The 56,401-nt window shown below is 63.9% G+C and carries 55 protein-coding genes and 4 tRNA genes (2 of these 59 running past the window's edge); 38 read left to right on the top strand and 21 right to left on the bottom strand.

Annotated features, from left to right (window positions below; all coding sequences use genetic code 11):
• On the bottom strand, positions 1 to 534 hold the 5' portion of the coding sequence (locus HNE05_RS05165) for a LysR family transcriptional regulator ArgP (RefSeq protein ID WP_173204011.1). The gene continues 357 nt to the left of window position 1, outside the view; 534 of the gene's 891 nt are visible here — the first part of the coding sequence; it begins with the start codon at positions 532 to 534; its stop codon lies beyond the left edge, outside the window.
• A 104-nt stretch (positions 535 to 638) separates the two neighbouring features.
• Here HNE05_RS05165 and HNE05_RS05160 point away from each other — a divergent pair, with 104 nt between their 5' ends.
• From HNE05_RS05160 to sodB, 3 genes are all read left to right on the top strand, one after another.
• Complete coding sequence (locus tag HNE05_RS05160) at positions 639 to 1,046, top strand: ACT domain-containing protein (RefSeq protein ID WP_173204009.1); 408 nt, start codon at positions 639 to 641, stop codon at positions 1,044 to 1,046.
• Between the two features lie 5 nt (positions 1,047 to 1,051).
• Positions 1,052 to 1,654 (top strand): LysE/ArgO family amino acid transporter, encoded by a 603-nt coding sequence (locus HNE05_RS05155; protein ID WP_173204007.1) that lies wholly within the window; start codon positions 1,052 to 1,054, stop codon positions 1,652 to 1,654.
• 181 nt (positions 1,655 to 1,835) lie between these two features.
• Entirely contained in the window at positions 1,836 to 2,417 is a 582-nt protein-coding gene (sodB, locus tag HNE05_RS05150) for a superoxide dismutase [Fe] (RefSeq protein WP_173204005.1), read from the top strand.
• A gap of 295 nt (positions 2,418 to 2,712) precedes the next feature.
• Here sodB and HNE05_RS05145 read toward each other — a convergent pair whose 3' ends face one another.
• Together HNE05_RS05145 and HNE05_RS05140 are read right to left on the bottom strand one after the other, a co-directional pair.
• On the bottom strand, positions 2,713 to 3,357 hold the full coding sequence (locus HNE05_RS05145; RefSeq protein ID WP_173204003.1) for a hypothetical protein: 645 nt from the start codon (positions 3,355 to 3,357) through the stop codon (positions 2,713 to 2,715).
• Position 3,358: 1 nt separating this feature from the next.
• Positions 3,359 to 4,654, bottom strand: coding sequence for an ammonium transporter (locus HNE05_RS05140; protein ID WP_173204001.1), 1,296 nt, complete (start codon positions 4,652 to 4,654; stop codon positions 3,359 to 3,361).
• A 255-nt stretch (positions 4,655 to 4,909) separates the two neighbouring features.
• Between HNE05_RS05140 and HNE05_RS05135 the strand changes: the two genes are divergently transcribed.
• Positions 4,910 to 6,973 (top strand): putative bifunctional diguanylate cyclase/phosphodiesterase, encoded by a 2,064-nt coding sequence (locus HNE05_RS05135; RefSeq protein WP_173203999.1) that lies wholly within the window; start codon positions 4,910 to 4,912, stop codon positions 6,971 to 6,973.
• A 139-nt stretch (positions 6,974 to 7,112) separates the two neighbouring features.
• A protein-coding gene (locus HNE05_RS05130) for an IS5 family transposase (protein ID WP_173203186.1) occupies positions 7,113 to 7,905 on the top strand; the annotation gives its coding sequence in 2 pieces (ribosomal slippage) (positions 7,113 to 7,384 and positions 7,383 to 7,905; 795 coding nt in all).
• 364 nt (positions 7,906 to 8,269) lie between these two features.
• Here the strand turns inward: HNE05_RS05130 and lptG are convergent.
• Positions 8,270 to 9,331: an LPS export ABC transporter permease LptG gene (lptG, locus tag HNE05_RS05125; protein WP_173203997.1), complete on the bottom strand. Its 1,062-nt coding sequence runs from the start codon at positions 9,329 to 9,331 to the stop codon at positions 8,270 to 8,272.
• Positions 9,318 to 10,454, bottom strand: a complete 1,137-nt coding sequence (gene lptF, locus HNE05_RS05120) for an LPS export ABC transporter permease LptF (RefSeq protein WP_173203995.1) — start codon at positions 10,452 to 10,454, stop codon at positions 9,318 to 9,320. The genes lptG and lptF overlap by 14 nt, the downstream gene beginning before the upstream one ends.
• 143 nt (positions 10,455 to 10,597) lie before the next feature.
• Here lptF and HNE05_RS05115 point away from each other — a divergent pair, with 143 nt between their 5' ends.
• From HNE05_RS05115 to HNE05_RS05025, 19 genes are all read left to right on the top strand, one after another.
• On the top strand, positions 10,598 to 12,085 hold the full coding sequence (locus tag HNE05_RS05115; RefSeq protein WP_173203993.1) for a leucyl aminopeptidase: 1,488 nt from the start codon (positions 10,598 to 10,600) through the stop codon (positions 12,083 to 12,085).
• A gap of 102 nt (positions 12,086 to 12,187) precedes the next feature.
• Complete coding sequence (locus HNE05_RS05110) at positions 12,188 to 12,604, top strand: DNA polymerase III subunit chi (protein ID WP_173203991.1); 417 nt, start codon at positions 12,188 to 12,190, stop codon at positions 12,602 to 12,604.
• A 206-nt stretch (positions 12,605 to 12,810) separates the two neighbouring features.
• Positions 12,811 to 13,350 carry a DNA polymerase III subunit chi gene (locus tag HNE05_RS05105; RefSeq protein ID WP_173203989.1) on the top strand — a complete coding sequence of 180 codons (540 nt, stop codon included), beginning with the start codon at positions 12,811 to 12,813 and terminating at the stop codon, positions 13,348 to 13,350.
• A 349-nt stretch (positions 13,351 to 13,699) separates the two neighbouring features.
• Entirely contained in the window at positions 13,700 to 16,531 is a 2,832-nt protein-coding gene (locus HNE05_RS05100) for a valine--tRNA ligase (protein ID WP_173203987.1), read from the top strand.
• Positions 16,532 to 16,870: 339 nt separating this feature from the next.
• Positions 16,871 to 17,128: an OadG family protein gene (locus HNE05_RS05095; RefSeq protein WP_173203984.1), complete on the top strand. Its 258-nt coding sequence runs from the start codon at positions 16,871 to 16,873 to the stop codon at positions 17,126 to 17,128.
• A gap of 28 nt (positions 17,129 to 17,156) precedes the next feature.
• A complete protein-coding gene (gene oadA, locus HNE05_RS05090) occupies positions 17,157 to 18,929 on the top strand; it encodes a sodium-extruding oxaloacetate decarboxylase subunit alpha (RefSeq protein WP_173203982.1) in 1,773 nt (590 codons plus the stop codon).
• Between the two features lie 10 nt (positions 18,930 to 18,939).
• Positions 18,940 to 20,076, top strand: a complete 1,137-nt coding sequence (locus HNE05_RS05085) for a sodium ion-translocating decarboxylase subunit beta (RefSeq protein ID WP_173203980.1) — start codon at positions 18,940 to 18,942, stop codon at positions 20,074 to 20,076.
• A gap of 179 nt (positions 20,077 to 20,255) precedes the next feature.
• Positions 20,256 to 21,611, top strand: coding sequence for a sodium:proton antiporter NhaD (nhaD, locus tag HNE05_RS05080; RefSeq protein WP_173203978.1), 1,356 nt, complete (start codon positions 20,256 to 20,258; stop codon positions 21,609 to 21,611).
• Positions 21,612 to 21,622: 11 nt separating this feature from the next.
• On the top strand, positions 21,623 to 21,919 hold the full coding sequence (locus tag HNE05_RS05075) for a winged helix-turn-helix domain-containing protein (protein WP_173211605.1): 297 nt from the start codon (positions 21,623 to 21,625) through the stop codon (positions 21,917 to 21,919).
• A gap of 280 nt (positions 21,920 to 22,199) precedes the next feature.
• A complete protein-coding gene (locus tag HNE05_RS05070; RefSeq protein WP_173203976.1) occupies positions 22,200 to 23,162 on the top strand; it encodes a YbgA family protein in 963 nt (320 codons plus the stop codon).
• The gene (locus HNE05_RS05065; RefSeq protein WP_173203974.1) at positions 23,159 to 24,073 is read left to right on the top strand and encodes a MerR family transcriptional regulator; all 915 of its coding nucleotides are present in this window, start codon (positions 23,159 to 23,161) and stop codon (positions 24,071 to 24,073) included. Before HNE05_RS05070 ends, HNE05_RS05065 begins: the two co-directional genes overlap by 4 nt.
• An 11-nt stretch (positions 24,074 to 24,084) precedes the next feature.
• Complete coding sequence (gene phrB, locus HNE05_RS05060; protein ID WP_173203972.1) at positions 24,085 to 25,539, top strand: deoxyribodipyrimidine photo-lyase; 1,455 nt, start codon at positions 24,085 to 24,087, stop codon at positions 25,537 to 25,539.
• A complete protein-coding gene (locus HNE05_RS05055) occupies positions 25,532 to 25,954 on the top strand; it encodes a nuclear transport factor 2 family protein (RefSeq protein ID WP_173203970.1) in 423 nt (140 codons plus the stop codon). The genes phrB and HNE05_RS05055 overlap by 8 nt, the downstream gene beginning before the upstream one ends.
• Positions 25,951 to 26,715: an SDR family NAD(P)-dependent oxidoreductase gene (locus tag HNE05_RS05050; RefSeq protein WP_173203968.1), complete on the top strand. Its 765-nt coding sequence runs from the start codon at positions 25,951 to 25,953 to the stop codon at positions 26,713 to 26,715. Before HNE05_RS05055 ends, HNE05_RS05050 begins: the two co-directional genes overlap by 4 nt.
• Positions 26,712 to 27,959, top strand: coding sequence for an NAD(P)/FAD-dependent oxidoreductase (locus HNE05_RS05045; RefSeq protein ID WP_173203966.1), 1,248 nt, complete (start codon positions 26,712 to 26,714; stop codon positions 27,957 to 27,959). Before HNE05_RS05050 ends, HNE05_RS05045 begins: the two co-directional genes overlap by 4 nt.
• On the top strand, positions 27,956 to 28,774 hold the full coding sequence (locus HNE05_RS05040; protein WP_173203964.1) for a DUF1365 domain-containing protein: 819 nt from the start codon (positions 27,956 to 27,958) through the stop codon (positions 28,772 to 28,774). Before HNE05_RS05045 ends, HNE05_RS05040 begins: the two co-directional genes overlap by 4 nt.
• On the top strand, positions 28,761 to 30,035 hold the full coding sequence (locus HNE05_RS05035; protein WP_173203962.1) for an SAM-dependent methyltransferase: 1,275 nt from the start codon (positions 28,761 to 28,763) through the stop codon (positions 30,033 to 30,035). Before HNE05_RS05040 ends, HNE05_RS05035 begins: the two co-directional genes overlap by 14 nt.
• Positions 30,036 to 30,205: 170 nt before the next feature.
• Positions 30,206 to 30,727: a DUF2878 domain-containing protein gene (locus HNE05_RS05030; RefSeq protein WP_173203959.1), complete on the top strand. Its 522-nt coding sequence runs from the start codon at positions 30,206 to 30,208 to the stop codon at positions 30,725 to 30,727.
• A gap of 873 nt (positions 30,728 to 31,600) precedes the next feature.
• The gene (locus tag HNE05_RS05025) at positions 31,601 to 31,909 is read left to right on the top strand and encodes a YkgJ family cysteine cluster protein (RefSeq protein WP_173203957.1); all 309 of its coding nucleotides are present in this window, start codon (positions 31,601 to 31,603) and stop codon (positions 31,907 to 31,909) included.
• Positions 31,910 to 32,048: 139 nt separating this feature from the next.
• Here the strand turns inward: HNE05_RS05025 and HNE05_RS05020 are convergent, their stop codons facing one another.
• The 7 genes from HNE05_RS05020 to hemA form a co-directional block, all read right to left on the bottom strand.
• Positions 32,049 to 32,744 carry a substrate-binding periplasmic protein gene (locus HNE05_RS05020; RefSeq protein ID WP_173203955.1) on the bottom strand — a complete coding sequence of 232 codons (696 nt, stop codon included), beginning with the start codon at positions 32,742 to 32,744 and terminating at the stop codon, positions 32,049 to 32,051.
• A 225-nt stretch (positions 32,745 to 32,969) separates the two neighbouring features.
• Complete coding sequence (locus HNE05_RS05015; protein ID WP_173203953.1) at positions 32,970 to 33,482, bottom strand: acyloxyacyl hydrolase; 513 nt, start codon at positions 33,480 to 33,482, stop codon at positions 32,970 to 32,972.
• An 89-nt stretch (positions 33,483 to 33,571) separates the two neighbouring features.
• Positions 33,572 to 34,381: a glutamate racemase gene (gene murI, locus HNE05_RS05010; protein WP_173203950.1), complete on the bottom strand. Its 810-nt coding sequence runs from the start codon at positions 34,379 to 34,381 to the stop codon at positions 33,572 to 33,574.
• Positions 34,378 to 35,139, bottom strand: a complete 762-nt coding sequence (locus HNE05_RS05005) for a molybdopterin-synthase adenylyltransferase MoeB (protein ID WP_173203948.1) — start codon at positions 35,137 to 35,139, stop codon at positions 34,378 to 34,380. The genes murI and HNE05_RS05005 overlap by 4 nt, the downstream gene beginning before the upstream one ends.
• On the bottom strand, positions 35,136 to 35,966 hold the full coding sequence (gene prmC, locus HNE05_RS05000) for a peptide chain release factor N(5)-glutamine methyltransferase (RefSeq protein ID WP_173203946.1): 831 nt from the start codon (positions 35,964 to 35,966) through the stop codon (positions 35,136 to 35,138). Before prmC ends, HNE05_RS05005 begins: the two co-directional genes overlap by 4 nt.
• A 116-nt stretch (positions 35,967 to 36,082) precedes the next feature.
• Entirely contained in the window at positions 36,083 to 37,165 is a 1,083-nt protein-coding gene (prfA, locus tag HNE05_RS04995; protein WP_173203944.1) for a peptide chain release factor 1, read from the bottom strand.
• Complete coding sequence (gene hemA / locus HNE05_RS04990) at positions 37,162 to 38,430, bottom strand: glutamyl-tRNA reductase (protein ID WP_173203942.1); 1,269 nt, start codon at positions 38,428 to 38,430, stop codon at positions 37,162 to 37,164. Before hemA ends, prfA begins: the two co-directional genes overlap by 4 nt.
• Before the next feature lie 184 nt (positions 38,431 to 38,614).
• Here hemA and HNE05_RS04985 point away from each other — a divergent pair, with 184 nt between their 5' ends.
• The 11 genes from HNE05_RS04985 (at position 38,615) to HNE05_RS04935 (ending at position 47,435) form a co-directional block, all read left to right on the top strand.
• Positions 38,615 to 40,345 carry a tetratricopeptide repeat protein gene (locus HNE05_RS04985; RefSeq protein ID WP_173203940.1) on the top strand — a complete coding sequence of 577 codons (1,731 nt, stop codon included), beginning with the start codon at positions 38,615 to 38,617 and terminating at the stop codon, positions 40,343 to 40,345.
• Positions 40,346 to 40,348: 3 nt separating this feature from the next.
• Entirely contained in the window at positions 40,349 to 40,963 is a 615-nt protein-coding gene (lolB, locus tag HNE05_RS04980; protein ID WP_173203938.1) for a lipoprotein insertase outer membrane protein LolB, read from the top strand.
• A 58-nt stretch (positions 40,964 to 41,021) separates the two neighbouring features.
• Positions 41,022 to 41,906: a 4-(cytidine 5'-diphospho)-2-C-methyl-D-erythritol kinase gene (gene ispE, locus HNE05_RS04975; protein ID WP_173203936.1), complete on the top strand. Its 885-nt coding sequence runs from the start codon at positions 41,022 to 41,024 to the stop codon at positions 41,904 to 41,906.
• Between the two features lie 18 nt (positions 41,907 to 41,924).
• Positions 41,925 to 41,999, top strand: a tRNA-Gln gene (locus HNE05_RS04970).
• Positions 42,000 to 42,050: 51 nt separating this feature from the next.
• Positions 42,051 to 42,125 (top strand) — tRNA-Gln (locus HNE05_RS04965).
• 82 nt (positions 42,126 to 42,207) lie between these two features.
• Positions 42,208 to 43,149, top strand: a complete 942-nt coding sequence (locus tag HNE05_RS04960) for a ribose-phosphate pyrophosphokinase (protein ID WP_173203934.1) — start codon at positions 42,208 to 42,210, stop codon at positions 43,147 to 43,149.
• A 111-nt stretch (positions 43,150 to 43,260) separates the two neighbouring features.
• On the top strand, positions 43,261 to 43,866 hold the full coding sequence (locus HNE05_RS04955; RefSeq protein WP_173203932.1) for a 50S ribosomal protein L25/general stress protein Ctc: 606 nt from the start codon (positions 43,261 to 43,263) through the stop codon (positions 43,864 to 43,866).
• A gap of 34 nt (positions 43,867 to 43,900) precedes the next feature.
• The gene (gene pth, locus HNE05_RS04950) at positions 43,901 to 44,488 is read left to right on the top strand and encodes an aminoacyl-tRNA hydrolase (protein ID WP_173203930.1); all 588 of its coding nucleotides are present in this window, start codon (positions 43,901 to 43,903) and stop codon (positions 44,486 to 44,488) included.
• A gap of 37 nt (positions 44,489 to 44,525) precedes the next feature.
• On the top strand, positions 44,526 to 45,626 hold the full coding sequence (ychF, locus tag HNE05_RS04945) for a redox-regulated ATPase YchF (protein ID WP_173203928.1): 1,101 nt from the start codon (positions 44,526 to 44,528) through the stop codon (positions 45,624 to 45,626).
• Between the two features lie 79 nt (positions 45,627 to 45,705).
• A tRNA-Met gene (locus HNE05_RS04940) sits at positions 45,706 to 45,782 on the top strand.
• 502 nt (positions 45,783 to 46,284) lie between these two features.
• Positions 46,285 to 47,435, top strand: a protein-coding gene (locus tag HNE05_RS04935; protein ID WP_173203138.1) for an IS3 family transposase whose coding sequence is annotated in 2 segments (ribosomal slippage) — positions 46,285 to 46,522 and positions 46,522 to 47,435 — 1,152 coding nt in all. Because the reading frame shifts where the segments join, the coding sequence is not laid out codon by codon here.
• On the opposite strand, the gene HNE05_RS04930 is transcribed toward HNE05_RS04935, so the two are convergent.
• The 9 genes from HNE05_RS04930 to HNE05_RS04890 form a co-directional block, all read right to left on the bottom strand.
• A complete protein-coding gene (locus HNE05_RS04930) occupies positions 47,374 to 47,760 on the bottom strand; it encodes a hypothetical protein (RefSeq protein ID WP_173203926.1) in 387 nt (128 codons plus the stop codon). The genes HNE05_RS04935 and HNE05_RS04930 overlap by 62 nt on opposite strands.
• A 55-nt stretch (positions 47,761 to 47,815) precedes the next feature.
• On the bottom strand, positions 47,816 to 48,139 hold the full coding sequence (locus tag HNE05_RS04925) for a type II toxin-antitoxin system RelE family toxin (protein WP_173203924.1): 324 nt from the start codon (positions 48,137 to 48,139) through the stop codon (positions 47,816 to 47,818).
• The gene (locus tag HNE05_RS04920) at positions 48,105 to 48,377 is read right to left on the bottom strand and encodes a type II toxin-antitoxin system Phd/YefM family antitoxin (RefSeq protein ID WP_173203921.1); all 273 of its coding nucleotides are present in this window, start codon (positions 48,375 to 48,377) and stop codon (positions 48,105 to 48,107) included. The genes HNE05_RS04925 and HNE05_RS04920 overlap by 35 nt, the downstream gene beginning before the upstream one ends.
• 537 nt (positions 48,378 to 48,914) lie before the next feature.
• Positions 48,915 to 49,001 (bottom strand) — tRNA-Leu (locus tag HNE05_RS04915).
• A 93-nt stretch (positions 49,002 to 49,094) separates the two neighbouring features.
• Entirely contained in the window at positions 49,095 to 49,994 is a 900-nt protein-coding gene (locus tag HNE05_RS04910; RefSeq protein WP_173211604.1) for a DMT family transporter, read from the bottom strand.
• A gap of 1 nt (position 49,995) precedes the next feature.
• The gene (gene can, locus HNE05_RS04905) at positions 49,996 to 50,640 is read right to left on the bottom strand and encodes a carbonate dehydratase (protein ID WP_173203919.1); all 645 of its coding nucleotides are present in this window, start codon (positions 50,638 to 50,640) and stop codon (positions 49,996 to 49,998) included.
• Between the two features lie 66 nt (positions 50,641 to 50,706).
• Positions 50,707 to 51,201 (bottom strand): hypothetical protein, encoded by a 495-nt coding sequence (locus tag HNE05_RS04900; RefSeq protein ID WP_173203917.1) that lies wholly within the window; start codon positions 51,199 to 51,201, stop codon positions 50,707 to 50,709.
• Positions 51,202 to 51,298: 97 nt separating this feature from the next.
• Entirely contained in the window at positions 51,299 to 51,751 is a 453-nt protein-coding gene (rimI, locus tag HNE05_RS04895; RefSeq protein WP_173203915.1) for a ribosomal protein S18-alanine N-acetyltransferase, read from the bottom strand.
• Complete coding sequence (locus HNE05_RS04890; protein WP_173203913.1) at positions 51,748 to 52,548, bottom strand: energy transducer TonB; 801 nt, start codon at positions 52,546 to 52,548, stop codon at positions 51,748 to 51,750. Before HNE05_RS04890 ends, rimI begins: the two co-directional genes overlap by 4 nt.
• A gap of 174 nt (positions 52,549 to 52,722) precedes the next feature.
• On the opposite strand from HNE05_RS04890, the gene mksB reads away from it, so the two are divergent.
• From mksB to mksF, 3 genes are all read left to right on the top strand, one after another.
• Entirely contained in the window at positions 52,723 to 53,964 is a 1,242-nt protein-coding gene (gene mksB / locus HNE05_RS04885) for an Mks condensin complex protein MksB (RefSeq protein WP_173203911.1), read from the top strand.
• Between the two features lie 111 nt (positions 53,965 to 54,075).
• Entirely contained in the window at positions 54,076 to 54,780 is a 705-nt protein-coding gene (mksE, locus tag HNE05_RS04880; protein WP_173203909.1) for an Mks condensin complex protein MksE, read from the top strand.
• Positions 54,777 to 56,401, top strand: partial view of an Mks condensin complex protein MksF gene (gene mksF / locus HNE05_RS04875; RefSeq protein ID WP_173203907.1) — the 5' portion only. The gene runs 1,195 nt beyond the window's last position; only the first 1,625 of its 2,820 coding nucleotides appear in the window; the start codon lies at positions 54,777 to 54,779; its stop codon lies off the right edge, out of view. The genes mksE and mksF overlap by 4 nt, the downstream gene beginning before the upstream one ends.

Here is a 56,401-nt window from a genome sequence, read left to right as displayed (position 1 = left end):
AAAGTGCCGCTTTATAAATGCAGGACTGGCCAGGGCGCGGTAACGCATGGCGCCCAGCGGCAGGGAACGGGCGCCCGCCACCGGGCGCTCGGCCGCACACACGCAGGCGGCTACATCCCCGGCACGCATGCGCTTGAGGCCGACGTCCTGGTCTTCCACCACCAGATCCAGCAGCAAGCGGTGCTCGGCACAGAAGTCCCCAACTGCCCGCGCCCACCAGGTCGCCAGGCTGTCGGCATTCAGGGCAATGCGCAGGCGCTCGGGCAGGCCGCCGTCGTCCAGCGCCGGCACCTGGCCCTGCAGGTCGCGCTCGAGCAAACGCACCTGCTGCACATGATTGAGCAGGCGCCGGCCAACCTCGGTTGGCGCGGGCGGCATGGCACGCACCAGCACCGGCTGGCCGACGCGCGCCTCGAGCAGCTTGATCCGTTGTGACACCGCCGATTGCGACAGGCCGAGCAGCTGCGCGGCCCGTTCGAAACCGCCCTGCTCCACCACCGCGGCCAGGGCCGCGAGGAGTTTGTAGTCGAACAAATCAGTTTTCCTAATGAGAGATCAGCATGATTTGTTTTTCTTATACATGAGCTCAGCGGAAACTGCCCGACAACGATCACCGCAATCCTCACAAGGAAGCCCCCATGGCCGGCGAAACCTTACTCGGCAAACTGCTCGGCAGCCTGTCACCCCAGCTCAACCCCGGGCGCTACGTGTTCTGCAGCGTGGCGAGCGACAGCCCGCTGGATGTCCAGACGATCATCGGCAGCTTTCGCGAGGCCGAAGGCCTGACCCTGATCCTCGCCCAAGAGGACGCCGACCGCCTGGGCCTGAGTTATGACTACGTCGCCGCCTGGATCAGCCTGAGCGTGCATTCGGCGCTCGCCGCCGTCGGCCTCACCGCCGCCTTCGCCAGCGCCCTGGCCGCCGCCAATATCAGCTGCAACGTAGTGGCCGGCTTCTACCACGATCACCTGTTCGTCGCCGCAGCCGATGCCGAACGAGCCATGGCCGTGCTGCGTCAGCTCGCCGCCAGCCAAGCCCAGGAGTGAACACCATGTGGCAGAGCTATATGAACGGCCTGCTGGTGGCTGCCGGCCTGATCATCGCCATCGGCGCGCAGAATGTCTTCGTCCTGGCGCAGAGCCTGCGCCGCGAACATCACCTGCCGGTCGCCGCACTCTGCGTGCTGTGCGACGCCCTGCTGGTCGCCGCCGGGGTATTCGGCCTGGCCGCCCTGCTGGCGCAGAATCCGCTGCTGCTCGGCATCGCTCGCTGGGGCGGCAGCGCCTTCCTGCTCTGGTACGGCACCAAGGCCTTGTTGCGCGCCGCACGGCCACAGGCCCTGGAGCAAGGCGAGAACAGTGGACCACGCTCGCGCCGCGCCGTACTGCTGGCAGCACTGGCCGTCACCCTGCTCAACCCGCATGTGTACCTGGACACCGTGCTGCTGATCGGCTCGCTCGGCGCCCAGCAGCCGGACCCCGGCGCCTACACCCTGGGCGCGGCCAGCGCCTCGCTGCTGTGGTTCTTCAGCCTGGCCCTGGGCGCGGCCTGGCTCGCGCCCTGGCTCGCCCGCCCCACCACCTGGCGCCTGCTCGACCTGGGCGTGGCGCTGATGATGTTCGCCATGGCCTATCAGCTAATGCGCTCCATGTAAGGCGTGGCAAAGGCCCTGGCACCGGCTTTTCCACACAGTTGCTGCGTGGTTAAGGCCCGGCTCGGGTGCTATGATCCCCGGCTCGCGGCGCAAAGAGGACAAACTCTCCGCCGCCAGTCCGGCCGCCCGTGAACGGCCCCTGTGCGCACCGCGCGCCCCCGACCTGAGTAGGAGATAGACCATGGCTTTCGAATTGCCGCCGCTGCCGTACGAGAAAAACGCCCTCGAGCCGCACCTGTCCGCCGAGACCCTGGAATTCCACCATGGCAAACACCACAACGCTTACGTGGTGAACCTGAACAACCTGGTGCCGGGCACCGAGTTCGAAGGCAAGAGCCTGGAAGAGATCATCAAGACTTCCTCGGGTGGCGTGTTCAACAACGCCGCACAGATCTGGAACCACACTTTCTACTGGAACTGCCTGTCGCCGAACGGCGGTGGTCAGCCGACTGGCGCCCTGGCCGACGCAATCAACGCGGCTTTCGGTTCCTTCGACAAGTTCAAGGAAGAGTTCAGCAAGACCTCCATCGGCACCTTCGGCTCCGGCTGGGGCTGGCTGGTGAAGAAGGCTGACGGCTCCCTGGCCCTGGCCAGCACCATCGGCGCCGGCTGCCCGCTGACCAGCGGCGACACCCCGCTGCTGACCTGCGACGTATGGGAACACGCCTACTACATCGACTACCGCAACCTGCGTCCGAAGTACGTCGAGGCGTTCTGGAACCTGGTCAACTGGGACTTCGTGGCGAAGAACTTCGCTGCCTGAGTCGCACCCAGCGTTCACAAAAAACCCGGCTAAGGCCGGGTTTTTTGCTTTCTGCGGGTTGCTCAGAACCTGTCTACGATCTCGGAAACTCCCCTCTCCCACTTGTGGGAGAGGGGCTGGGGGAGAGGGTATTGGCAAACGCGCCCTCTCCCCAACCCTCGGCTTTGGCTTCCTGCGTCGCCCTACCTCCTGCATCCATGCAGTCGTCTCCCGTGAACGGGAGAGGGGGCAAAAGCACTCCGCATCAGTCTCTAAACGCCGCTAAAGCGATACAGAAAAGATCGTAAACGGGTTCTTACAGCAGCTTCTGCGGCGGCAACTGCAGATTCATCCGCTCGGTCTTCTGTACCGCCCGGGTCAGTACCTGGTCGGCGGTAACCGGGCCGAGGTACTCGCACAGGCCTATGTAAAGCAGATTGAGCAGCACCCGCAGGTGCTCCAGCGAGAGGGCCGTCAGCCCCAGCGACCCGCCCTTTTCCAGCCAGCCGCGCAAACGTAGACGCAGTTCGGTGTCGATCTGCATGCCGTTCAGGTTTCCGGCCGCGAAACGCCGTAGACGCGGCACCATGTCCGGGTCGAGCAGGCTGAACAGGGCCTGGCTCAGGGCATCGAAGGTCTGCCGGGCGAGCGCATCCGGCCCGGAAACCTCCTCCGCTTCCAGGCCTTCGCCCTGGCGCCAGGCATGCACCCGCGGCGCCGGGTCGGGCAGCAGGTTACTGGTCGGCCCGGTCAGCGCCCCCACCAGCTCACGGTACAGACGCGCGCGCTCCAGCTTGCGGCCGCTGCGCTGCGCCACTTCGGCGAGAAACTCGTTGAGGGCGAACGGCGGCTTGTCGGCGTACTTGGCCTCCCACAGCGACAGCAACGGCAGGAGCTCGTCTTCGCCGAAGTGCCCGGCCAATCCGGTATAGATGGCGCGCCGGCGGGTAGTCAGACTCATCTCACGCCCTCCGCGTCAATTCGGCGCCATCGAAGGTCACCGACTGGTTGAACTCCGGATAACCGATTTCGGCATGCTCGGCATAGTCCAGCCCGCGCTGTTCATCCTGAGTACTGGTACGCAGGCCGATGGTCTTGGCGAGGATGAAGTACAGCGCCAGGGCCAGCGGAAAGGCCCAAACAAAAGCCATGCCGGCACCGATCAACTGCACGCTGACGCGCGCCCAGCTGAACAGGTCGCCGGTAAAGAACAGACCGGCGGCGAGCGTCCCCCAGACCCCGGCCAAACCATGCACCGGAATGGCCCCTACGACATCGTCGAGCCGTAGCCGATCGAGCAGGCGCATGCCGAGGACCACCACCACACCCGCCACCAGCCCGGTGAGCATGGCGAAGCCCGGCAGCATGGTCGCGCAACCGGCGGTGATGCCGACCAGCCCGCCCAGCGAGCCATTCACCGTGGTGCTCAGCAACACCGGACTCGATGTGGTGCGCAGTGCCAGCATCGCCCCCACCGCACCGCACGCTGCAGCCAGGTGAGTATTCAGGGCAATCAGACCAATGCTCTGGTTGATCGCCAGGGTGCTGCCCGCGTTGAAGCCGAACCAGCCGAGCCAGAGGATGAAACCACCCAGGGTGACCAGCGCCAGGTTGTGTCCGGGAATCGCCCGCGGCGTGCCGTCGCTGGCAAAGCGCCCCAGTCGCGGCCCGAGTACCATGATCCCGGCCAGCGCGCACCAGGCACCGATGCTATGGACCACGGTGGAGCCGGCAAAGTCGATGAAGCCCATCTTCGCCAGCCAGCCCTGGCCGCCATAGATACCGCTCCACACCCAGCTACCGAAGATCGGATAAATGAACCCGCTGATCACCACCGCGCCAACCAGATAAGCAGCGTAGCGGGTGCGCTCGGCCATGGCGCCACTGGCGATGGTCGCGGCTGTGGCGGCGAACATCATCTGGAACAGCAGGAAGGTGAAATCCCAGGGTTCGCCCTGATGCGGCGCGAAGTGGCTCATGCCATACCAGCCGGTGGCATTGGCGCCGAACATCAGGCCGAAGCCAACCAGCCAGAAGACGATGCCGCCAACGCAACCATCCATGTAGTTTTTCATCATCACGTTGACGGCATTCTTCGCCCGCGACATACCGCTTTCCAGCAGGGCAAAGCCCGCCTGCATGAAAAACACCAGGGCACTGGCCAGCACCACCCAGGCACTGTTCAGATCGACGTCCGTGGCGGCATGAGCCAGCGACGGAAAGAACAAGGCGCACAGCGACAACAGGTAGATCTTCATGGCAAGTCCCCCGACACAGTGACGGACAAGCCTTAGCAACTCTTGCGCCAGCCCTGGAACCCCCAAGCGAGAGGCAATCGCCATGCGCTCGCACCACGGCAGAGCGCAGTGCTAATTTCATACCTCATACATGCGCCAGCGCAGAACAATGCTAAAAAATCCGTTCGATGACGTAATGGCCCTTTGACGGCTCCCGCGCATTTGCCAATACTCACAACGGTCAGTAGGCTCCGGCAGATAACAAGGAATACGCATTTGAAGCTGGAATTGAAAAACAGCCTGTCGCTCAAACTGCTCCGAGTGGTCCTGCTTTCGGCATTGATCGTTGGCGTGGTGCTGAGCTGTGCACAGATCGTCTTCGACATCTACAAGACTCGCCAGGCGGTAGCCAGCGATGCCCAGCGCATCCTCGGCATGTTCCGCGACCCCTCGACCCAGGCCGTCTACAGCCTGGATCGCGAGATGGGCATGCAAGTCATCGAAGGCCTGTTCCAGCACGAGGCGGTGCGCTACGCCGCCATCGGCCACCCCAACGAGCCGATGCTGGCCGAACGCTCACGCGAGCTGATCGAATCGAACAACCGCTGGATGACCGATCCGATTCTCGGCAAAGAGCAGGTGTTCAGTACCCAGTTGGTGGGCAAAGGCCCCTACAGCGAGTACTACGGTGATCTCAACATCACCCTCGACACCGCCAGCTACGGCGAGAACTTCCTCACCACCTCGGTGATCATCTTCATCTCCGGCGTGTTGCGCGCCCTGGCCATGGGCCTGGTGCTGTACCTGGTCTACCACTTGCTGCTGACCAAGCCACTGTCGAAGATCATCGAGCACCTGACCAACATCAATCCGGACCGCCCCAGCGAACACAAGCTGCCCATGCTGCGCGGCAACGAGAAGAATGAGCTGGGGTTGTGGATCAACACCGCCAACCAGTTGCTGGAATCCATCGAGCGCAACACCCACCTGCGTCGTGAAGCCGAGACCAGCCTGCTGCGCATGTCGCAGTACGACTTCCTCACCGGCCTGCCCAATCGCCAGCAGCTGCAGCAGCAGCTCGACCAGATCCTCCAGGACGCCGGTCGCCTGCAACGCCGGGTAGCGGTTCTGTGTGTCGGCCTGGACGATTTCAAAGGGATCAACGAACAGTTCAGCTACCAGACCGGCGATCAGTTGCTACTGGCCCTCTCCGATCGCCTGCGCAGCCACAGCGGCAAGCTCGGTGCCCTGGCCCGCCTCGGTGGCGACCAGTTCGCTCTGGTCCAGGCTGATATCGAACAGCCCTATGAAGCCGCCGAACTGGCACAGAGCATCCTCGACAGCCTGGATACGCCCTTCTCCCTGGAGCAGCAGGAAGTCCGTCTGCGCGCCACCATTGGCATCACTCTGTTCCCGGAAGACGGCGACAGCACCGAGAAGCTGCTGCAGAAAGCCGAACAGACCATGACCCTGGCCAAGAGCCGTTCGCGCAACCGCTACCAGTTCTACATCGCCAGCGTCGACAGCGAGATGCGCCGCCGCCGCGAACTGGAGAAGGACCTGCGCGAGGCCCTCGGCCGCAACGAGTTGCATGTGGTGTACCAGCCGCAGGTCGACTACCGCGACCACCAGGTGGTCGGCGTCGAGGCCCTGCTGCGCTGGCAGCACCCGCAACACGGCCTGGTCCCGCCAGACCTGTTTATCCCGCTGGCCGAGCAGAACGGCACCATCATCGCCATCGGCGAATGGGTGCTCGATCAATCCTGCCGCCAGCTGCGCGAATGGCACGATCAGGGCTTCACCAACCTGCGCATGGCGGTCAACCTGTCCACCGTGCAGCTGCACCACGCCGAACTGCCGCGCATGGTCAACAACCTGCTGCAGGTCTACCGCCTGCCAGCCCGCAGCCTGGAGCTGGAAGTCACCGAAACCGGCCTGATGGAAGACATCACCACCGCCGCCCAGCACCTGCTCAGCCTGCGCCGCGCTGGCGCGCTGATCGCCATCGACGACTTCGGTACCGGCTACTCCTCGCTGAGCTACCTGAAAAGCCTGCCGCTGGACAAGATCAAGATCGACCGCAGTTTCGTCCAGGATGTGCTGGAGGACGAGGACGACGCCACCATCGTGCGCGCCATCATCCAGCTGGGTAAGAGCCTGGGCATGCAGGTCATCGCCGAAGGTGTGGAGACCATCGAGCAGGAGGCATACATCATCGCCAATGGCTGCAACGAGGGTCAGGGCTACCTGTACAGCAAACCGCTGCCGGCTCGCGAGGTCACCCTGTACCTGAAGCAGGCCCGCCGCCTCAACACCGCCAGCAACCCTGCCACGCTCTAACTCTTGATAAGGCAGAAAGGCCGGGCTTGGTAGCCCGGCCTTTTCATTTACGCCCTGGTTAGCGGGGGCGGGACGATGAGACCAGCCGGCGACGCCTAAGAGCCTGTTCACGATCTTTTCGCGCCGGGATAATTGCCCGATGCGAAAGACTCAATACCCGAGCGACGTGAGTCGCGAACAATTCGAACAGATAAGGCCGCTGCTAGAGAGTGTGCGCAAGAAGACTAAGCCCAGGTCAGTAGACCTGTATGAGGTTTGGTGCGCCGCGTTGTACCTGCTCAAGAGTGGCTGCCAATGGCGGATGCTACCGACTGACTACCCTAAGTGGCGGACGGTACACGCCTACTTCAGTCGTTGGAGTGAGCCCGATCCAGATGGCGTTAGCGTTTTGGAGCGGGCGCTCAAAAAATCAGGTTGGCGCGGCCCGTATCAGACAGGGGCGCAGCGCATGCACGACATTCTTGATCGTGGACGCGCAGAGCGTGAAAAATACCGATAGCGCTGACCAGAAAGGCTATGACGCAGGCAAGAAGGTCTCCGGGATCAAGCGCCACATCGCCGTAGATACAGAAGGTCTGCCTCATGCGGTTGCGGTAACGACTGCAGATGTCACCGATCGCAAGGGGGCGCTGCTGGCGCTTGAGCGCGCGGCAGCAAGCTTACAAGGCGTGCAAAACGTCTTGGCGGACGGTGGCTATACAGGCAAGCCGTTTGCCCAGGCTGTGGAAGGCTTGCTGGGCGCGACAGTGCAGATCGCTAAACGTAGCGAACTGCATACCTTTGCGGTGATGCCACAACGCTGGGTGGTGGAACGATCCTTCGCCTGGCTGGAGAAGTGTCGTCGGTTGTGGAAGAACTGCGAGCGCAAACTCAATACCAGCTTGCAGCTCATCCACTTGGCCTTCCTTGTGCTGCTGCTCAAAAGATCGTGAACAGGCTCTAAGGCGTAGCCCGGATGCAATCCGGGAAACAGGCAGCACCGCTCCCGGATTGCATCCGGGCTACAACGCTGGCAACACGGACAGTCCCCTCTCCCACTTGTGGGAGAGGGTCAGGGAGAGGGGCGGAGTGGCCTGCCCAACCCTCTCCCCCGGCCAGTCAAAGTGAATCGCCCTTGACCGTAGGAGCGAGCTCTGCTCGCGAAGCTCTATTGGCAGCCAAGATCGCGAGCAGAGCTCGCTCCTACAATTTGCCTGCGGCAAATAAAAACGCCGCGACTCCTGTACGAAATCGCGGCGTTTCTCTCAACTAGACAGCATTACAGGCTCAGACCGCCGTTACCCCTCGCGCCTGCAATCAGGCCGCGCGGCGCAATAGCACGAAGCCGGCGCCGGCACAGATCAGAGCCGGCACCAGCACCGCCAGCAGCGGCGAGAAGCCGAACACCAGGCTCGATGGGCCGAGCAGATCCTGGGCGATGCGGAACACGAAGCCCACCAGCACACCGGTAAACACGCGCTGGCCCAGGGTCACCGAGCGCAGCGGGCCGAAGATGAAGGAAATCGCCATCAGCACCAGCGCCGCCGTCACCAGCGGTTGCAGCACCTTGGTCCAGAACGCCAGCCAATAGCTGCCATTGTTCAGGCCCTGCTCGCCGAGGTAGCGGATATAGCGCCACAGGCCGCTGATCGACAGGGAGTCCGGCTCCATCACCACAGTGCCGAGCAACTGCGGGTTGAGCTCGACATCCCAGCGTTCGATCGGCGCGTCGATCACCTCGGTGCTGCGCTCGCGGAAATGCGTGGTCTTGACGTCTTCCAGCTGCCAGTGATCACCCTGGTACAAGGCGCGACGGGCAAAGCTGGACGAGAGCAGGTGACGCTGGTCATCGAACTGATAGCGGGTCACGCCATACAGCCGGCCATTCGGCTGCACGGCGTTGATGTGCACATACTCCTGGCCCTGGCGATGCCACAGGCCGCGCTTGGAGCTTTGTGCTTCGCCGCCGCCCTGAGCCATGGAACGATGGGCCTGGGCCAGGTTCTCGCTCCAGGGCGCCAGGTATTCGCCGATCAGCACGCCGACCAGCATCAGCACCAGCATGGGCTTCATCACCGCCCAGACGATACGGCTGACCGACACACCAGCCGCCCGCATGATGGTCAGTTCACTGTTGCTGGCCAGACTGCCCAGACCGATCAGGCAACCGATCAGCGCGGCCATCGGCAGCATCTCGTAGATGCGCCGCGGCAGGGTCAGCAGGACATAGACCAGCGCCTCGAAGGTGCCATAGGCCTCGCCCACGTCGCCCAGTTCGTCGATGAAGGCAAACAACAGCGCCAGGCCGACGATGATCCCCAGCACCGCCAGGATGGCGTAGAACACGCTGGTTCCGATGTAACGATCAAGCCTGACCATGGGCCATCTCCTTCACTGCGCGGCGGCTGGCCAGCTTGAGATGCAGAGGCGTCCAGCAGAACAGCCCCAGACCGATCAACAGGAACAGGCCGTGCACCCACCACAGCCCCAGGTCCTGGGGAATCTTGCCCTTGTCCAACTGGCCACGGGCGCCGATCAGCAGTGCCAGATAGGCCATATACAGAAGAATCGCCGGCAGCAGCTTGAGGAAGCGGCCCTGACGCGGGTTGACCCGCGCCAGAGGCACCGCCAGCAGGGTGACGACGAATACCAGCAGCGGAATCGACAGGCGCCATTGCAGCTCGGCCTGATAGCGCGGGTTGTCGCTACCCAGCAGTTCGCGGGTAGGAATGGCCTCGCGCTCGCTGATCTCGTTGCTCACCGACGGTTTGGGCAGCAGCACGCCATAGGTCTCGTACTGGATCGCCCGGTAATCGGCCTGGCCCGGGTTGCCATCGTAGCGGTAACCGTTTTCCAGGATCAGGTAGCGGCTACCATCGGCCTGGATCACCTGGCGACCTTTCTCGGCGACCAGTACGGTGATGCCACGCTCTTTATTCTTCTCCGCCTGGTCGCGACTGAAGCGTTTCTCGGAAATGAACACGCCGGACAGCTGCGCCCGATCCGCCGACAGGCTTTCCGTGTAGGTGACCCGCGAGCCATCCTTCATCGCCTGGAAACGGCCGGGCACCAGGGTATCGAACTCGGTCAGGGCATCCTGCTGATTGAGGATGCGCGTGACCTCGGTCACCCCCTGCGGCGCCAGGCCCAGGCTCAGCCAGCCCGTCAGCAGGGCGACCAGCGCTGCCGGGGCCATGGTGTAGGTGAGGAGGCGCTTGTTGCTCATGCCGGTGGCCGACAGCACGGTCATCTCGCTGTCCAGGTACAGGCGCCCGTAGGCCAGCAGGATGCCAAGAAACAGGCCCAGCGGCAGGATCAGCTGGAGGAATCCGGGCAGACGGAAGCCCATGATCATGAACAGCACGCCGGGATCGAGCAGACCCTGCGCCGCCTGGGCCAGGTACTTGATGAAACGCCCGCTCATGATGATCACCAGCAGTACGGCACTGACCGCACTGAGGGTGAGCAACACTTCGCGAGACAGATAGCGGAAGACGATCAAACCAGACACTCCAGGGTTGTCAGGCTCCGGTGGCTACGCTCAAACTAGCCGCACCTTTGCCGGCCTGCAGCATGTGCAGGCCCTCGAAAAAATAGCGGGCATTATCCGCCAAACCCGACTCTTTGTCTTGGGGACAGCTCACCATGGAATTCCTCGTCAAAAGCACCCGTCCGGAAACCCTGAAGACCGCCACCCTGGTGGTCACCCTCGGCGAAGGGCGCAAGCTCGGCGCGGCGGCCAAGGCCGTCGATGAGGCCAGCGGTGGCGCTATCAGCACCCTGCTCAAGCGCGGCGACATCGCCGGTAAACCCGGACAGACCCTGCTGCTGCACAGCCTGCCGGGCCTCAAGGCCGAGCGCGTGCTGCTGCTGGGCAGTGGCAAGGGCGAGCTATCCGACCGCCAGTACCGCAAATTGGTTGCAGCCGCCCAGGGCGCACTGAAAGGTCTGGGCGGTACTGATGCCGTGCTGGCCCTCGGCGAACTCAAGGTCAAAGGTCGCGATGCCTACGGCAAGGCGCGCCTGCTGGTGGAAACCCTGGCCGACGGCGAGTACCTGTACGACCAGTTCAAGAGCAAGAAGGCCGAACCCAAGGCGCTGAAGAAGATCACCCTGATCGCCGACAAGGCCGAACTGGCTGACGTCGAGCGCGGCAGCCTGCACGCCCAGGCCATCGCCAGCGGCATGGCCTTCACCAAGGACCTCGGCAACCTGCCACCAAACCTCTGCCACCCCAGCTACCTGGCAGAAGAAGCCAAGACCCTGGGCAAGGCGCACAAGAACCTCAAGATCGAGATCCTCGACGAGAAGAAGCTCAAGGAACTCGGCGCCGGCGCCTTCCTCGCCGTCGGCCAGGGCAGCGCCCAACCGCCGCGGATGATCGTCATGCACTACCAGGGCGGACAGAAGGATGAGCAACCCTATGCACTGGTCGGCAAAGGCGTCACCTTCGACACCGGCGGCATCAGCATCAAGCCGGCCGCCGGCATGGACGAGATGAAGTACGACATGTGCGGCGCCGCCAGCGTGTTCGGCACCCTCAAGACCGTGCTCGAACTGCAACTGCCGATCAACCTGGTATGCCTGCTGGCCTGCGCCGAGAACATGCCCAGCGGCAGCGCCACCCGCCCCGGCGACATCGTCACCACCATGAGCGGGCAGACCGTGGAAATCCTCAACACCGACGCCGAAGGCCGCCTGGTGCTGTGCGATACCCTGACCTACGCCCAGCGCTTCAAGCCGCAGGCAGTGATCGACATCGCTACCCTCACCGGCGCCTGCGTGGTCGCCCTCGGCGCCCACACCTCCGGCCTGCTCGGCAACAACGACACGCTGATCAAGCAACTGCTCAAGGCGGGCGAGCACGCCGACGACCGCGCCTGGCAGCTGCCGCTGTTCGACGAATACCAGGAACAGCTGGACAGCCCGTTTGCCGATATCGCCAACATCGGCGGGCCCAAGGCCGGCACCATCACCGCCGCCTGCTTCCTGTCGCGCTTCACCAAGGACGTGCACTGGGCCCACCTGGACATCGCCGGCACCGCCTGGATCAGCGGCGGCAAGGACAAGGGCGCCACCGGCCGCCCGGTCCCGCTGCTGACCCAATACCTGCTGGATCGGCTCAAGGCCTGAGAACCTGTTTCGGGGCTCTTAAACCTGTAGCCCGGATGCAATCCGGGGACACCCCGTCCCGGATTGCATCCGGGCTACCGATTCGCCACCACGAGTGCCGTCATGCGCGTCGAGTTCTACGTTCTTTCCACCGCCACCCCGGCCGACCGCCAGCGGGCGGCTTGTCAGTTGGCCCTGAAAGCCTGGCGCGCCGGCATGCCGGTGTTCGTGCGCGGCGCCGACCAGGCCCAGTGCGAGGAGCTGGACGAACTGTTGTGGCACTTCAAGAACGACAGTTTCGTGCCCCATGACCTGCACCAGCACAACCCGCAGGCACCGGTGGTACTCGGTCTGGACGAGCCCCCGGCGACCAGCCAGGGCTTGCTGATCAATCTCAATCCGGCGCTTTCGCCGCATCTGCAGCAGTTCAGCCGGGTCATCGAGATCGTCAACCAGGAGCCGCAATTGCTCGCCCTGTGCCGCGAGAATTTCCGCCTGTACCGGCAGAAAGGCTATGATCCGCAGCGTGTAGAGCTCTGAGAACCTGTCCATGACCTGCTGCGCAGAGGCCATGCGGCTTTAACAATAGGCTCAGAGGATGGCTTGCATCGAACGCCCACAGGGCGGCCCGCCAGGGCGAACACCGTGAGTCATGCTCATTTACCATTCGTAAACTGCGCTTCCTCGCCTGTCTTCGCCTTGCCTGGCTCTAGCTCGCGAGATCATGAACAGGCTCTAATCGCATCATGGACACCCCGAAACCGCCCAAACCCGACCACCTGCTGGATGACCTCGAGTCCATCCGCAAGCTGCTGGAAGAGCAACAGCTCGAGCCGCCGCTGCTGACAGACAGCCTCGACGATGACCTGCAGATTCCCCTGCTGTCCGACATCATCGAACCCGGCCCGACCGTAAGCCTGCCCACCCCGCCGCCAAGTGCAGCCCCAGTGCAGCCGGCCAGCGCGACCAGCGCCCCGGCGCCAAGCCTTCCGTCCCAGCGCCCGGCCTCGCCGGTTACCCCGAGCCCCGCCGCGACCCCTGTAGCGCCGGCCAAACCCGCCACCGCACCAAGCGCACCTGCCCGCTCGACCATCAGCAGCGCCATCCAGCGCAGCGTCAGCGCCCAGGGGCTCGGCGAGCTGAACCGCCTCGACGGCGAACTGCGCGCTGCCGCGCAACTGCTGCTGCAGGACGTGATCGACGATTTCGTGCCGCAGATCGAAGCCGAACTCAAGCGCCGCCTCGACGCCCGCCTCGACCGCCTGCTGGCCCAGCGCAAGCCCTGATCAATCGGCTGCGGCGGCCGTGTAGGGTGGATCGCGCTTCATCGATCCACCGGACGGCGCTCTGGTGGATGAACAGAGCGTCATCCACCCTACGATCTCTTTTTTGCAGCTTCACAGTCGCGATGCGGTGCGGTGCGCTTTTGCCCCCTCTCCCGTTCACGGGAGAGGGCTGGGGAGAGGGTGAGTAGACAGACCCCCTCTCCCCCAGCCCCTCTCCCACAAGTGGGAGAGGGGAGCTTCCGAGACACCCGTCGTCCGGCGCTTGCCGCTTCGGCCTTTGGCCGCCTGCCCTTTGCCGTTATACTTGCCGGCTTTCCCGCTCAGTTGCCAATACGGTCCCGCCGCACCCATGGACAAGACCTACCAGCCCCACGCCATCGAAACTTCCTGGTACCAGACCTGGGAGCAGAACAACTACTTCGCCCCGCAAGGTTCCGGCGAGCCCTACACCATCATGATCCCGCCGCCGAATGTCACCGGCAGCCTGCATATGGGCCACGGCTTCAACAACTCGATCATGGATGCGCTGATCCGCTTTCGCCGCATGCAGGGCCGCAACACCCTGTGGCAGCCGGGCACCGACCACGCGGGCATCGCCACGCAGATGGTGGTCGAGCGCCAGCTGGCCGCCGACGGCATTGGCCGTCACGATCTGGGCCGCGAGAAATTCCTGGAGAAAGTCTGGGAATGGAAGGAGCAGTCCGGCGGCACTATCACCCGGCAGATCCGTCGCCTGGGTAGCTCGGTGGACTGGTCGCGCGAACGCTTCACCATGGACGAAGGTCTGTCCGAGTCGGTGAAAGAAGCCTTTGTACGCCTGCATAAAGACGGCCTGATCTACCGCGGCAAGCGCCTGGTCAACTGGGACACCAAATTCCACACCGCCATCTCCGACCTCGAAGTGGAAAACCACGACGAAAAAGGCAGCCTGTGGAACCTGCGCTACCCGCTGGCCGACGGCAACAAGACCGCCGACGGCAAGGATTACCTGATCGTCGCCACCACCCGCCCGGAAACCATGCTCGGCGACAGCGCCGTGGCCGTGCACCCGGAAGACGAGCGCTATAAAGCCCTGATCGGCACCTTCGTCGAGCTGCCGCTGGTTGGCCGCCGTATCCCGATCATCGCCGACGATTACTGCGACCCCGAGTTCGGCACCGGCTGCGTGAAGATCACCCCAGCCCACGACTTCAACGACTATGAAGTCGGCAAGCGCCACAACCTGCCGCTGCTGAATATCTTCGACAAGAACGCCGCCGTGCTCGCACAGGTCCAGGCATTCAATGTCGATGGCAGCGTCAACAGCCAGATCGACTGCAGCCTGCCGGCCGAATACGCCGGCCTGGGTCGTTTCGAGGCGCGTAAACAGATCGTTGCCGCCTTCGAGGCCGCCGGCCTGCTGGAAAGCATCGACGCCCACGCTCTGAAAGTGCCGAAAGGCGACCGTTCCGGCACCATCATCGAGCCGTGGCTGACCGACCAGTGGTACGTCAGCACCAAGCCGCTGGCCGAAAAAGCCATCGCCGTGGTCGAGAGCGGTGAAATCCAGTTTGTGCCCAAGCAGTACGAAAACATGTACTTCAGCTGGATGCGTGACATCCAGGACTGGTGCATCAGCCGTCAGCTCTGGTGGGGCCACCGCATCCCGGCCTGGTACGACGATGCCGGTAACGTCTACGTCGGCCGTGACGAGGCGGAAGTGCGCGCCACCCACAACCTCGGCGACGCCAACCTGCGTCAGGACGAAGACGTGCTGGACACCTGGTTCAGCTCGGGCCTGTGGACCTTCTCCACCCTCGGCTGGCCGCAGCAGACCCCGGAACTCAAGACCTTCCACCCCACGGATGTGCTGGTCACCGGCTTCGACATCATCTTCTTCTGGGTCGCCCGGATGATCATGCTGTCCACCCACCTGACCGGGCAGATTCCGTTCAAGACCGTGTACGTGCACGGCCTGGTGCGCGACGGCCAGGGCCAGAAGATGTCCAAGTCCAAGGGCAACGTGCTCGACCCGCTGGATATCGTCGACGGCATTACCCTCGACGAGCTGCTGGAGAAACGCACCAGCGGCATGATGCAGCCCAAGCTGGCCGAGAAGATCGCCAAGCAGACCCGCGCCGAGTTCCCCGACGGCATCGCCGCCTACGGCACCGACGCCCTGCGCTTCACCAACCTGGCGCTGGCCTCCACCGGTCGCGACATCAAGTTCGACATGGGCCGCGTCGAGGGTTACCGCAACTTCTGCAACAAGCTGTGGAACGCCGCCAACTTCGTCCTCGAGAACACCGATGGCCAGGACACCGGCATCAACGGTGAAGCGGTCGAGTTGTCCTCCGTGGACCGCTGGATCATCAGCCAGCTGCAGCGCACCGAGGCCGATGTGACCCGTCACCTCGACGCTTTCCGCTTCGACCTGGCCGCCCAGTCGCTCTACGAGTTCGTCTGGGACCAGTACTGCGCCTGGTATTTGGAGCTGGTGAAACCAGTTCTCTGGGACGAAAACGCGCCAGTAGAACGCCAGCGCGGCACCCGCCGCACGCTGATCCGCGTGCTGGAAGTGGTCCTGCGCCTGGCCCACCCATTCATGCCCTTCATCACCGAAGAAATCTGGCAGCGCATCAAGACGCAAGCTGGCGTCAGCGGCGACACCATCATGCTGCAGGCCTGGCCGGTGGCGAACGAGAGCCGCATCGACGCCGCCGCCGAAGGCGACATCGAGTGGGTCAAGCAGCTGATGCTCGGCGTACGGCAGATCCGTGGCGAGATGAAGATCTCCATGGCCAAGCGCATCGACATCATCGTCGCCAACGCCTCGGCCTCCGACCTGCGTCGCCTGAATGACAACGCGCCGCTGCTGAACAAGCTGGCCAAGCTGGAGTCGGTACGCGTACTGGCCGCCGGCGAAGAAGCACCGATGTCCGCCACCGCCCTGGTCGGTGAGATGGAAGTGCTGGTGCCGATGGCCGGCCTGATCGACAAGGACGCCGAACTGGCGCGCCTGGACAAGGAAATCGCCCGTCTGAGCGGTGAAGTGCAGCGCGTCGGCGGCAAGCTGAGCAACGAAGGCTTCGTCGCCAAGGCGCCAGCCGAAGTGCTCGACAAGGAGCGCGCCAAGCTGGCCGAAGCCGAACAGGCGCTGGCCAAGCTGGTCGAACAGCGCGAGAAGATCGCCAACCTGTAACGCAGTTGCCCCCTGAACAAGGCCCGCCGTCACCAGACCGCGGGCCTTTTTTCTGCTCGCCGGAATCATCACCGGCCGAAAAGCAACGCAGCGAGGCCCAGCGCCTCTGCCCCCGAATGCTCCAACCTACGCAGACAGAGGCTGGCGTCGACCTCGCCACGGCAAGCCCGCAGCAGAGGCCCCATGTCGGCATTGCAACAAATAATGTCCCAAATCGCGGCATGATAATTGCGGCCGGCGCCGCATCCACGTAAGGTTCCGCAGTTGCCGCAGCCACAAGCCCGGCGGCCATAACTATAAATAATCGCCGGACCTACGGCGGCACCCTCGGAGCCTCACATGACCCCGAACGATCTTCTGATGGAAGGCGTTGAACTTATGCTGATCGGCATAGGTTGCGTCTATTTGTTTCTCACCCTACTGGTCTACGCGATCCGCGGCATGTCCGTACTGATCGCCCGCTTCGCCCCGGAGCCACACCCCGTGGCCAGCGCGCCAAGTCCGCGGCCCCAGACGACGGCCACCGCCGATGTCAGCCCCGATCTTATTGCCGCCATCCAGGCCGCCATTCACCAGCACCGCAACAAGCGCGGCTGAGTAGCCCTTCAGTAGAGAGCACAAGAAGATGATCAAGTCCCGCCTTGGTATCACCGACGTCGTCCTGCGCGATGCCCACCAGTCGATCCTCGCCACCCGCGTGCGCCTGGAAGACATGCTGCCCATCGCTCCGAAACTCGACCAGGTCGGCTTCTGGTCGGTGGAGTCCTGGGGCGGCGCCACTTTCGACGCCTGCATCCGCTACCTGGGCGAAGACCCCTGGGAGCGTATCCGCCAGCTCAAGGCCGCCATGCCCAAGACCCGCCAGCAGATGCTGCTGCGCGGGCAGAACCTGCTCGGCTACCGCCACTATGCCGATGACGTGGTGGACAAGTTCGTCGAGCGCGCCGCGATCAACGGCGTCGACGTGTTCCGCGTGTTCGACGCGATGAACGACCCGCGCAACATGGAAACCGCCCTGCAGGCGGTCAAGCGCCAGGACAAGCACGCCCAGGGCACCATCTCCTACACCACCAGCCCGGTGCACACCCTGGAGATGTGGCTGGACCTGGCCAAGAAGATCGAGGACATGGGCGCCGACTCCCTGGCGATCAAGGACATGGCCGGCATCCTCACCCCCTACAAGGCCTTCGAGCTGGTCACGCGCCTGAAGGAAACCCTGTCGATTCCGATCCACATGCAGTGCCACGCCACCGCTGGCCTGTCCAGCGTCGCCATCCTCAAGGCCGTGGAAGCCGGGATCGACAACGTCGACACAGCGATTTCCTCGCTGTCGATGACCTACGGCCACTCGCCGACCGAATCGGTGGTCGCCATGTTCCAGGGCACCGAGCGCGACACCGGCCTGGACCTGCTACTGCTGGAAGAAATCGCCGCCTACTTCCGTGAAGTGCGGAAGAAATACGCCAAGTTCGAGGGCAACCTCAAAGGCGTCGACTCGCGCATCCTGGTCGCCCAGGTGCCGGGCGGCATGCTCACCAACATGGAAGGCCAGCTCAAGGAGCAAGGCGCCCAGGACCGCTTCGACGAAGTGCTGGCGGAAATCCCGCGGGTGCGTGAAGACCTCGGTTTCATCCCGCTGGTCACCCCGACCTCGCAGATCGTCGGCACCCAGGCGGTGATCAACATCCTCACCGGCGAACGCTACAAATCGATCACCAAGGAAACCGCCGGCATCCTCAAGGGTGAATACGGCGCGGCCCCGGCCCCGTTCAACCTGGCCCTGCAGGACCGCGTCCTGGACGGCAAAGAAGCCATCACCTGCCGCCCGGCCGACCTGCTCGAACCGGAAATGGACAAGCTCAGCGAAGAACTCGACGAACTGGCGCGCACCCAGGGCTTCAAACTGGCCGCAGACGCCATCGACGACGTGCTCACCTACGCCCTGTTCCCGCAGATCGGCCTGAAGTTCCTGCAGAACCGCGGCAACCCGGCGGCCTTCGAGCCGGCACCCACCGGCCACGAGCAACCCGAGCGCAGCGCCGGCCAGGCCGAGACCTATACCGTGGCCGTCAACGGTCAGTCCTTCGTGGTGCAGGTCAACGAAGGCGGCGACCTTACCGGTATCAAACCGCTGGGCGGTGCCGCCCCTGCCACCAGCCACACCGCCGCGCTGCCGGTCGGTGGCGGCGAGCCGCAGAAGGCGCCGCTGGCCGGCAATATCTTCAAGGTCCTGGTGCAACCCGGCCAGCACGTCGAAGAAGGCCAACTGGTGGTGATCCTCGAAGCGATGAAGATGGAAACCGAGATCCGCGCCTTCCGCGCCGGCACCATCGGCAGCGTCGACGTCAAGATGGGCGACGCAGTGGCAGTGGGCGACAGCCTGCTGACCATCGGCTAAGGGGCAGCGCATGGACAAGCTTCTGCAACTCTGGCAAAGCACCGGTCTCTATCACCTGACGCCGGGGCAGGCGCTGATGATGGCGACCTGCCTGCTGCTGATCTACCTCGGCATCAAGAAAGGCTTCGAGCCGCTGCTGCTGATCCCGATCGGCTTCGGCGGCCTGATGGCCAACATCCCGGTGGCCAACATGGCCGAAGGTGCGGGCTTCCTGCACCTGATCTATGAAGTGGGCCTGCCGACCAGCATCTTCCCCCTGCTGATCTTCCTAGGCGTGGGGGCCATGACCGATTTCGGTCCGATGCTGGCCAACCCGAAGACCCTGCTGCTCGGCGCCGCCGCGCAATTCGGCATCTTCGGCACCCTGCTCGGGGCGCTGGCGATTGGCGCGCTGGGCATCCCCGGCCTGGAATTCACCATGAAGGAAGCCGCCTCCATCGCCATCATCGGCGGCGCGGACGGCCCGACCTCGATTTTCGTGACCTCCAAGCTGGCGCCCCATCTGCTCGGCCCGATCGCCGTCGCGGCCTACGCCTACATGGCGCTGGTGCCACTGATCCAGCCGCCGATCATGCGTGCCCTGACCACCAAGGAAGAACGCGGCATCGTCATGCAGCAACTGCGACATGTCAGCCAGACCGAGAAGATCATCTTCCCGCTGGTTCTGTGCGTGCTGGTCGGCCTGCTGCTGCCGGATGCCGCCCCGCTGATCGGCATGTTCGCCATGGGTAACCTGCTGCGTGAGGCCGGTGTGGTCGAGCGCCTGGCCGACACCTCACGTAACTCGCTGATCAACATCGTCACCATCTTCCTCGGCCTGACCGTGGGCTCCAAGCTGTCGGCCGAGAGCTTCCTGCAGATGAAGACCCTGGGAATTTTGCTGCTGGGCATGGTCGCCTTCTGCGCCGGTACGGCGGCGGGCGTGCTGATGGCCAAGCTGATGAACGTATTCAGCAGCAACAAGATCAACCCGCTAATCGGCTCCGCCGGCGTCTCGGCGGTACCCATGGCGGCGCGGGTGTCGAACAAGGTCGGCCTGGAGGCCAACCCGCAGAACTTCCTGCTGATGCATGCCATGGGGCCCAACGTGGCCGGCGTGATCGGCTCGGCGGTGGCGGCCGGCGTGCTGCTCAACTTCGTCGGCTGATGGCGACGCTGTGACACTGACAAGCCCCGGCCCAGCCGGGGCTTGTCATATCAGCCGCCTGGGAACTTGAGCACAGTCATGTTCGCGCTTGCGACAACCGCAACACTTCCCCCGCACCAGACAACTCAGGCATCCTGCCGCTGCGTAATAACTAATAACAACTTCAACGGAATCGCCCCATGTACGCCTTGATGGCCATCATTTTCGTTATCGGCTACCTCTGCATAGCCTTGGAACACCCCCTCAAGATCGACAAAGCCGCCTCGGCTATTCTCACTGCGGTGATCTGCTGGACCGTGCTGGTGCTGGGTGCCGAGAGCATCCTGCCGGCCCTGGACAGCGCTGGCGGGCACGGCATCAGCAGCGAGCTGCGCCACCACCTGGGGGAAGTCTCGGAAATCCTGTTCTTCCTGATGGGCGCCATGACCATCGTCGAACTGATCGATGCCCACGAAGGCTTCAAGGTCATCACCGACCGCATCCGCACCAGCAAACGCGTGCACCTGCTGTGGATGATCGGCTTCATCACCTTCTTCCTTTCCGCGGCACTGGACAACCTGACCACCACCATCGTCATGGTTTCCCTGCTGCGCAAGCTGATCAAGGACCAGCACGAGCGCTGGTTCTACGCCGGCATCGTGGTCATCGCCGCCAACGCCGGCGGTGCCTGGTCGCCAATCGGCGACGTGACCACCACCATGCTGTGGATCGGCAACCAGATCACCGCCAGCGGCATCATCGCCCAGCTGTTCATTCCCAGCCTGGTCTGCCTGCTGGTGCCGCTGCTGGTGCTCAGCATGAGCATGAAAGGCGAGTTCGAACGCCCCGAAGTACTGGAAACCGAAGAAGAACGTCGCGACCCGACCACCCCGTTCGAGCGCAACCTGGTGTTCATCCTCGGCATCGGCGCCCTGCTGTTCGTGCCGGTGTTCAAGACCGTGACCCACCTGCCGCCGTACATGGGCATCCTGTTCGGCCTCGGCGTGCTGTGGGTGGTCACCGAGATCCTCCACCGCGGCAAGAACGATGAAGACAAGCATCCGCTCTCGGTGGTCGGCGTACTGCGCAAGATCGACACCACCAGCGTGCTGTTCTTCCTCGGCATCCTCCTCGCCGTGTCCAGTCTGGCCACCGCCGGCCACCTGACCCAGGTCGCCAGCGCCCTGAAGGACAGCCTGGGCAACGTCTACGCCATCAACATCGCCATCGGCCTGCTGTCCTCGGTGGTCGACAACGTGCCGCTGGTGGCCGGTGCGATGAAGATGTACCCGCTGGTCACCCCCGAGGTGCTCAGTGCGGCCGGCAGCGAAGCCGGCTGGCTGAGCAACTTCGTGGTCAACGGCGCATTCTGGGAACTGCTGGCCTTCTGCGCCGGCACCGGCGGCAGCTGCCTGATTATTGGTTCGGCGGCCGGCGTAGCGGCCATGGGCATGGAGCGGATCAACTTCATCTGGTACCTGAAGAAGATCAGCTGGCTGGCCCTGATCGGCTACCTGGCCGGCGCCGCCACCTATATCGGCCTGGCCAGCCTGTGAGTGCAGCAGCCGTGGAAGCGAGCAAGACCCGCACCAGCTTCTACCGCCGCCTGTACGTGGCCTGGTTGATCGACAGCGGCACCGCGACCACGGTGCCGGCGTTGATGGCCGCCACCGGCATGCCCCGGCGCACCGCCCAGGACACCCTGGCGGCGCTCGCCGAGCTGGATATCGACTGCGCCTTCAGCCAGCACGACGGCGAACGCAATAACGCCGGGCACTACGTGATCCGCACCTGGGGCCCGATCGACCGGGCCTGGGTCGGCGCCCACCTGGCGCAGATCAGGAGCCTGCTCGGCTATCCCTGAGCACCTGTTGACGATCCTTGTGCAGCGCCATAGCGCTGAGTGAAGGATCGCTTTTCCCCTCTGCCACACACGGCAGAGGACGCTGCCGACATGCCCCTCCGCTGAACCCACCCTCCGCCCTTCCGACAAGCACCGCTCACGTGGTGCCTTGTCACGCCCGGCCGAAGATAACGATACAAAAGCTGTACAAGCCCTTTGCATTTGTACAATACAACTCCTATGATGACCAAAGCCTGTACAAACATAAAAACATGTACAACTAATTCATCAGAGGCCTGCCATGCAGCACCGCAACGGCGACAAGCTAAAACTCGGCATCAGCGCCTGTCTGCTCGGCGCGGAAGTACGCTTCAACGGCGGGCACAAGGAATCGCGCCTGTGCAGCCGCACCCTGGCCGAGCACTTCGATTTCGTCCCGGTCTGCCCGGAAGTGGCCATCGGCCTGGGCACCCCGCGTGAGCCGATCCGCCTGGTCGGCGACCCGCAGGCACCGCGCGCACTCGGCACGCTGCACCGCGAACGCGACGTCACCGAGGCGCTGAGCGACTTCGGCACGCGCATGGCCGGCGAGCTGCACGACATCAGTGGCTACATCGTCATGCAGAAGTCGCCCTCCTGCGGCCTGGAACGGGTCAAGGTCTACCTGGACAACGGCTACCCCGCCGAAGGGGGCGGCACTGGCCTGTATACCGCAGCCTTCTGCCGGCTGCGTCCGGATCTGCCGATCGAGGAAGACGGCCGCCTGAATGACCCGGTACTGCGCGAGAACTTCATCACCCGCGTCTTCGCCTACGCCGAGTGGCAGCGCCTGCTGGCCAACGGCCTGACCCGCCGCGCCATCACCGACTTCCACGCCCGCTACAAGTACCAGCTGATGGCCAGCAACCCGCTGCAATACAAGGCCCTCGGCCGCCTGCTCGGCGAACTCGGCCAGCATGACCCGGCCGAACTGGGCCCGCGTTATTTCAGCCTGCTGATGGCGGCCCTGAAGAAATGCGCCACCCGGCGCACCCACAGCAACGTCCTGCAGCACCTGTGCGGCTACCTGAAGCAGGCCCTCGGCAGCCCGGAAAAAGCCGAAATGCAGGCACTGATCGACCAGTACCGCAGTGGCATCGTGCCGCTGGTGGTGCCGCTGACCCTGCTCAAGCACCACTTCCGCCAGCACCCGCACCCGTACATCGCGCGCCAGGCCTACCTGCAGCCGCATCCGGAAAACCTCAGCCTGCGCAACGCCCTATGAGCCAGCCCGACGACTACCAGGCCGCCCTCGCCCAGGGTTATCTGCCGATCCGCGAAGTGGCGCGCAGCACCGGGGTCAACCCGGTCACCCTGCGCGCCTGGGAACGCCGCTACGGCCTGGTGGTGCCCTACCGCACGCCCAAGGGCCACCGCCTGTACTCGCAGGATCATGTCGCACGGATCCAGGCCATCCTCACCTGGCTGGCGCGTGGCGTGGCGGTCGGCCAGGTCAAGGAACTGCTGGAACAGCGTGTCCCAGCCAGCGCCGCCGGCAGCAACCTGTGGGACGAGCTGCGCCAGGCCCTGTTGCAGAGCATCGAGCGCCAGGCCGAACGCCAGCTCGACGAACACTTCAACCGCGCCCTGGCGCTCTACCCACCGCATACCCTGTGCCAGCAGCTGCTGCTGCCGCTGCTCGAAGAACTGGACCAGCGCTGGCATGGGGCACCGTTCGGCGCGCAGCTGCAGCGGGTGTTCTTCCACTCCTGGCTGCGCAGCAAGCTCGGCGCCCGCCTGTACCACCACAACCGCCAGCACCACGGCGCACCGCTGCTGCTGGTCAACCTCTCCAGCCTGCCGCTGGAGCCCAACCTGTGGCTGTGCGCCTGGCTGGCCAGCAGCGCCGGCTGCCCGGTAGAGGTGTACGACTGGCCCATGCCGCTGGCCGAGCTGGCCATCGCCGTCGACAACATCGCGCCACGCGCCCTGCTGCTGTATGCCAGCCAGGCCCTGGATGCCGCGCAGATCCGCCGCGAGTTGCCCAGGCTCAACAGCGCCTGCGCCGTGCCGCTGCTGCTGGCCGGCCCGGCCGCGCAGATCCACGCCGACGAGCTGCACAACCTGCCGGGCCTGCACCTGGCCGCCGGGCCAATGGCCGCCGACCGCCTGCTGCACCAGGAGCAACTGCTGTGAAGGACTCCGCCATGCACCAACTGATCTGGCTGCGCAGCGACCTGCGCGTGCAGGACAACACCGCCCTGACAGCCGCACTGCAGGCCGGACCGACCATCGCCCTGTACCTGCTCAGCCCGCAGCAATGGCTGGAGCACGACGACGCGCCGTGCAAGGTCGACTTCTGGCTGCGCAACCTGGGTGAGCTGTCCGCCGAGCTGGCGGCGCTCAATGTGCCGCTGCTGGTTCGCCGGGCGCCGCACTGGCGTGATGCCCCCGCGGTACTTGCCGAGCTGTGCCGCGAGTTGCGCATCGACTGCGTGCAGGTCAACGAGGAATACGGCATCCACGAAAGCCAGCGCGACCAGGCCGTGGCCGCTCGCCTTGAGCAACAGGGCGTGCAGTTTCGCCGTCACCTCGACCAGCTGCTGTTCCAGCCCGGCAGTGTGCTGACCCAGTCCGGCGGCTACTTCCAGGTCTACAGCCAGTTCCGCAAGGTCTGTTACCAGCGCCTGCACACGGCCCTGCCGCCCCTGCTCGGCACCCCGCCGGCGCAAGCGCCGCTAGACATCGCCAGCGACGCCGTGCCGAGCGCGGTCGAGGGCTTTGCCAGCCCGAGCGAGAGCCTGCGCCAGCTGTGGCCGGCCGGCGCAGCGGCGGCCAGCGAACGCCTGGCGCGCTTCGCCGACGAACAGCTCGACGCCTACCACAACCAGCGCGACTTCCCCGCCCTGCCCGGCACCAGCCAGCTGGCCGCCTACCTGGCCGCCGGCGTGCTGTCGCCGCGCCAGTGCCTGCATGCCGCGCTGCGCCACAACCAGGGCGAGTTCGACAGCGGTAGCCAGGGCGTCATCACCTGGATCAACGAGCTGCTCTGGCGCGAGTTCTACAAGCACATCCTGGTCGGCTACCCGCGCGTCAGCCGCCATCGTGCCTTCCGCCCGGAAACCGAGGCCCTGCCCTGGCGCCACGCGCCGGACGAGCTGGCCGCCTGGCAGGAGGGTCGCACCGGCATCCCGCTGATCGACGCGGCCATGCGCCAGCTGCTGGCCACCGGCTGGATGCACAACCGCCTGCGCATGGTGGTGGCGATGTTCCTGACCAAGAACCTGCTGATCGACTGGCGCGAGGGCGAGCGCTTCTTCATGCGCCACCTGATCGACGGCGACCTGGCCGCCAACAATGGCGGCTGGCAGTGGAGCTCGTCCACCGGCACCGACTCGGTGCCCTACTTCCGCATCTTCAACCCGCTCAGCCAGTCGCAGAAATTCGACCCGGACGGCCGCTTCATCCGCCACTGGGTGCCGGAGCTGGTCGGCCTGAACAAGCGCGACATCCACAACCCGGCTGCCCCCGCAGCAACCTTGGGCGGCGGGCTGTTCGGCCTGGCCGACTACCCGCGCCCGATCGTCGACCTGGCCCGCTCGCGCGAGCGCGCCCTGGCGGCCTTCAAGAACCTGCCACAGCGCGAGGCCGCCCATGACTGACTTCCTGCGCCAGTTTGCCGAACGCTTCGCCGGCCTGGATGCCAGCAACCTCGACCGCCTGCGCGAGCTGTACAGCGACGACATCCTGTTTCGTGACCCGCTGCATGAGGTGCGCGGCCTGCCGGCGGTACGCGGCTACTTCGGCGAGCTGTACGCCAACGTCAGCGAGCTGCGCTTCGACTTCTATGGCTTCGACCAGAGCGCCGAGGGCGAAGGCTACCTGCGCTGGACCATGAGTTATCGCCACCCGCGCCTGCGCGGCGGTGCCCTGATCCGCGTCGAAGGCTGCTCGCACCTGCGCTGGCGCGACAAGGTCTACCAGCATCGCGATTACTTCGATGCCGGCGCCCTGCTCTATGAACACCTGCCGATCCTCGGTCGGGTGATTGCGTGGCTGAAAGGGAGATTGGCATGAAACGTATCTGGCTCACCGGCGCCAGCAGCGGAATTGGCGCTGCCCTGGCAGAAATTCTCCTGCACCAGGGCCATCACCTGGCCGTCAGCGCGCGCAATGCCGGCGCCCTGCATGCCCTCGCCGAACGCTTCCCGCACCAGGTGTTGCTGGCACCCGGCGACCTCAGTGATGCCGAACAGGTCCAGGCCATCGGCGAGCGCATCACAGAGCACTGGGGCGTGCTCGACACGGTGATCCTCAATGCCGGCACCTGCGAGTACGTGGACACCCGCCACTTCGAGGCGGCGATGATCGAGCGGGTGATGCGCGCCAACCTGTTCTCCGCCAGCTACTGCATCGAGGCCGCCCTGCCGCTGCTAAGGCAGAGCGCCCAGCCGCACCTGGTCGGCGTCGGCAGCTCGGTGACCTACCTGCCGCTGCCCCGCGCCGAAGCCTACGGCGCGTCCAAGGCGGCCATGCGCTACCTGTTCGAGACCCTGCGCATCGACCTGGCCGCCGAGGACATCGCCGTCACCCTGGTCAGTCCGGGCTTCGTCGACACCCCGCTGACGCAGAAAAACGACTTCCCCATGCCGATGCGCTGGCCGGTCGAGAAAGCCGCCCGGCACATCGCCGAGCGCCTGGACAAGCGGCCCTACGAAATCGCCTTCCCCGGCCCGTTTATCGCCACCCTGCTGCTGCTCGCCCACCTGCCCAAGGGCCTGCAACTGGCCCTGGGCAAACGCATGGCACGCACCTCCAACGCGGAACCCAACCCATGAAAATCGCCATTATCGGCAGCGGTATCGCCGGTCTGACCAGCGCCTACCTGCTCAATCGCCAGCACGACATCTGCGTGTTCGAAGCCAGCGACTGGGTCGGCGGCCATACCCACACCGTCGACGTCCAGGTCGACGGGCGTGACTACGCCATCGACACCGGTTTTATCGTGTTCAACGACTGGACCTACCCCAACTTCATCAAGCTGCTCGACCAGCTCGGTGTCGCCTCGCAACCCACCGAAATGAGCTTCTCGGTGCATGACCCGGCCACTGGCAGCGAGTACAACGGCAACACCCTCAACAGCCTGTTCGCCCAGCGCAGCAACCTGCTGTCGCCACGCTTCTGGGGCATGATCAGCGACATCCTGCGCTTCAACCGCGAGGCCCAGTTCGATCTGGCCGAGCAGTACATCGCCGCCGACCTGACGCTCGGCCAGTACCTGCAGCAGCGCGGCTACGGCCAGCGCTTCATCGACCACTACATCGTGCCCATGGGCGCGGCGATCTGGTCGATGTCGCTGGCCGACATGCTCGGTTTCCCGCTGCAGTTCTTCGTGCGTTTCTTCAAGAACCACGGTCTGCTCTCGGTCAGCAACCGCCCGCAGTGGCATGTGGTCAGCGGCGGTTCGCGCAGTTATGTAGCGCCACTGAGCGCCAGCTTTGCCGAGAAGATCCGCCTGAACTGCCCGGTGCAGCGCGTCGAGCGCGATGCCGAGGGCGTTACTGTGCACAGCGCCTTGGGCGCCGAGCGCTTCGACCAGGTGGTGTTCGCCTGCCACAGCGACCAGGCCCTGGCCCTGCTGGCCGAGCCGAGCCAGACCGAACGGGAAATCCTCGGTGACCTGCGCTACGCCGACAACGACGTGGTGCTGCACACCGATACCCGCCTGCTGCCAGACCGCCCGCTGGCCTGGGCCAGCTGGAACTACCGCCTCGGCGGCCCGGCCCAGCAACCCGCCGCCGTTACCTACAACATGAACATCCTGCAGGGCATCCAGGCGCCGCACACCTTCTGCGTCAGCCTCAACCAGACCGCTGCCATCGACCCGGCGAAGATCCTCGGCCGCTACCGCTACGCCCATCCGCAGTACAGCCTGGCCGGGCTCAAAGCGCAGGCGCGCTGGAGCGAGATCAGCGGCGTGCAGCACAGCCACTTCTGCGGCGCCTACTGGGCCAGCGGCTTCCATGAAGACGGCGTAGTCAGTGCCCTGCGCGTCGCCGAAGCCTTCGGGGAGCGCCTGTGAACAGCGCCCTGTACAGCGGCTGGGTCGGCCACCGGCGCTTCCTGCCGCGCGGCCACGACTTCCGCTATCGCATGGGCATGCTGCTGCTCGACCTCGACGAACAGGACGCCGTGCTGGCCCTGTCGCCTCTCGCCGGGCGCGGACGCTTCGCGCCGTTCGCCTTCCGCGAAACCGACTACCTGCCGCAGTTCACCCGCCAGGGCATGCGCCTGATCGACGCGGTGCGCCAGCGCATCGGCGCAGCCCTCGGCCGCGTGCCGGGCGGGCGCGTGTGCCTGCTGACCCAGCCACGCAGCTGGGGCCTGGCCTTCAATCCGGCGAGTTTCTACTACTGCTACGAGGCCGACGGGCGCCTGGCGGCGATCCTCTGCGAGGTCAGCAACACGCCCTGGCGCGAGCGCTATCACTATGTGTTGCCGACCAGCGACGTGTTGCCGGCCAGCGGCGAAGGTGTCCAGCACTTCGCCGTGGCCAAGGCCTTCCACGTTTCGCCGTTCCTGCCGCGCGAGCTGGAATATCGCATGCGCTTCAACCTGCCGGACGAGCGCCTGAGCATCCAGATGGAAGACTGGCAGGGTGAAGAACGCCTGTTCATCGCCAGCCTCGGCCTGCAGCGCCAGGTCCTCAGCCGCGCCAGCCTGCACCGCCACCTGCTGAGTTTTCCCTGGATGACCGGCAAGACCGTGCTCGGCATCTACTGGCAGGCCCTGCGCCTGCTGCTCAAACGCCTACCGATTGTTTCCCATCAAGCCGCGCAAGGTGAATACCGCGTGGCCAGCCCCTCTGCTCAGGAGCCTCGTCATGAAAAGCCCTAGCCTGACCTCTGCTAAATCCAGCGTACGCGCCGGCAGTGGCCTGGGTGCCAGCCTGCTGCGCAGCGCCGTGCTGCGCCAACTCGGCCAGTTGCGCCAAGGCCAACTGGCCGTCTTCGAAAACGGCGAACGCCTGCTGTTCGGCCAGGCCGGCTCGCCGCTGCATGCGGAGATCCACGTGCACGACCCGGCCGTGTGGGGCCTGGTCGCCGGCAACGGTTCGATCGGTTCCGGCGAGGCCTATATCCACGGCTACTGGAGCACCCCGGACCTGACCGCAGTGATCCGCGTGTTCGTCAGCAACCTCGACGTGCTGGATGCCATGGAAGGCGGCCTGGCCCGCCTCGGCCGCCCGCTGATCCAGGGCCTGCACTGGCTCAACCGCAACACCCGCAAGGGCTCGCAGAAGAACATCGCCGCCCACTACGACCTCGGCAACGAGCTGTTCGAACAGTTCCTCGACCCGACCATGATGTACTCGGCAGCGATGTTCGAGCGCGCCGACGACAGCCTGGAGCAGGCGCAGCTGAACAAGCTCGAACGCATCTGCCAGAAGCTGCAACTCAAGCCCGGCGACCACCTGCTGGAGATCGGCACCGGCTGGGGCAGCATGGCCATCTACGCGGCCAGCCACTACGGCTGCAAAGTCACCACCACCACCCTGTCGAAGGAGCAGTTCGCCTACACCCAGCGGCGCATCGAGGAACAGGGCCTGCAAGAGCGCATCACCCTGCTGCTGGAGGACTACCGCGACCTGACCGGCCAGTACGATAAGCTGGTATCGATCGAGATGATCGAGGCGGTTGGCCATCGCTTCCTGCCCACCTACTTCAAGCAGTGCGCGCGCTTGCTCAAGGACGACGGGCTGATGCTGCTGCAGGCCATCACCATCCGCGACCAGCGCTACGAGCAGGCCAAGCGCTCGGTGGACTTCATCCAGCGCTACATCTTCCCCGGCGGCGCCCTGCCCTCGGTGCACAAGATGCTGGAAATCATCAACCGCGAGACCGACATGAACCTGCACCACATGGAGGACTTTGGCCAGCACTACGCCAAGACCCTGCGCCTGTGGCACGACAACCTGCGCCACGCCCGCCACGCCCTGGAGCAGCTGGGCTACGACGATTACTTCTATCGTCTGTGGGAGTTCTACCTGTGCTATTGCGAAGGCGGCTTCCTTGAACGCACCATCGGCACCGCACAACTGCTGCTGGCCAAGGAGAAAGCCGTGCCGGCGCCGCTGTTGGGCCGTTTCAACGCCTGAGCCTGTCTCCCCGTAGGGTGGATGACGCTTTTCTCATCCACCATAGCGCCGCTCGGTGGATCGATGGAGCGCGATCCACCCTACAGACTGAGCCCGCCTCCCCTCTCCCATTCATGGGAGAGGGGCTGGGGGAGAGGGAAGCCCGTCACCGCCGTCCAAGGATCGTGCCCATGCCGCTGTCACCACCCCGTTCGCTACTGCTGAATGCCGCGCTGTTCCAGCTCGGCTGGTTCGCTTGCGTGTTCGGCGCCCAACGCCCCTGGCTGCTGCTGGTCGCCCTGGCGTGCCTGGCGGCGCATTTCTTCTGGGTCGGCAGCTGGCGCCAGGAGGGTCGCCTGGTCGCCAGCGTGATGTTGTTCGGCGCGGCGCTGGACAGCTTCCTGCTCAACCTCGGGGTCTTCGACTTCGCCGGAGATAGCCTCCTGCTCCCCGCCTGGTTGGCGCTGCTGTGGGCGCTGTTCGCCACCACCCTCAATCACAGCCTGGCCTGGACGGCCCGCCCCTGGTGGCTGGGCAGCCTGCTCGGCGCTGTCAGCGGGCCGCTGTCTTATCTGGGTGGCGCGAAACTGGCGGGCGTGGGCATGCCGCTGGGGTTGTGGCCGACCCTGCTGTTGCTGGCGGGGATCTGGGCGGCGGTGATGGTGATAGTGAATGGGTTTGCCGGAATGTATCGGGCGAAAGCCTCGCACTGAAGCCAAGATGCGAGATGCACTCAGCCCCTGGTTTCGCCCTGGCGGGCGCCTCACTTCACTACGCTCGGTCTTCTTACGAGGAGTCTGCGCATTCAGGTCGCACGGTGCACCCGGTATTCTTCGCCGTGGGGTATTGGCGCTGGCAGCGCACTTTTCTCGCAGCGCTTCCCTCGGTTTTGAACTACAGATTTCGCCTCTCACGGCGAGTCACTTTCTCTTTGCGCGCGCAAAGAGAAAGTAACCAAAGAGAAAGCGCGCCCGACATCCGGGTTTCGCTACGCGAAACTTCCCTCCCTCCGGTGCCGCTTCGGGGGCCGGCTTACAAGGGCCATCCCTGGCCCTTTAAGCCTATCGCCGCATCCATGCGGCTCGTCCCCCTACGCAACACCTACGCTCGGCCTCCTGACGGGGAGTCTGCGCGCATGTGACTTCCGAGTTACGAGAGGATGCGCGTTGTCGGTTTTTGACTTGATCGGCCCTCCCCTGAATTGATACGAGCCTTCAGGCAACTCCCAGCGCCCCCTTTCAGGAGGCCGAACGGAATCATTGCGTAGGGGGTTGAGCGACATGGATGTCGCGAGAGCCGCGATGGGCCAGGGATGGCCCTTCGCGGCGGGCCCCTGGAGCGATGATGGAGTGAGGGAAGTTTCGCGCAGCGAGACCCGGATGCAGGGGGCAAGCGTTTTTGGTTACTTTTGCCGCGTTTGGCAAAAGTGACTCGCCGTGAGAGGCGAAACCTGTAGTCACAAGCCGAGGAAAGCGCTGCGTCAGATCGCAAATCTTGGCGCACACAATCCAATCCAAAACGCTGCCCAGCACCGCGTCGGTCGGCCAGGCGAGCCATCCACTCTGGCCTGCCGTAAACTGCGCGGCATGAGTCAGATCCCCCTCACCCAACTCCCAGACGAACCCGCCGTCAGCTGCTCCAACTGCGCTGCCTGCTGCTGCCAGTTGGAAGTCATGCTGATCACCGATACCGGCGTGCCGCAGCGTTTCATCGACACCGACGACTGGGGCGGAGAAGTCATGCGCCGTCTCGACGATGGCTGGTGCGCGGCGCTGGATCGCGACAGCATGCGCTGCACCATCTACGAGCTGCGCCCGCTGATCTGCCGCGAGTTCGAAATGGGCTCCCCCGAGTGTGTCGACGAACGCCGCGAGATGAGCGCGATCTACCGCTAAGAACCTGTCCACGATCTCCTGTCCGTCGGCCATACCGCGTTAAAAACAGGCTCGGAATGCTCATTTACAGCTCGTAAACTCCGCTTCCTCGCCTGTTTTTGCCTTGTCTGGCCCTAGTCCAAAAGATCGTGAACAGGCTCTAAGGCGGGGACGACGCGTTCAGCGCCTGTTCTATGCGCTGACGAATCGCCTCAGGCACCTGCCGGGCTACAAAAATCCATACTTCACGATTGGCCGTGAGCACCGTCGAGTGGTGGGCGGCCAGATCAATCCCTGCCTGCTGTGCGGCGAAGCGGAGGGCATCGTCAGTCGCACAGATCACATCCAGACGAGCGCTTTGCAGCATGCTCAAGCCACTGCCGTAGTTGTTGAAGTCATGGAAAGACTCGAATGCCTGGCCATTCGGCCGCAAGTCGGCACAGCCCCCGCGCATACGCCCCACCCGCAGCCGGCTCAAGTCATTCAACGCGGACGGCGGCAATCCTTGGCGCAGCAGCAGGATGGAAGTGACCGTCATGATCGGCCCCAGCCTGAACGACGATTTCTTCAGCGCCTCGGTCTCGAAACCGATGGTCATGTCGGCATCGCCCTGGGTCATGGCCAGGTCACGCCGCGCGAAAGAGGTCAGGTCGATACGGGGGGCCAACCCCGCCTGCTCAGCCAGGGCACGAACTTTTTCGACTTGAATGCCGGTGGGCTGTCCATCGCTGCCCAGGTAGCTGTAGGGCTCTACATTGAACAGCACGATATGCACTTCAGCCGCCCGCACCTGCCCGGAAAGCAGAACACAGGCAACCAGCCAGCCTCGCAGGTATCTCTTGTTGTAGTTGTTCATTCAGCCGCCACGAGCACTGCTCGCCAGACACTACTGCAATAAAAGCCGGGCATGGAGCCCGGCTTTTGCGCGTCGCCTGCTATCAGAACCTGTTTACGATCTTTTGGACTAGAGCCAGACAAGGCAAAAACAGCCGAGGAAGCGGAGTTTACGTGCTGTAAATGAGCATTCCGAGGCTGTTTTTAACGCCGTATGGCCGACGGCCAGGAGATCGTAGGCAGGTTCTCAGAAGCTCAGGCGGTAATGCAGAGTGTAGGCCTCTACCCCGTCGTTGGGTTGTTCGAGGCCGGCGTTGGAGTAGTGCACGGCGCGAATACCAACTTCCTGGCCGGAGAAACGCAGGCCAACACCGAGGCGATCCTCAAACTGGAAGGAGGAGCCGAGGTCGTTGTCTTCCACTTCGGTGTTCTCGAAGAAGGCCACGCCGATACCGGCCTCGATATAGGGCCTGACCGTTTCACCGGCGAACTCGTAGACGAATACCGGGGTGAAGGACAGGCTGTGGTTGCTCGAGGTTTCATCGCCATCCCAGTAGGTGTAACCGGCATCCCAATAGCCGGTCAGGCGACCGACATCGCTCTGCATCCAGCTCTTGTCCCAGTTCCACTGGGCACCCAGGTGATAGACCATGTTGGAGTCGCCGCTCTGGCCAACAGCGGCAGTGAAATCGACTGCCTGGGCAGAAAGGCTGCTCAGGCCAAGGGCTGCGACGGCAGCCAGGGAAAGGATCTTCTTCATGCTCACGTCCTGTAACCGAAGGATGATTGCGCCACGCCACACTCAGTCTTGAGTATAGAAACAACTGCTATTAGTGGAAGGCGGCTTAATTAGTTTTTGCCAGCCACGGGCAGTGCCTGCGCGGTGAGTGCTTCACCCCACAGCACCGGCAATACCTGTTGCAGTTGCGCCAATTCGCCGCTCGACCACAAGCGCGTCGGCTGCGCGCTACCCGGCTCGGCGCGCAGCGCGCGCTGGTCGAGCAGTTGCTGCAGGCGCCGCGCCACCGCCGCGCCGGTGTCCACCAGGCTCACGCTTGGCGGCACCAGCTCGCGCAACAGCGGCTTGATAAAGGGATAGTGCGTGCAGCCGAGAATAAGAGTGTCGCAGCCTTCGGCCAGCAACGGTTCGACCCAGCCCTGCAGCAGCTCACGGGTGCGCGGACTGGCCAGCTCGCCGGCCTCGATTTGCTCGACCAGCCCCGGACAAGGCTGGGTCACCACCCGTACATCATTGGCGAAGCGATCGAGCAAGGCGGCGAACTTGGCGCTTTTCAGCGTGCCGGTGGTGGCCAGTACGCCGACCACGCCGCTGCGGGTCGCGGCAGCGGCCGGCTTCACCGCCGGCTCCATGCCGACGATGGGCAAGTCAGGATAACGCTCGCGCAACTCGGCCACCGCCGCCGCCGTGGCGGTGTTGCAGGCCAGCACCAGCGCCTTGGCGCCCTGTTCCAGCAGAAACGCGGCAATCGCCTGGCTGCGTTCCCGGATGAACTCGGGGCTTTTCTCGCCATAGGGCACATGGCCGCTGTCGGCCACATACAGCAGCGACTCGTCCGGCAGGCGCGCGCGGATCTCGTGCAGCACCGACAGACCGCCGACCCCGGAGTCGAATACGCCGACCGGCGCGTTGCTGCTCATGGTCGCCCGCCACACACGCTGCAGGCCGGGTCGCGCTTGATGCGCAACTCGCGAAAACGCGAGTCGAGGGCATCGATCAGCAGCAGGCGACCGACCATTGGCTCACCGAAAACAGCCAGCAGCTTGAGCGCCTCCAGCGCCTGCAGGCTGCCGACCAGGCCCACCAGCGGGCCGACCACGCCGGCCTCACTGCAGGTCAACTGGCTGTCGTCGCCGTGGCCGAACAGGCAGTGGTAACAGGGGCTCAGGTTATTGCGCGGATCGAACACGGCGAGCTGGCCCTGCAGGCGGATCGCCGCGCCACTGACCAGCGGCTTGCCTGCAGCCACGCAGGCGGCATTCACCGCCTCGCGGGTGGTGAAGTTGTCCGAGCAGTCCAGCACCAGATCCACCGCGTTTACGGCGGCGGCCAGGGAGTCCTCATCGAGTGCAGTGCGATGGGCCAGCAACTTGATCTGCGGATTGAGCACGGTCAGCCGGCTGAGCGCCGAGTCGACCTTGCTCACGCCGATCTGGCTGGCGTCGTGGATGATCTGCCGCTGCAGGTTGCTCAGGTCGACCGTATCGAAGTCGGCCAGGTGCAACTCGCCGACCCCGGCCGCAGCCAGGTACAGCGCCACCGGCGAGCCGAGGCCGCCGAGTCCGACGATCAGCGCGCGGCTGTGCTTGAGCTTCAGCTGCCCAGCGATATCGATCTGCGGCAAAAGGATCTGCCGGCTGTAGCGCAGCAGTTCGTCGTCGCTCAGTTCCAGGCTCATGCTGGCCATTGCCCCAGGGAAATTCGTTGGTGGCCGCCCAGGTCGCGGCGGCTTTCCACAGCGACGAAGCCGGCAGCCACGAGCAGCGCGCGCACGGCCTCGGCCTGATCATAGCCATGTTCCAGCAGCAGCCAGCCGCCGGCGTGCAGATAGCCGGGGGCGGCGCCGATGATCTGGCGGATATCGTCCAGCCCATCGGCACCGGAGACCAAGGCGCTGGCCGGCTCGAAGCGCACATCGCCCTCGCCCAGATGGCGGTCATCGGCGGCGATATACGGCGGGTTGCTGACGATCAGTCGGTAACGCTCGCCGGCCAGGGCGCTGAACCACTGGCTCGGGCGGAACTCGGCATTACTCAGCTTGAGGCGTTGGCGATTGCGCTCGGCCAGGGCCACGGCCTCCTCGACCCGATCCACACCGGTGACCCGCCAGCCTGGCCGCTCGCTGGCCAGGGCCAGGGCGATGGCGCCGGTGCCGGTACCCAGATCCAGCGCACGCAGCGGCGTGGCCGGTAGCAGTTCAAGGGCGGTTTCCACCAGCAGTTCGGTGTCGGGGCGGGGAATCAGGGTGTGCGGCGCCACTTCCAGGTCGAGGCTCCAGAAACCCTGCTGGCCGAGGATATAGGCCACCGGCTCACCCGCACGGCGGCGTTCGAGCATGGCCGCGAAGGCAGCCTGCTGCTCGGCACTCGGCTCGCGCTCCGGCCAGGTGCGCAGGTAGCTGCGCGACTTGCCCAGGGCGGACGCCAGCAGCAGCTCGGCGTCCAGACTGGCACTGGGCGAGTCGGGCAGATCGGCGCTATCGAGCAGGGATTGGATCGTCACCACGGGGTCTCTCCGTAGGAGCCAGCTTGCTGGCGATCAGGGGCAAACCACATCAGAACAGCATCGCGAGTAAGCTCGCTCCTACAGGTTATGCGGCGGGCATAACCTTGGGTGCGCACTCAATCGCCCAGGGCAGCCAACTGGTCGGCCTGGAATTCCTGCAGCAGCGGCTCGATCACCGCCTCCACGCCACCCGACAGAACGTCGTCCAGGCAGTAGAGGGTCAGGTTGATGCGGTGGTCGGTGACCCGTCCCTGGGGGAAGTTGTAGGTGCGGATGCGCTCGGAGCGGTCGCCGGAGCCGACCAGCAGCTTGCGCGTCTCGGAGATTTCCTTGTGCGCGGCGGCGTCCTGCTGGTCCTGCAGCTTGGCCGCCAGCCAGGCCAGGGCCCGCGCGCGGTTCTTGTGCTGCGAGCGCTCTTCCTGGCACTCGACCACCATGCCGGTCGGCAGGTGGGTAATACGCACCGCCGAGTCGGTCTTGTTGATGTGCTGCCCACCCGCACCCGAGGCGCGGTAGGTGTCGACGCGCAGGTCGGCCGGGTTGATCTCGATCGCCGCCTGCTCGTCCGGCTCGGGCAACATGGCCACGGTGCAGGCCGAGGTGTGAATACGGCCCTGGGACTCGGTTTCCGGTACACGCTGCACGCGGTGGGCGCCGGATTCGAACTTGAGCTTGGCGTAGACATTGTCGCCCTCGACGCGGGCGATCACTTCCTTGAAGCCGCCGTGCTCGCCGGGGTTCTCCGAGAGAATCTCGACCCGCCAGCCCTGCCGCTCGGCATAGCGCGAATACATGCGGAACAGGTCGCCGGAGAAGATCGCCGCCTCGTCGCCGCCGGTACCGGCGCGGATTTCGAGGAACACGTTACGGCCGTCCTTCGGGTCTTTCGGCAGCAGCATGCGCTGCAGACGGCTTTCCAGTTCTTCCAGCTGCGCACGGGCGCTGGCGACTTCTTCCTCGGCCATCTCGCGCAGGTCCGGGTCGCTATCCTTGAGCAACGCCTGGGCGCCAGCGAGGTCGCCCTGCACCTTGCAGAATTCGCGGTAGGCGAGGATCACCGGCTCGACCTCGGCATATTCCTTAGAATAGGCGCGGAACTGAGCCTGGTTGCTGATCACTTCGCCGTCGCCCAGCAGCGCGGTGAGTTCCTCGTAGCGGTCCTGGAGGATGTCCAGCTTGTTCAACAGTGACGCTTTCATGATTTCGGCTCGCCCTCGTCGAGGGCAAAAAGTTCCTGGGCCACGGCCAGCGCATCGAGGCGGCCGTCGGCGGAGATTTTCTTCAGCTGCACGCTGGGCGCATGCAGCAGCTTGTTGGTCAGGCCACGGGCCAGCTGGGCGAGGACGTCTTCGGCCGGCGTGCCGTTGTTCAGCAGGCGCTGAGCCTTGGCCAGCTCCTCGTCGCGCAGGCGCTCGGCCTGCTGGCGGTAGGTTTTCAGCACATCCACCGCAGCCAGCGCGCGCAGGCGCAGCATGAAGTCGTCGGCGCCGGCACTGACCAGCTGTTCGGCGGCCTGGGCGGCATCCTGGCGGCTCTTGAGGTTTTCCTCGATGACCTCGTGCAGGTCGTCGACGGTGTACAGGTAGACGTCATCCAGCTCGCCGACTTCCGGCTCGATGTCGCGCGGCACGGCGATATCGACCATGAAGATCGGCTTGTGCCGGCGCTTTTTCAGCGCGCGTTCCACTGCGCCCTTGCCGAGGATCGGCAGCTGGCTGGCGGTGGAACTGATGACGATATCGCTGTTGATCAGCTCGTCGGGAATATCGGCCAGCAGGATGGCATGTGCGCCGAACTGCTCGGCCAGCGAGCTGGCGCGCTCCAGGGTACGGTTGGCGACGACGATGCGTTTGATGCCCTGGTCATGCAGGTGACGGGCAACCAGGCTGATGGTCTCACCGGCGCCGATCAGCAGGGCCTGGCTGCGGTGCAGGTCGGCGAAGATCTGCTTGGCCAGGCTGACCGCGGCGAAGGCCACGGACACCGGGTTCTCGCCGATGGCGGTGTCGGTGCGCACGGTCTTGGCGGTGCTGAAGGTGGCCTGGAACAGACGGCCGAGCAGCGGGCCGACGGTGCCAGCCTCACGCGCCACAGCGTAGGCGGACTTCATCTGGCCAAGGATCTGCGGCTCGCCGAGGACCATGGAGTCCAGCCCGGAGGCGACGCGCATCATGTGCCGCACCGCTTCGTTGTCGCTGTGTATATAGGCACAGGCGCGCAGGTCGGCGAGGTTCAGGCGGTGGTAGTCGGCAAGCCACTGCAGCACTTCGTCCGCCGACAGCTGTTCCTGCTCCAGGTACAGCTCGCTGCGGTTGCAGGTAGAGAGGATCGCCGCCTCCCGACTGGGGGTGACGCGACACAGCTGCTGCAAGGCCTCGACCAGCTGCTCAGGGGTAAACGCCACGCGCTCGCGAACGTCCACCGAAGCGGTCTTGTGGTTGATGCCAAGGGCGATAAAAGCCATGCAGGGTCGCTAACGGAAACGGGAGGCGCGCAATTGTCCTACGTCACCGGGGCGAGAACAACTGCCGCTAGCTATTGTCCCAACAGATCAAGTGTTCAACGCATCGCGGAACGGCCATGGCCCATTGGGCTTGCCAGAGCGCTTGTGTCATGATGCCGAGACCCCAGGTTAGTCGCTCTTACCCATGAATAAATCCTTCGCGTTGCTGACCGCCCTGCTGTTTGTCGGCGGCTGCCAGACACTGGCCCCCTCCTCTCCCGACGGCACTGTGCCCGTCGAGGAAACGGCTGCCACCCCGGCAGCGGAAACTCCCAAGGTGTATGCCTCATTCAATGAGGAAACCGTCTACAGCCTGCTTGCCGCCGAGCTGGCCGGGCAGCGCAATCGTTTCGACATTGCCCTCGGCAACTATGTGCAGCAGGCCAATGCAACGCAGGACCCAGCCGTTTCCGAGCGCGCCTTCCGCATCGCCGAGTACCTGGGCGCCGAGCAGGCCGCCATGGATACCGCGCTGATCTGGGCCAGGAACGCCCCGGACAGCCTCGAAGCGCAGCGCGCCGCCGCCGTGCAACTGGCCCGTGGCGGGCGCTACGACGAATCCATGCACTATATGGAGAAGGTTCTGCAGGCCCAGGGCGATACCCACTTCGACTTCCTCGCCCTGTCTGCCGCAGAAACCGACCCGGACACCCGCAACGGCCTGCTGCAGAGTTTCGAGCGCCTGCTGGTGAAATACCCGGAGAACGGCCAACTGCTGTTTGGCAAGGCCCTGCTGCTGCACCAGGACGGCCGCCCGCAGGAAGCCCTGGAACTGCTCGAAGCGCATGCCGCCAGCGAAGAGGAAGTGCCGCCACTGCTGCTGCGCGCGCGCCTGCTGCAAGGCCTGCAACGGGGCGACGAAGCCATCCCGCTGCTGGAAAAAGGCATCAAGCAGTTCCCCGACGACAAACGCCTGCGCCTGGCCTACGCCCGCCAGCTGGTCGAACTGGAGCGCCTGGACGAGGCCAAATCCGAGTTCGCCGGCCTGCTCCAGCAGTTCCCGGATGACGACGACCTGCGCTTCTCCCTGGCCCTGGTCTGCCTGGAAGACGAAGCCTGGGACGAGGCCGCCATCTACCTGGAAGAGCTGGTCGAGCGTGACAGCCACACCGATGCCGCGCACTTCAACCTGGCGCGCATCTATGAGCAGCGCGGCGACCTGGAAAGCGCCCTGATCGAATACAACCTGGTCGGCCCCGGTGATGACTATCTCGCCGCGCAATCCCGGCAGAACGAAATCCTCCTCGACAGCCAGCGCGCCGAGGAAGCCGCCAGCCGCCTGGCCAAATCCCGCGACAGCCAGCCGGACTACGCTATACAGCTGTACCTGATCGAATCCGAAGCGCTGGCCAATCGCGACCAGCTGGAGCAGTCCTGGCAACTGATCCAGCAGGCACTGCAGCAGTTCCCAGGCGACACCAACCTGCTCTATACCCGCGCCATGCTCGCCGAGAAACGTGGTGACCTGCCGGGCCTGGAAAAGGACCTGCGCAGCATCATCGAGCGTGAGCCGGATAACGCCTCGGCCCTGAACGCCCTCGGCTACACCCTGGCCGACCGCACCACGCGCTACGCCGAAGCCAAGGCGCTGATCGAGAAGGCCCACCAGCTTGACCCGGAAGACCCGGCCACCCTGGACAGCCTGGGCTGGGTCAACTTCCGCATGGGCAATCTGCAGGAAGCCGAGCGCTACCTGCGCCAGGCCCTGGAGAAATACCCGGACCACGAAGTTGCCGCACACCTGGGCGAAGTGCTCTGGGCCCAGGGCAAGCAGCGTGAAGCGCGCAAGGTCTGGGCCAGCGCCCTGGAAGCACAACCCGACAGCACCATCCTGCGCAGCACCCTGCTGCGCCTCACCGGTTCCGAGAAATTCTGATCCATGTTTCGTCAGCTTATCGTTATCAGCCTGCTCGCCCTGCTCACCGGCTGCGCCGGTTTCACCAACCGCGAGGCCATCGAAGGCCAGGGCGACCCGCAGCTGTGGAAAGCCCACAAGGCGCAGATCAGCACCCTGGATGCCTGGCAGATCAACGGCAAGGTCGGCATTCGCGCGCCCAAGGACTCCGGCAGCGGCACGCTGTTCTGGCTGCAGCGCCAGGACTACTACGACATCCGCCTGTCCGGCCCGCTCGGCCGCGGCGCCGCGCGCCTGACCGGGCGGCCTGGGGCGATATTGCTGGAAGTGGCCAACCAGGGCCGCTATGAAGCCGAATCACCGGAAGCCCTGCTGGAAGAACAGCTCGGCTGGCGCCTGCCGGTTTCGCATCTGCTCTGGTGGGTGCGCGGCCTACCCGCCCCGGACAGCAAGAGCCGGGTGACCCTGAGCAGCGACAGCCAGCTGGCACGCCTGCAGCAGGATGGCTGGGATGTCGAGTACCTCAGCTACGCCGAACAGAACGGCTACAGCCTGCCGCAACGGATCAAACTGCACGGCGAGAACCTCGACGTGACCCTGGTGATCAAGGACTGGCAGCCACGCCAGCTCGGCCAGTAACCCTCTCCAACGCACAACCTGTAGGAGCGCGCACGCTCCTACACAACGGCCAACCGCAATGACAGCCACCGCAATTCCAGCCCACGCCGAACTGACCCTGCCGGCCCCGGCCAAGCTCAACCTGATGCTGCACATCCTCGGTCGCCGCGCCGACGGTTATCACGAGCTGCAGACCCTGTTCCAGTTCATCGACTACGGTGACCTGCTCGGCTTCGCGCGGCGCAGCGACGGCGAGATCCGCCTGCACACCGAGATCACCGGCGTACCCCACGACAGCAACCTGATCGTGCGCGCCGCGCGCCAGTTGCAGCAGCAAGCCAGCTGCACGCTGGGCGCCGACATCTGGCTGGACAAGCGCCTGCCCATGGGCGGCGGCATCGGCGGCGGCAGTTCGGATGCGGCGACCACCCTGCTCGGCCTCAACCACTTGTGGCAACTGGGCTGGGACGAAGAGCGCCTGGCGCAACTGGGCCTTGGCCTGGGTGCCGACGTGCCGGTGTTCGTGCGCGGCCGCGCGGCCTTCGCCGAGGGTGTCGGCGAACGTCTGCAGCCGGTCGAACTGGCCGAACCCTGGTATCTGGTCGCCGTGCCGCAAGTGGCCATCAGCACCGCCGAAGTTTTTGCCGACCCCGAGTTGACACGGAATACCCCGGCCATTACAGTTCGCAGCCTTCCCGCGGGGGGTGGTCATAACGACTGCCAACCGGTTGTCGAGAAGCGCTACCCAGAAGTGCGTAACGCTTTGAACTTGTTGAACAAATTTGTTCCAGCAAGAATGACCGGAACCGGAGCTTGTGTATTTGGGAGCTTCCCAAATCAGGCCGATGCTGATAAAGTCTCGCGCCAACTTCCGGCCACCCTGCCAAGTTTCACAGCACGTGGTTGCAACCGGTCTCCGGTGCATCTGCAGCTCGAAAAACTAGCAACGGAAGGGAATGCCTAGCATTCGGTTATACGATACAGGGGCGTCGCCAAGCGGTAAGGCAGCAGGTTTTGATCCTGCCATGCGTTGGTTCGAATCCAGCCGCCCCTGCCATAACCTCCCAGAGGTTACGTAAACCAGATCGTGCATTAGCGTTAACTCTACAGGGGCGTCGCCAAGCGGTAAGGCAGCAGGTTTTGATCCTGCCATGCGTTGGTTCGAATCCAGCCGCCCCTGCCATATATTCGAGAGCTGTTCAAAGAGCCTGGCTTTTTGAACAGCTTTTTAATTCATCGGACCCACCCTCAGGCAGGTACTGCGCGTGTCCAAGATGATGGTCTTCACGGGGAATGCTAACCCCGACCTGGCGCGTCGCATCGTGCGCCAACTGCACATCCCACTCGGCGACGCCTCCGTAGGCAAATTCTCCGACGGCGAAATCAGCGCTGAAATCAATGAAAACGTTCGCGGTAAAGACGTCTTCATCATTCAGCCGACCTGTGCCCCGACTAACGACAACCTGATGGAACTGGTGGTGATGGCTGACGCCTTCCGCCGCTCCTCGGCTTCTCGTATCACTGCAGTCATCCCCTACTTCGGCTATGCCCGCCAGGACCGCCGTCCGCGCTCCGCTCGCGTGGCAATCAGCGCCAAAGTAGTGGCCGACATGCTGACCGTGGTCGGTATCGACCGCGTGCTCACCGTCGACCTGCACGCCGACCAGATCCAAGGCTTCTTCGATATCCCGGTAGATAACATCTACGGCTCCCCGGTTCTGGTGGACGATATCGAAGACCAGCGTTTCGAAAACCTGATGATCGTCTCCCCGGACATCGGTGGTGTGGTGCGTGCACGCGCCGTCGCCAAGTCCCTGGGTGTTGACCTGGCGATCATCGACAAGCGCCGCGAGAAGGCCAACCACTCCGAAGTGATGCACATCATCGGTGACGTGGACGGCCGCACCTGCGTACTGGTCGACGACATGGTCGACACCGCCGGCACCCTCTGCCACGCCGCCAAGGCGCTGAAAGAGCACGGCGCCGCCAAGGTGTTCGCTTACGCGACGCACCCGGTACTGTCGGGCCGCGCCATTGAAAATCTTGAAAACTCCGTACTGGACGCACTGGTGGTGACCAACACCATCCCGCTGTCCGCTGCGGCGCAAGCCTGCTCGCGCATCCGCCAACTGGATATGGCAGCAGTCGTGGCTGAAGCGATGCGTCGCATCAGCAATGAAGAATCGATCAGCGCGATGTTCCGCTAACGCGAACATCCCTGGCGACCTGTGCCCCGCCGCTGTGCGGGGCTTTTTGCCCAACCGCCCGCACGCTGGTCGCAAGCGCAGCTGGCGGTTTGGTTATTTTGGAGAAGTGAAATGACTGTTGAATTTGCCCTGAATGCCGAAGCGCGTTCCGACCTGGGGAAAGGTGCGAGCCGCCGCCTGCGTCGTATCGCCAGCCTGGTACCGGCTGTTATCTACGGTGGCGAGAAAGCCCCGCAATCGATCAGCCTGCTGGCCAAAGAACTGGCCAAGCTGCTGGAAAACGAAGCTGCCTTCAGCCACGTGCTGACCCTGAACGTTGCCGGCACCGCCGAAACCGTTCTGATCAAGGCCCTGCAACGTCACCCGGCCAAAGGCTTCGTGCTGCACGCTGACTTCGTTCGCGTCGTAGCCGGCCAGAAACTGACCGCCCACGTTCCCCTGCACTTCCTCAACCAGGAATCCTCGGTTGGCGTGAAGCAGCAAGGCGGCGAAGTGTCCCACACCATCGCCGAAGTTGAAGTTTCCTGCCAGCCGCAAGACCTGCCGGAATTCATCAACGTCGACATGGCCAAAGTGGAAGTCGGTCAGATCGTTCACCTGTCCGACCTGGTACTGCCGAAAGGCGTCGAGCTGGTGGCCCTGGCCCACGGCAACGACCTGGCTGTTGCCAACATCCACGCTTCCCGCGTTGCCAAAGAAGAAGACGCAGCCGAGTAATCCACTCAGCTCGTCTTAAGGAAGGGCCCCCGTCGTGACTGCCGTGCAACTGATCGTCGGCCTGGGTAATCCAGGCCCCGAATACGACCAGACCCGGCATAACGCGGGGGCCCTTTTCGTTGAGCGTCTGGCCGACCGCGAACGCGTCAGCCTGAGCCTCGATAAAAAGTATTTTGGCCTGGTGGGCAAATTCAGCCATCAGGGCCGCGACGTTCGTCTGCTCATCCCCACCACCTTCATGAACCGCAGCGGCCAGTCCGTAGCGGCCCTGGCGAATTTCTTCCGGATTGCTCCGGACGCCATTCTGGTGGCCCACGACGAACTCGACATGCCTCCCGGCGTCGCCAAACTCAAACAGGGTGGCGGGCACGGCGGGCATAACGGGCTGCGCGACATCATTGCCCAGCTCGGCAATCAGAACACTTTCCACCGCCTGCGGCTCGGCATCGGCCACCCTGGGCACAGCAGCATGGTCTCCAACTTCGTCCTCGGCCGCGCCCCGCGTAGCGAGCAGGACCTGCTGGACACCAGCATCGATTTCGCCCTCGGCGTGCTGCCGGAAATGCTCGCTGGCGAATGGACCAAAGCGATGCACAAGCTGCACAGCCAGAAAGCCACCTAATCACTTTTCACCGCCTTATCGGCACGAGGGACACACCATGGGATTCAACTGCGGCATCGTCGGCTTACCCAACGTCGGCAAGTCCACCCTGTTCAACGCCCTCACCAAATCCGGTATCGCGGCAGAGAACTTCCCCTTCTGCACCATCGAGCCGAACAGCGGCATCGTGCCGATGCCCGACCCGCGCCTGGCCGCGCTGGCCGAGATCGTCAAACCCGAGCGCATCCTGCCGACCACCATGGAGTTCGTCGACATCGCCGGCCTGGTCGAAGGCGCCTCCAAGGGTGAAGGCCTGGGCAACAAGTTCCTCGCCAACATCCGCGAGACCGATGCCATTGCCCACGTCGTACGCTGCTTCGAAGACGACAACGTGATCCACGTGTCCAACAGCGTCGACCCCAAGCGCGACATCGAGATCATCGAGCTGGAACTGATCTTCGCCGACCTCGACAGCTGCGAGAAGCAACTGCAGAAGGTCAGCCGCAACGCCAAGGGTGGCGACAAGGAAGCCGTGGCGCAGAAAGGCCTGCTCGAGAAGCTCATCCCCCACTTCACCGAAGGCAAGCCCGCACGCACCCTGCTGAAGGCCCTGGGCGACGACGAGAAGCAGCTGGTACGTGGCTTCCACCTGCTCACCAGCAAGCCGGTGATGTACATCGCCAACGTCGCCGAAGACGGCTTCGAGAACAACCCGCTGCTCGACGTGGTCAAGGCCATCGCCGATGAAGAAGGCGCCATCGTCGTGCCGGTGTGCAACAAGATCGAAGCGGAAATCGCCGAACTCGACGACGGCGAAGAGAAGGACATGTTCCTCGAAGCCCTCGGCCTCGAAGAGCCTGGCCTCAATCGCGTCATCCGCGCCGGCTACGAGCTGCTCAACCTGCAGACCTACTTCACCGCCGGGGTGAAAGAAGTCCGCGCCTGGACCGTCAAGATCGGCGCCACCGCCCCGCAAGCGGCCGGCGTGATCCACACCGACTTCGAGAAAGGCTTCATCCGCGCCGAAGTGGTCGCCTACAACGATTTCATCCAGTACAAGGGCGAAAACGGCGCCAAGGAAGCCGGCAAATGGCGCCTGGAAGGCAAGGACTACATCGTCAAGGACGGCGACGTGATGCACTTCCGCTTCAACGTCTAAGCATTTGATAGCGCGCATAAATTTTCTCGAAACACGCTTGACAGCAAACGCTGTGACGAGAATAATGCGCGCCTCAAACGGCTACGTAGCTCAGTTGGTTAGAGCACGGCATTCATAATGCTGGGGTCCGGGGTTCAAGTCCCTGCGTAGCCACCAAACAAAACAAGGGTTTACCGAAAGGTAAACCCTTTTTTGTTTTCTGGGTGTCCCACAAGTGTCTCAATCTTGTCCCAGCCTACGACTGTCCAGATAAGCGATCTGGTATCGCATCCATGCTGTCGCATACCTCCTCAAGCAGCTGAGAAAATGCGCTCATAGCAGCCACTACTTTTTGGTACTCAGAAAGACTAGCTGAGCATGCATCGCGGAGGGGAAAAGGTTCCAGCACACACATCGTGTAGCTGACACATTTCTTAGTTGGATGATCTACAAGTAAGGAGCCGCCGCCCGGTTGCTCCACGAGTTCTTGCCAAGGCTCAATCGAACGAAATGCGCGCATGATTTGCCCGACCATGAACCTAGGTGCAAATGAGTGAACAGATAGGTCGCGGAAATTGCGACTAAGCTTTCGATAGGCAGAGTCATTGATTGCATCCTGAATCGCCCCTAGTTTCGTAGACACCTCCAAGCCTCATAATGAGGCCCATTAGGAGGTGCCATGAGCAACCAGCGTTACCCCGAAGAATTCAAGATCGAAGCGGTCAAGCATATTACCGAGCGCGGCTTGCGCGTTGCCGATGTGGCCGAGCGTCTAGGCGTGTCCGCACACAGCCTGTACGCCTGGGTAAAGCGCTACAGCAAGCCGCAAGCACAGCGGCAGCAGGTAGATGATCAGCAGGCCGAACTGCGTCGCCTGCGTGCCGAACTCAAGCGAGTGACTGAAGAGCGAGACATCCTAAAAAAGGCCGCCGCGTACTTTGCCAAGGAGTCCGGCTGAAGTACGCCGTTATCAGAAAGCTGTCGGTGGAGTACCCGGTGCGGCGCCTCTGCCAGACCCTCAAGGTGCATCCCAGCGGTTACTACGCCTGGCTGGCCGAGCCGAAATCCGCGCGTGCCAAGGAAGATCAGCGTCTGCTGGGCTTGATCAAGCATGCCTGGTTGGAAAGCGGCGGGGTCTACGGCTACCGCAAGATCCACGACGACCTGCGTGAGCTGGGCGAGTCTTGTGGCCGGCACCGTGTGGCTCGCCTGATGAGGAGAGAGGGACTGCGCTCGCAGACCGGTTATCGCCGGCGCCCCGGGTACTACGGTGGCAAGCCGACGGTGGCCTCGCCCAACCGTCTGGAGCGGCAGTTCAATGTCAGTGAACCGAACAAGGTCTGGGTCACCGACATCACTTACATCCGCACGTATGAGGGCTGGTTGTACTTGGCGGTGGTGCTGGATCTGTTTTCTCGCCAAGTGATCGGCTGGTCGATGAAGCCTCGGATGTGCAGCGACCTGGCCATCGATGCGTTGCTGATGGCGGTGTGGCGGCGCAAGCCCAAGCAGGAAGTGATGATCCATTCCGACCAGGGCAGCCAGTTCAGCAGCTCGGACTGGCAGAGTTTCCTCAAGGCCAACAACCTGATCAGCAGCATGAGCCGACGCGGTAACTGTCACGACAACGCGGTCGCGGAAAGCTTTTTCCAGTTGCTGAAGCGGGAACGCATCCGACGGAAAACCTACGGAACCCGTGAAGAAGCCCGCAGTGATGTGTTCGATTACATCGAGATGTTCTATAACCCCAAGCGCCGGCACAGCAGCGCTATGCAGCTATCGCCAGTGGAGTTTGAAAAGCGCTATTTCCAGAGCTTGGAGAGTGTCTAGGAAAGCTGGGGCGATTCAAAGCTTCTTTGGGCGTATCAAAAAAACAAAACGATTCATCATAAAGCCTTAAAGCATCTGCGATCATCAGAAACACGCCATCAAGGGCGCCATCATAGCGCCCAAAAATTTTAGTTTCCTGATTAATTCTGTCTCTATATGACTTACCCATAGCCTCATATGAGCAATCAATAAATAACAGTGCCCGCTCAACATCAAATTTAAATATTTGCTTACGGCTATAGTGCTCTCTAATTACAGACAGCGAATCTCGCTCTTCTTGCGTAAGGGCATAGTAGCAACTATCTGAAAGAGAACCCTGTTCCATAATCGACACCTTGCCAAAATAAGAAAACTGGCAGATTTACTTCAGAGACTGAAACTCAAACAATTCGACTTGATGCACTGCCGTACACCTTACCCCTTTCGCGCTTACCGACTGCGATGACGGTGACAACCAAACGGTTATCAATCACCTCATAGACGAGTCGATAGCCGATGGATCGCAACTTGATCTTGTAGCAATCAGGCATGTCTCTGAGCTTGTCTGCCTCGACTCTGGGGCTTTCAAGGCGCTCTTTGAGCTTCTTGGCGAACTGTAGCTGGATGGTGCTGCCTAGCTTGTCCCACTCTTTCTTCGCCTGCGTGTTGAACTCCAGGGCGTACTTAGTCTTAACCGGCTCCGCCGGCTTCTGCGATGAGGTCATCAATCTCTACCTGGACAGTCGGCTCACCACGTCGCGCACGTACGATTTCAGCCAGTCGCAAGTCATCAATCAGCTCCAGCATTGCTTCGTAGCGTGCCGGAGGCACTGCGTAGAAAGCGGGCTCGTTTCGATTGAGGATCACAACGGTTTCACCGCCACCTTCGCGGATGGTGCCCATTGGGTCTTTTTTAAGGTCTGTCACCGACGCCGCAACGTCAGCCAGCACCGCATAAGTCATTGCCATATCCACCTGTCTACTGGACTACCTAAGCTATCTGTAATGGCCGAGCCGTCTGAGCTTCTATTCGAGCTAATCTGGGCTGTCTGCTGTGGCCTAGCTATCTTGGTTAAGGTCTTTTCTTCATAAGGTCATTTGTGCGAGCACGGGGTTAAGCCAGCACAAATTAGCACCGCAAAAAGCACTTTGTAAAGCACCTTTCACAGCACTCATCGGATAGGGTTCGGCTAGAGAGGGGGCAGCGTCGCATGGGAAAGGGAGGTGTCCCAAAACGAGCAGGATTCTCCATGGAACCACGCCTTACCACGAAGACAGGGAGCTAGGAGGCCCGCTTTTACTGGGTTTAAACCTTTACGATAGAGGGTGCCGCTTTTTCATAATGCTGGGGGCCGGGGTTCAAGTCCCTGCGTAGCCACAACAAGTGGAAGGGGTTAGCGAAAGCTAACTCCTTTTTCGTTACGCGCACTAAAAAGCAGACGCCGCAATGGGCTGCGAAAGCGCAAAGTTATGGCATCAAGGAATGAGGAAAGAATTGAGTGGTGCCCGGAGCCGGACTCGAACCGGCATGACCTTGCGGCCGAGAGATTTTAAGTCTCCTGCGTCTACCGATTTCGCCATCCGGGCATGAAAGCGGGCCGCGAATTATGCAGAAGCCCCGGCGCACTGTACAGCACCACGGGTGGCGCCCCGCTGGTGTTGGCAGCATGCCTTGCACCACTAGGCTTGCTGCGTACGGCCCGCCAACAAGAGGCCGGCAAAGATCATCGCCCCGCCAATCCAGTGATAGCTCTGCAAGCCCTCCCCCAGTAGTAGCCAGGCCAGTAGTGCGGTGAATACCGGCATCAGGTAGTTGCTCATCGCCGTACGCGCCGCGCCGAGTTCGCGCAGGCCGATGTTCCACAAGTGATAAGCCAGCACCGAAGCGAAGAGCGCGGTGTAGGCAATCGCCGCGAGGTTCTCCAGGCTTGGTTCGAACCGCGCGCCCTGCCCAAGCTCCCAGGCATAGAGGGGCGCCAGCATGAGCAGGCCGAGCAGGATCAGCGCGCCGAGCAAGGTGAAGGGCGGAATCTGGAAGTAACGGTTCCAGCGCCGCAACAACAAGGAGTAGAGCGCCCAGTCCAGGGTTGCCAGCAAGATCAGCAGGTCTCCCTGGGCAAACGACAGGGTGCTGAGCATCTGCCAGTTGCCTTGGGCGATCAGCCATATCAGCCCCAGCAACGCCAAGCCAAGCCCGACCCAGGCCCGCCGTGCCGGCCATTCGCCCAGCAACAGGCCGGCGCCGATAAAGGTCGCCAGCGGCAGGCAGGTGCTGACCAGGCTGAGATTGATTGCCGCGGTGCTCAGCGCCGCCGTGTAGAGCAGGCAGTTGTAGAGCGTGATCGCCAATAGCGCCGCTACCCAGAGGCGCCAGCCGGCGGCGCGTAGCGCTTGGCGGTAACGCCACAGCGAGGGAGCAACAAAGGGCAGAACTATGGCCAGCGCTACAGCCCAGCGCCAGAAGGCCAGCGACAGCGGCGGGATGGGGCCGCTGAAAGCCCGCGCCACCAACGAGTTGCCGGCCCAGAACAGGCTGGCCAGGGCCAAGCCGAGCCAGGCGAGCAGTTGCGCGCGCGGCACCTCAGGACTGGCCGGCCGGGCGCAGGCGGTATTGCGGCGGCAGTTGCTCCAAGCCACTGACGGTCACGTTGAGGTTCTTCCAGCGACCATCCTTGATGCCATAGATACAGCCGTGCACCGCCAGCTCCTGGCCGCGGTGCCAGGCGTTCTGCACGATGGTGGTGTGGCTGACGTTGGCCACCTGGTGGATGACGTTGAGCTCGCAGAGGCGGTCGACCTTGTCTTCCTCGTCGGCGATCGCGGCGAAGTGCTCGCGCTGCTCGTAGTAGAGGTCGCGGATCGAGCGCAGCCAGCCGTCGATCAGGCCGAACTGGCGGTCCTGCATGGCCGCGCGCACACCGCCGCAGCCATAGTGGCCGGTAACCAGGATGTGTTTGACCTTGAGCACGTCGACCGCGTACTGGATCACCGACAGGCAGTTGAGGTCGGTATGCAGCACCACGTTGGCGACGTTGCGGTGGACGAAGATATCGCCCGGCAACAGACCGACGATTTCGTTGGCCGGCACCCGCGCATCCGAACAACCGATCCAGAGGAACTCGGGAGTCTGCTGCTTGGCCAGCTTGGCGAAGAACTCCGGGTCCTTCTCGTTGACTGACTCGGCCCAGCGCGCGTTGTTGTCGAACAGGTGCTGCAGATCATTCATGGCTAATCCTCCAGGCTCGCGCCGCACCATACGGAGCGGCCTGGACTTTGACAAGCAAGCCGCGGCTCAGGCGCCTGCTGGGCTCTCGCCAGGGGTCTCATCAGTAACCACGCCGCTGAGCAGGAAGCGGCTGTCACCGAGATAACCGATCTGCAACTTCTGCCCTTGTGGCAACTCGCCTTGCGGCTCGATCGGGTAGTGATTGAGCAGGTAGGCCTCGGGGGTCAGCTGCTCCTTCTGCCCGTTTAGCAGCGCGGCGCCGGAAACGATCAGAAAGCCCACCGAAGCGATGGGGCCTGGATAGAGCTGGATCATCTGGAAGAAGTCCGGCCCGCTGAACGTACTGACCATGACGCTTTCCGGACCAAAGATCAGGGTCAGCACGCCAACGATCAGTACGCCATAGCCGATGAAGCTGAGGATGGTCGCCAACGACGAGTCCTCGTTAGCCAGGCGGTGCTCTTCGTAGAAGGTCTCGAAGCCGGGCACCTCAAGCTGCAGCGGCAGGGTGCCGAGATCGATATTGATGGCGGACTGGGGACTCTGGTTTGCCTGTTCCATGGCAATCACTCCTTTTAGATGGAGCGCCATTCTATCCGCTGGTAGCCACTCGCTCGTGCCAGCGCGGGCCCGAAAGGCTGGTTTTGCCGAACAGTACTCAGTCGAGCAGCGTGCAGGCCATCACCAGCGCATCTTCGCGCCCACCCGCTGCCGGGTAGTAGTCGCGGCGCCGGCCGATCTCGTTGAAACCGTAGCGCTCGTACAGGCGATAAGCCGACTGGTTGCTGGCACGCACTTCGAGGAAGCACTCGCCAGCGTTCAGCTGCATGGCCCGGCGCATCAGGTGTTCCAGCAGCTGCAGGCCGTAGCCCTTGCCCTGGCTCTGCGGGCGCACGGTGATATTGAGCAGGTGCGCCTCGTCGATGATCACCTGGATGATGCCGTGCCCGATTTGCTCGTCGCCCTCAAACATCACCCAGCAGTCGTAGGACTTGAGGCCATCGGCGAACAGGTTGCGGTTCCACGGGTGGCTGAAGGCGGCGGCCTCGATCTGCACCACGCGGTCGAGGTCCGCCTCGGTCATCGGGCGGAAGGTGATGGCGCCACTCATACGGCCGGCTTCCAGCGTTGCATCACCCGGCGCATGGCCTGCCACAGCTCGCGCTTGCGCTCGGGCTCGTCCATCAGCAGCTCCAGCCCCGGCAGCGCCCAGGCAGGGCCGAGGCCATCGATGGTCAGTTCGCGGTTGTAGCTGTCGGCATCGCCTTCACCAGCAAAGCGTATGGCGGGCAGGCCGATCAGCCACAGGCAGGCGCAGGGCTGGCTTTCCAGCTGACCGGCGAGCACGCCCTGCACATAGTCACGGGCCGCATCCGGACCCTGGTCGAGGTTGCCGCGCGACAGCAGCGGCCAACGGATCGGTGAACCGTCGCCAACCTGTTGCGGGCTGTCCGGCAGGCCGGCGGCGCGCAGCAGGTCTTTCAACAGCAGATAGGCCGGGTCGCGGCTCTGGAACGACTCTCCGGTGGGCAGCTCGACCAGCAGCGCGCAGTCGCCGGCACGCAGCAATTGCAGGGCGAAGCGCGGCGGCGCCACGGGAGCAGCGCGGGTCGGTGCAGGGGTTTCTTCTGCTTCGGTCGCGGCTGGCTCAGACTTGATCATCGGTTTGGGCATCGGCACGGCCGGGCGCGGCACTTCGATGCTCGGGCGGGGTGCCGGCGCCTCTTCGCGTATCGCAGCCGGCGCGGCAGCCGCTACCGGCGGCGCGACGACCTGCGGCTCCGGCTCGGGCAATGGCTGCAGCAGCTCGGCCCGCGATGGCGCAGCAAAGGGCAACACACTGCGCGGCAGCCAGCTGACCACCTGCATGGCGGTCAGATAGGCACGGCGACGGGCTTCTTCGATCAAGGCTGAGAGTTCCTGTGGCGGGCGGCGGGCCCACTCTGATGGGCGGGAATTGTGGCCTGAATCGCCGCTGCGGGGAAGGCCGACGGGCGTTTCGACACCCGGTCGGCCAGCCCCACACCTTTGCAGTACAATTCCGCGCTTTATAAGAAAGCAGCCAGCAGAACGGATGCCCCGATGATTGACCCCAAGCGCGTCTTGCGCGCCCTCGCCGAGCACTGGACGCTACTCGAACCGCTGTGTGAGCGCTTCGATGCCGGCACCCTGAGCCTGGTCGAGCTGCGCAACCAGCTCGGCGCGCAGCTGCCTGCGGGCAGCCCCGCCGACATCACCGCCCTGCTCGACCAGTGGATCCGCCTGGATATCCTGGTGCCGGTGGCCAAGAGCCCTAACCGCTTCGAGCTGAACGCGCAGATCCACGACTTCCTCGCCTACCTGCGGCGCGAACACCGCCTGGGCTTGTGCCTGGAAATCGAGGCCTACCTGCGCCACCTGGAGCGCCTGGCCGGCTATATCCAGGACGCGTTCGAGATCCGTGATGGCAACGATCTGGCCCGCCAGCTGCGTCTGCTCGATATGCGCGTGCGCGATGTGCTGAAGAAGCTCGGCAACGACGAGCAGGCGCTGATCGGCGTGGCCGAGCGGGCCAAGACCAGCGACCGGCAGATTCCGCTGCGCCAGCGCTATGCCGAAGTGCTGGCGACCTGGGACGAATACGTCGAGCCGATGATCCAGCTGGTGGCTGCCGACGGTGCCTTCGAGCAGGGTGTGCGCCGCGTCGAGCAGGTGCTGCTCAAGCTGCTCGGTGAACAGCAGCGCCTCGGCCAGCTGGTCGACGACGACCTGCTGCTGCGCACCCACGCGCGCATCCTGGAAATGCAGACCACCGCCCAGCTGACCCTGCGCAAGGCCCGCGAGCTGCTGCTGCCGCTGCGCGAGGAAGCGCGCCGGCACAACGCCGTGACCCGTGGCGCGGCGCTGGCCCTGGCGGCGATCCGCAAGAAGGGCCTCGACGCCGTGCCGCAAGCCTCGCTGCCGCTGCATACGCGCCCGCAGAGCACCTTCCTCGGCACCGCCTCGCAAGTCGAGGCGTACGTGTATGCCCTCGCCCGCTTCGAGCCCAAACCGTCGCAGTTCCCCAAGGCCAGCACCACGCGCAAGGGCGAACCGCAACGCGCGCCGCGCACCGCCCGCGAAATGCTCGAGCGCTGCGAGCAGGCCTTGCCGCTGCCGGACCTGATGGTCTGGCTGCTGGAGCAGGAGCCCACCGGCGCCACCGACGAATTGCTCTACTGGTTCTCGCGCCTGTCGCGCGACAGCCGCTTCCAGCGTGAGCGCCTCGAGCGCCGCGACTACCTCACCCGCGAGCATCAGGTCAGCCTGAGCTCCTACGCCCTGATAGGCCGCCCCAATGGCTAAGCCTTGTGTAGGGTGGACAACGCTCTGCTTGTCCACCAGCCAGCACCTCGAACCCTCCGGTGGAAAACGCTGCGCGGTTTTCCACCCTACGACTGCCTGCGAGCATCGCGTATGAATATCGACCTGAAAGAACTGACCCAGCTGGCGCCGATCTTCCGCGAGCTGTTCAAGGGTTATCACATCAGCCGCCGCGACCCGGAGCTGTACACCCAACTGTCCAACCTGCAGGACCAGTACCGCGCGCTGTTCAAGTCGCTCGGTTACGAGCTGACCTGTGACACCCGCGGCTTCTACTACTTCGTCCCCGAGCAGATGGGCGCCCAGGTGAACAAGACCGCCCAGCGCCTGGCGCTGTTCACCTTCATCCTGGTCGAGCACCTCGCCGACCAGGGCCGCGACCCCCTGGCCGTGCTCGATGGCGGCAGCCTCGGCCGCGACGAGTTGCCGCCGTTGCTGGAGAAGTACAAGGACCTGTTCCTGCAGGCCGAAGTCACCACCCAGGAAGAACTGGAAGAGAAGGTCATGCGCCGCCTGACCCAGCTCGGCTTCGCCAGCGAGGACAACGGTGTGTACCGCTTCCTCGCACCGATGCACCGCTTCCTCGACGTGTGCCTGTCCGTGCAGCAGGACCGCGACCTCGCTGCCAGCCTGCACAGCGCCCTGCCGCTGCCGACACCGGTACTGGTTGCCGATGAGGTCGAAGAAGACATTGTGATCATCGAGCCGGCCGAAGAAATCGCCCGCGAAGAAAACGAGGAAGACGCCCTGGCCCGCGCCATGGCCGAAGAACGTGAAGCCCAGGAGATCGACGCATGAGCCAGGAACGCTACGGCATCCGCCGCTTCGCCCTGCTGAACACCGCCGGCTACAGCCTCGGCCTGTTCCCGCTGGAAAACCCGCTGTCGGTGTACGGCGCCAACAACCTGGGTAAATCGGCGTCGATCAACGCCCTGCAGTTCCCGATCCTGGCGCGCATGTCGGACATGAGCTTCGGCAAGTACAGCCTGGAGGCCTCGCGCAAGTTCTACTTCGCCAGCGACACCAGCTACATCCTCGTCGAAGTTTCCCTGCCCCACGGCCCGCATGTGATCGGCGTGGCCGGTCGCGGCCCGGGCGGCGGCTTCGGCCACCAGTTCTTCGCCTACCGTGGCGAGCTGGATCTGCAGCACTACCAGAGCAACGGCACCTGCCTGCGCCAGCGCGAGCTGTTCAACAACCTAGGCCAGGCCGGCATCGTCGCCTATGAGCTGAAGCCCGACGAACTGCGTCGCCTGCTGGTTGGCGGGCACACCTCGATTCCGCTGGACCTGACCCTGATCCCGCTGCGCTCCACCAGCGAGCAGAGCCTGAAGACCTTCCGCGCCCTGTTCATCAACCTGCTGCATATGCGCGAGATCACCGCGGCCAAGCTCAAGCAGCTGTTCCTCGATGCCTTCGAGCACAGCCTGCGCTCCGGCAGCGTCGACTACATCGCTGCGACCGAAGAAGCCTTCCGCGACGTGCGCCGCATGGAGCAGGACTATCAGGCCCTGGTCACCGCCGGCCCGCTGATCGAGGCGCTGTCTGCAGGCGTGGCCCAGCGTGAAGTGCTGCGCGGCAAGTTGCATCGCCTGTCACCGCTGCTGGATAACCTGCTCGGTGCCTGGCAGGACTACTCCGGCGCACGTCGTGACGAACTGCTGGCCCAGCACGAACACTACCGTGGCGAGCAGGACGGCCTGCAGCACGAGCAGCGCGGCGGCACCCAGGAGCTGATGCGCCTGGAACGCGAAATCAGCGAGATCCAGCGCTGGATGGGTGAGCTGGCCGTACTGAAGAACCGCTTCGCCCTGGTCGACGATGTGAAAGTGCTGGAAGCACATCTGCTCGCCGCCAAGGACGCCCACGACGAACTGGCCGGCGCCCTGGCGCAGTCGCGGCAGTTCTCCGCCGAGGATCTCGACGAGCGTCTGCGCGATCTGGAAAAACGCCTGAAGTCGGTCAAGCAGCAGCTCGACCACGCCGACAACAACAGCTACTCGCGTCTGCGCGAGGAGTTCAGCCAGGCCGATGTCGACCGCCTGATGCGCCTGTTCAACGGCCAGCTGTTCAGCCTGCCGCTGGGCGAGAAAGGCATCCAGGCCGAGGGCGATGACTGGGTCAAAGCCATCGAGGCGGTGCTGGATCGCTTCAAGGGCGAGCAGTTCAGCGTACCCGGCCTGTCCATCGACCTGTCGCACATCGAGCCACCGGCCCTGCAGGCCCTGGCCGACCGCGCCGCCCTGCGCGACCAGCGCGACCGCCTGGAGCGCGAGCTCAAGCAACTGAAAACCCAGCAGGCGGTGGCCGCCGACCGCGCGGCGAGCAAGGCCCAGGCCGAGCAGCTGTACAAGGACGTGCTGGACGCACAAAAGGCGCTGGAAGACTTCCGCCGCTGCCAGACCCTGTCCGCCGAGGA

The organism is Pseudomonas campi, assembly GCF_013200955.2.
GTDB classification, from domain to species: Bacteria; Pseudomonadota; Gammaproteobacteria; order Pseudomonadales; family Pseudomonadaceae; genus Aquipseudomonas; species Aquipseudomonas campi.
Note: the sequence above shows the minus strand (reverse complement) of the source record. Positions and strands in the feature narration are given on the sequence as shown.

Coding starts and splice junctions, on each gene's coding strand:
- HNE05_RS05160 (WP_173204009.1), top strand. CDS start 639: ATGGCCGGCGAAACCTTACTCGGCAAACTGCTCGGCAGCCTGTCACCC.
- HNE05_RS05155 (WP_173204007.1), top strand. CDS start 1,052: ATGTGGCAGAGCTATATGAACGGCCTGCTGGTGGCTGCCGGCCTGATC.
- sodB (WP_173204005.1), top strand. CDS start 1,836: ATGGCTTTCGAATTGCCGCCGCTGCCGTACGAGAAAAACGCCCTCGAG.
- HNE05_RS05145 (WP_173204003.1), bottom strand. CDS start 3,357: ATGAGTCTGACTACCCGCCGGCGCGCCATCTATACCGGATTGGCCGGG.
- HNE05_RS05140 (WP_173204001.1), bottom strand. CDS start 4,654: ATGAAGATCTACCTGTTGTCGCTGTGCGCCTTGTTCTTTCCGTCGCTG.
- lptG (WP_173203997.1), bottom strand. CDS start 9,331: ATGGTCAGGCTTGATCGTTACATCGGAACCAGCGTGTTCTACGCCATC.
- HNE05_RS05115 (WP_173203993.1), top strand. CDS start 10,598: ATGGAATTCCTCGTCAAAAGCACCCGTCCGGAAACCCTGAAGACCGCC.
- HNE05_RS05110 (WP_173203991.1), top strand. CDS start 12,188: ATGCGCGTCGAGTTCTACGTTCTTTCCACCGCCACCCCGGCCGACCGC.
- HNE05_RS05105 (WP_173203989.1), top strand. CDS start 12,811: ATGGACACCCCGAAACCGCCCAAACCCGACCACCTGCTGGATGACCTC.
- HNE05_RS05100 (WP_173203987.1), top strand. CDS start 13,700: ATGGACAAGACCTACCAGCCCCACGCCATCGAAACTTCCTGGTACCAG.
- HNE05_RS05095 (WP_173203984.1), top strand. CDS start 16,871: ATGACCCCGAACGATCTTCTGATGGAAGGCGTTGAACTTATGCTGATC.
- oadA (WP_173203982.1), top strand. CDS start 17,157: ATGATCAAGTCCCGCCTTGGTATCACCGACGTCGTCCTGCGCGATGCC.
- HNE05_RS05085 (WP_173203980.1), top strand. CDS start 18,940: ATGGACAAGCTTCTGCAACTCTGGCAAAGCACCGGTCTCTATCACCTG.
- nhaD (WP_173203978.1), top strand. CDS start 20,256: ATGTACGCCTTGATGGCCATCATTTTCGTTATCGGCTACCTCTGCATA.
- HNE05_RS05070 (WP_173203976.1), top strand. CDS start 22,200: ATGCAGCACCGCAACGGCGACAAGCTAAAACTCGGCATCAGCGCCTGT.
- HNE05_RS05065 (WP_173203974.1), top strand. CDS start 23,159: ATGAGCCAGCCCGACGACTACCAGGCCGCCCTCGCCCAGGGTTATCTG.
- phrB (WP_173203972.1), top strand. CDS start 24,085: ATGCACCAACTGATCTGGCTGCGCAGCGACCTGCGCGTGCAGGACAAC.
- HNE05_RS05055 (WP_173203970.1), top strand. CDS start 25,532: ATGACTGACTTCCTGCGCCAGTTTGCCGAACGCTTCGCCGGCCTGGAT.
- HNE05_RS05050 (WP_173203968.1), top strand. CDS start 25,951: ATGAAACGTATCTGGCTCACCGGCGCCAGCAGCGGAATTGGCGCTGCC.
- HNE05_RS05045 (WP_173203966.1), top strand. CDS start 26,712: ATGAAAATCGCCATTATCGGCAGCGGTATCGCCGGTCTGACCAGCGCC.
- HNE05_RS05035 (WP_173203962.1), top strand. CDS start 28,761: ATGAAAAGCCCTAGCCTGACCTCTGCTAAATCCAGCGTACGCGCCGGC.
- HNE05_RS05030 (WP_173203959.1), top strand. CDS start 30,206: ATGCCGCTGTCACCACCCCGTTCGCTACTGCTGAATGCCGCGCTGTTC.
- HNE05_RS05025 (WP_173203957.1), top strand. CDS start 31,601: ATGAGTCAGATCCCCCTCACCCAACTCCCAGACGAACCCGCCGTCAGC.
- HNE05_RS05020 (WP_173203955.1), bottom strand. CDS start 32,744: ATGAACAACTACAACAAGAGATACCTGCGAGGCTGGCTGGTTGCCTGT.
- HNE05_RS05015 (WP_173203953.1), bottom strand. CDS start 33,482: ATGAAGAAGATCCTTTCCCTGGCTGCCGTCGCAGCCCTTGGCCTGAGC.
- murI (WP_173203950.1), bottom strand. CDS start 34,381: ATGAGCAGCAACGCGCCGGTCGGCGTATTCGACTCCGGGGTCGGCGGT.
- HNE05_RS05005 (WP_173203948.1), bottom strand. CDS start 35,139: ATGAGCCTGGAACTGAGCGACGACGAACTGCTGCGCTACAGCCGGCAG.
- prfA (WP_173203944.1), bottom strand. CDS start 37,165: ATGAAAGCGTCACTGTTGAACAAGCTGGACATCCTCCAGGACCGCTAC.
- hemA (WP_173203942.1), bottom strand. CDS start 38,430: ATGGCTTTTATCGCCCTTGGCATCAACCACAAGACCGCTTCGGTGGAC.
- HNE05_RS04985 (WP_173203940.1), top strand. CDS start 38,615: ATGAATAAATCCTTCGCGTTGCTGACCGCCCTGCTGTTTGTCGGCGGC.
- lolB (WP_173203938.1), top strand. CDS start 40,349: ATGTTTCGTCAGCTTATCGTTATCAGCCTGCTCGCCCTGCTCACCGGC.
- ispE (WP_173203936.1), top strand. CDS start 41,022: ATGACAGCCACCGCAATTCCAGCCCACGCCGAACTGACCCTGCCGGCC.
- HNE05_RS04955 (WP_173203932.1), top strand. CDS start 43,261: ATGACTGTTGAATTTGCCCTGAATGCCGAAGCGCGTTCCGACCTGGGG.
- ychF (WP_173203928.1), top strand. CDS start 44,526: ATGGGATTCAACTGCGGCATCGTCGGCTTACCCAACGTCGGCAAGTCC.
- HNE05_RS04930 (WP_173203926.1), bottom strand. CDS start 47,760: ATGGAACAGGGTTCTCTTTCAGATAGTTGCTACTATGCCCTTACGCAA.
- HNE05_RS04925 (WP_173203924.1), bottom strand. CDS start 48,139: ATGACCTCATCGCAGAAGCCGGCGGAGCCGGTTAAGACTAAGTACGCC.
- HNE05_RS04920 (WP_173203921.1), bottom strand. CDS start 48,377: ATGACTTATGCGGTGCTGGCTGACGTTGCGGCGTCGGTGACAGACCTT.
- can (WP_173203919.1), bottom strand. CDS start 50,640: ATGAATGATCTGCAGCACCTGTTCGACAACAACGCGCGCTGGGCCGAG.
- HNE05_RS04900 (WP_173203917.1), bottom strand. CDS start 51,201: ATGGAACAGGCAAACCAGAGTCCCCAGTCCGCCATCAATATCGATCTC.
- rimI (WP_173203915.1), bottom strand. CDS start 51,751: ATGAGTGGCGCCATCACCTTCCGCCCGATGACCGAGGCGGACCTCGAC.
- mksB (WP_173203911.1), top strand. CDS start 52,723: ATGATTGACCCCAAGCGCGTCTTGCGCGCCCTCGCCGAGCACTGGACG.
- mksE (WP_173203909.1), top strand. CDS start 54,076: ATGAATATCGACCTGAAAGAACTGACCCAGCTGGCGCCGATCTTCCGC.